The organism is Vibrio ichthyoenteri ATCC 700023, assembly GCF_000222605.1.
Classification (GTDB): Bacteria; Pseudomonadota; Gammaproteobacteria; order Enterobacterales; family Vibrionaceae; genus Vibrio; species Vibrio ichthyoenteri.
The window spans coordinates 1-50,167 of record NZ_AFWF01000214.1; the positions used below are offsets into that span (position 1 = coordinate 1).

52 protein-coding genes and 1 riboswitch are annotated in these 50,167 nt (G+C 44.3%); of the genes, 18 read left to right on the forward strand and 34 right to left on the reverse strand.

Features of this window, described 5'->3' with window-relative positions:
* Nucleotides 1-384 precede the first annotated feature (384 nt).
* Nucleotides 385-834 carry an RNA recognition motif domain-containing protein gene (locus RH85_RS15125; protein ID WP_006713571.1) on the forward strand — a complete coding sequence of 150 codons (450 nt, stop codon included), beginning with the start codon at nt 385-387 and terminating at the stop codon, nt 832-834.
* On the opposite strand, the gene murI is transcribed toward RH85_RS15125, so the two are convergent.
* Genes murI through RH85_RS15140 form a run of 3 tightly spaced genes read right to left on the reverse strand, consistent with a single transcriptional unit; the run spans nt 800 to nt 4,164 of the window.
* Nucleotides 800-1,591, reverse strand: a complete 792-nt coding sequence (murI, locus tag RH85_RS15130; protein WP_006713572.1) for a glutamate racemase — start codon at nt 1,589-1,591, stop codon at nt 800-802. The genes RH85_RS15125 and murI overlap by 35 nt on opposite strands.
* Before the next feature lie 31 nt (nt 1,592-1,622).
* Nucleotides 1,623-2,306, reverse strand: coding sequence for a Dph6-related ATP pyrophosphatase (locus RH85_RS15135; RefSeq protein WP_006713573.1), 684 nt, complete (start codon nt 2,304-2,306; stop codon nt 1,623-1,625).
* A 46-nt stretch (nt 2,307-2,352) separates the two neighbouring features.
* On the reverse strand, nt 2,353-4,164 hold the full coding sequence (locus RH85_RS15140) for a TonB-dependent receptor domain-containing protein (RefSeq protein ID WP_006713574.1): 1,812 nt from the start codon (nt 4,162-4,164) through the stop codon (nt 2,353-2,355).
* A 53-nt stretch (nt 4,165-4,217) separates the two neighbouring features.
* A riboswitch (cobalamin riboswitch) is annotated at nt 4,218-4,417 on the reverse strand.
* Nucleotides 4,418-4,602: 185 nt separating this feature from the next.
* On the opposite strand from RH85_RS15140, the gene trmA reads away from it, so the two are divergent.
* Nucleotides 4,603-5,712, forward strand: coding sequence for a tRNA (uridine(54)-C5)-methyltransferase TrmA (trmA, locus tag RH85_RS15145; RefSeq protein ID WP_006713575.1), 1,110 nt, complete (start codon nt 4,603-4,605; stop codon nt 5,710-5,712).
* Between the two features lie 63 nt (nt 5,713-5,775).
* Here the strand turns inward: trmA and RH85_RS15150 are convergent, their stop codons facing one another.
* Nucleotides 5,776-6,162, reverse strand: a complete 387-nt coding sequence (locus tag RH85_RS15150) for a YijD family membrane protein (RefSeq protein ID WP_006713576.1) — start codon at nt 6,160-6,162, stop codon at nt 5,776-5,778.
* Complete coding sequence (fabR, locus tag RH85_RS15155) at nt 6,162-6,803, reverse strand: HTH-type transcriptional repressor FabR (protein ID WP_006713577.1); 642 nt, start codon at nt 6,801-6,803, stop codon at nt 6,162-6,164. The genes RH85_RS15150 and fabR overlap by 1 nt, the downstream gene beginning before the upstream one ends.
* A gap of 248 nt (nt 6,804-7,051) precedes the next feature.
* Here fabR and sthA point away from each other — a divergent pair, with 248 nt between their 5' ends.
* Nucleotides 7,052-8,482 (forward strand): Si-specific NAD(P)(+) transhydrogenase, encoded by a 1,431-nt coding sequence (sthA, locus tag RH85_RS15160; protein ID WP_083824886.1) that lies wholly within the window; start codon nt 7,052-7,054, stop codon nt 8,480-8,482.
* A 69-nt stretch (nt 8,483-8,551) separates the two neighbouring features.
* Here the strand turns inward: sthA and dinF are convergent, their stop codons facing one another.
* The 3 genes from dinF to lexA all read right to left on the reverse strand — a co-directional run bounded on the left by dinF (nt 8,552) and on the right by lexA (nt 11,465).
* Nucleotides 8,552-9,856, reverse strand: coding sequence for an MATE family efflux transporter DinF (gene dinF, locus RH85_RS15165; RefSeq protein WP_174269583.1), 1,305 nt, complete (start codon nt 9,854-9,856; stop codon nt 8,552-8,554).
* Between the two features lie 76 nt (nt 9,857-9,932).
* Nucleotides 9,933-10,745 carry a class I SAM-dependent methyltransferase gene (locus RH85_RS15170; protein WP_006713580.1) on the reverse strand — a complete coding sequence of 271 codons (813 nt, stop codon included), beginning with the start codon at nt 10,743-10,745 and terminating at the stop codon, nt 9,933-9,935.
* A 99-nt stretch (nt 10,746-10,844) separates the two neighbouring features.
* A complete protein-coding gene (gene lexA / locus RH85_RS15175) occupies nt 10,845-11,465 on the reverse strand; it encodes a transcriptional repressor LexA (RefSeq protein WP_006713581.1) in 621 nt (206 codons plus the stop codon).
* Between the two features lie 449 nt (nt 11,466-11,914).
* Between lexA and plsB the strand changes: the two genes are divergently transcribed.
* A complete protein-coding gene (plsB, locus tag RH85_RS15180) occupies nt 11,915-14,371 on the forward strand; it encodes a glycerol-3-phosphate 1-O-acyltransferase PlsB (RefSeq protein ID WP_006713582.1) in 2,457 nt (818 codons plus the stop codon).
* Between the two features lie 113 nt (nt 14,372-14,484).
* Here the strand turns inward: plsB and ubiA are convergent, their stop codons facing one another.
* Together ubiA and RH85_RS15190 are read right to left on the reverse strand one after the other, a co-directional pair.
* A complete protein-coding gene (gene ubiA / locus RH85_RS15185; RefSeq protein WP_006713583.1) occupies nt 14,485-15,339 on the reverse strand; it encodes a 4-hydroxybenzoate octaprenyltransferase in 855 nt (284 codons plus the stop codon).
* Nucleotides 15,340-15,879, reverse strand: a complete 540-nt coding sequence (locus RH85_RS15190; protein WP_006713584.1) for a chorismate lyase — start codon at nt 15,877-15,879, stop codon at nt 15,340-15,342.
* Between the two features lie 166 nt (nt 15,880-16,045).
* Between RH85_RS15190 and RH85_RS15195 the strand changes: the two genes are divergently transcribed.
* The gene (locus RH85_RS15195) at nt 16,046-16,456 is read left to right on the forward strand and encodes a flagellar basal body-associated protein FliL (RefSeq protein WP_006713585.1); all 411 of its coding nucleotides are present in this window, start codon (nt 16,046-16,048) and stop codon (nt 16,454-16,456) included.
* An 87-nt stretch (nt 16,457-16,543) separates the two neighbouring features.
* Here the strand turns inward: RH85_RS15195 and glpG are convergent, their stop codons facing one another.
* From glpG to ftsY, 6 genes are all read right to left on the reverse strand, one after another.
* Entirely contained in the window at nt 16,544-17,368 is an 825-nt protein-coding gene (glpG, locus tag RH85_RS15200) for a rhomboid family intramembrane serine protease GlpG (RefSeq protein WP_006713586.1), read from the reverse strand.
* 8 nt (nt 17,369-17,376) lie between these two features.
* Complete coding sequence (glpE, locus tag RH85_RS15205; RefSeq protein ID WP_006713587.1) at nt 17,377-17,697, reverse strand: thiosulfate sulfurtransferase GlpE; 321 nt, start codon at nt 17,695-17,697, stop codon at nt 17,377-17,379.
* A 393-nt stretch (nt 17,698-18,090) separates the two neighbouring features.
* Nucleotides 18,091-18,948, reverse strand: a complete 858-nt coding sequence (gene rpoH / locus RH85_RS15210; protein ID WP_006713588.1) for an RNA polymerase sigma factor RpoH — start codon at nt 18,946-18,948, stop codon at nt 18,091-18,093.
* A 184-nt stretch (nt 18,949-19,132) separates the two neighbouring features.
* Nucleotides 19,133-20,095: a permease-like cell division protein FtsX gene (ftsX, locus tag RH85_RS15215; RefSeq protein ID WP_006713589.1), complete on the reverse strand. Its 963-nt coding sequence runs from the start codon at nt 20,093-20,095 to the stop codon at nt 19,133-19,135.
* Nucleotides 20,085-20,759: a cell division ATP-binding protein FtsE gene (gene ftsE / locus RH85_RS15220; protein ID WP_006713590.1), complete on the reverse strand. Its 675-nt coding sequence runs from the start codon at nt 20,757-20,759 to the stop codon at nt 20,085-20,087. Before ftsE ends, ftsX begins: the two co-directional genes overlap by 11 nt.
* Before the next feature lie 26 nt (nt 20,760-20,785).
* The gene (gene ftsY / locus RH85_RS15225; RefSeq protein ID WP_006713591.1) at nt 20,786-21,970 is read right to left on the reverse strand and encodes a signal recognition particle-docking protein FtsY; all 1,185 of its coding nucleotides are present in this window, start codon (nt 21,968-21,970) and stop codon (nt 20,786-20,788) included.
* Nucleotides 21,971-22,179: 209 nt separating this feature from the next.
* On the opposite strand from ftsY, the gene rsmD reads away from it, so the two are divergent.
* Together rsmD and RH85_RS15235 are read left to right on the forward strand one after the other, a co-directional pair.
* The gene (gene rsmD / locus RH85_RS15230; RefSeq protein WP_006713592.1) at nt 22,180-22,779 is read left to right on the forward strand and encodes a 16S rRNA (guanine(966)-N(2))-methyltransferase RsmD; all 600 of its coding nucleotides are present in this window, start codon (nt 22,180-22,182) and stop codon (nt 22,777-22,779) included.
* A 9-nt stretch (nt 22,780-22,788) separates the two neighbouring features.
* Nucleotides 22,789-23,055, forward strand: coding sequence for a DUF1145 domain-containing protein (locus RH85_RS15235; protein WP_006713593.1), 267 nt, complete (start codon nt 22,789-22,791; stop codon nt 23,053-23,055).
* A gap of 51 nt (nt 23,056-23,106) precedes the next feature.
* On the opposite strand, the gene RH85_RS15240 is transcribed toward RH85_RS15235, so the two are convergent.
* From RH85_RS15240 to RH85_RS15255, 4 genes are all read right to left on the reverse strand, one after another.
* Nucleotides 23,107-23,691: a YhgN family NAAT transporter gene (locus RH85_RS15240; RefSeq protein WP_006713594.1), complete on the reverse strand. Its 585-nt coding sequence runs from the start codon at nt 23,689-23,691 to the stop codon at nt 23,107-23,109.
* Nucleotides 23,692-23,789: 98 nt separating this feature from the next.
* Nucleotides 23,790-24,026 carry a YecH family metal-binding protein gene (locus RH85_RS15245; protein ID WP_006713595.1) on the reverse strand — a complete coding sequence of 79 codons (237 nt, stop codon included), beginning with the start codon at nt 24,024-24,026 and terminating at the stop codon, nt 23,790-23,792.
* 117 nt (nt 24,027-24,143) lie between these two features.
* On the reverse strand, nt 24,144-24,767 hold the full coding sequence (locus tag RH85_RS15250; protein WP_006713596.1) for a lysoplasmalogenase: 624 nt from the start codon (nt 24,765-24,767) through the stop codon (nt 24,144-24,146).
* 944 nt (nt 24,768-25,711) lie between these two features.
* Nucleotides 25,712-26,077 (reverse strand): hypothetical protein, encoded by a 366-nt coding sequence (locus tag RH85_RS15255; RefSeq protein ID WP_006713597.1) that lies wholly within the window; start codon nt 26,075-26,077, stop codon nt 25,712-25,714.
* A gap of 252 nt (nt 26,078-26,329) precedes the next feature.
* On the opposite strand from RH85_RS15255, the gene RH85_RS15260 reads away from it, so the two are divergent.
* On the forward strand, nt 26,330-26,659 hold the full coding sequence (locus RH85_RS15260) for a DUF2500 domain-containing protein (protein ID WP_006713598.1): 330 nt from the start codon (nt 26,330-26,332) through the stop codon (nt 26,657-26,659).
* 14 nt (nt 26,660-26,673) lie between these two features.
* Here RH85_RS15260 and RH85_RS15265 read toward each other — a convergent pair whose 3' ends face one another.
* The 7 genes from RH85_RS15265 to rhtB form a co-directional block, all read right to left on the reverse strand.
* A complete protein-coding gene (locus RH85_RS15265) occupies nt 26,674-27,687 on the reverse strand; it encodes an acyltransferase (RefSeq protein WP_006713599.1) in 1,014 nt (337 codons plus the stop codon).
* A 128-nt stretch (nt 27,688-27,815) separates the two neighbouring features.
* Nucleotides 27,816-29,033: an organoarsenical effux MFS transporter ArsJ gene (gene arsJ, locus RH85_RS15270; RefSeq protein ID WP_006713600.1), complete on the reverse strand. Its 1,218-nt coding sequence runs from the start codon at nt 29,031-29,033 to the stop codon at nt 27,816-27,818.
* 66 nt (nt 29,034-29,099) lie between these two features.
* Nucleotides 29,100-29,615 (reverse strand): cyclin-dependent kinase inhibitor 3 family protein, encoded by a 516-nt coding sequence (locus tag RH85_RS15275; RefSeq protein WP_039949149.1) that lies wholly within the window; start codon nt 29,613-29,615, stop codon nt 29,100-29,102.
* A 6-nt stretch (nt 29,616-29,621) separates the two neighbouring features.
* A complete protein-coding gene (locus RH85_RS15280; protein WP_006713602.1) occupies nt 29,622-30,623 on the reverse strand; it encodes an ArsJ-associated glyceraldehyde-3-phosphate dehydrogenase in 1,002 nt (333 codons plus the stop codon).
* Between the two features lie 20 nt (nt 30,624-30,643).
* Nucleotides 30,644-30,985 (reverse strand): metalloregulator ArsR/SmtB family transcription factor, encoded by a 342-nt coding sequence (locus RH85_RS15285; protein ID WP_006713603.1) that lies wholly within the window; start codon nt 30,983-30,985, stop codon nt 30,644-30,646.
* 131 nt (nt 30,986-31,116) lie between these two features.
* A complete protein-coding gene (locus tag RH85_RS15290; RefSeq protein ID WP_006713604.1) occupies nt 31,117-32,343 on the reverse strand; it encodes an EAL and HDOD domain-containing protein in 1,227 nt (408 codons plus the stop codon).
* Nucleotides 32,344-32,375: 32 nt separating this feature from the next.
* A complete protein-coding gene (gene rhtB, locus RH85_RS15295; protein ID WP_006713605.1) occupies nt 32,376-32,993 on the reverse strand; it encodes a homoserine/homoserine lactone efflux protein in 618 nt (205 codons plus the stop codon).
* Between the two features lie 84 nt (nt 32,994-33,077).
* On the opposite strand from rhtB, the gene RH85_RS15300 reads away from it, so the two are divergent.
* The 4 genes from RH85_RS15300 to RH85_RS15315 all read left to right on the forward strand — a co-directional run bounded on the left by RH85_RS15300 (nt 33,078) and on the right by RH85_RS15315 (nt 37,396).
* Nucleotides 33,078-34,067: an alpha/beta fold hydrolase gene (locus tag RH85_RS15300; protein ID WP_006713606.1), complete on the forward strand. Its 990-nt coding sequence runs from the start codon at nt 33,078-33,080 to the stop codon at nt 34,065-34,067.
* 131 nt (nt 34,068-34,198) lie between these two features.
* Nucleotides 34,199-35,026, forward strand: coding sequence for a Cof-type HAD-IIB family hydrolase (locus tag RH85_RS15305; protein WP_006713607.1), 828 nt, complete (start codon nt 34,199-34,201; stop codon nt 35,024-35,026).
* Between the two features lie 199 nt (nt 35,027-35,225).
* Nucleotides 35,226-36,767 (forward strand): COG3650 family protein, encoded by a 1,542-nt coding sequence (locus RH85_RS15310; RefSeq protein ID WP_006713608.1) that lies wholly within the window; start codon nt 35,226-35,228, stop codon nt 36,765-36,767.
* Nucleotides 36,767-37,396, forward strand: a complete 630-nt coding sequence (locus RH85_RS15315; protein ID WP_006713609.1) for a tRNA-uridine aminocarboxypropyltransferase — start codon at nt 36,767-36,769, stop codon at nt 37,394-37,396. The genes RH85_RS15310 and RH85_RS15315 overlap by 1 nt, the downstream gene beginning before the upstream one ends.
* A 24-nt stretch (nt 37,397-37,420) precedes the next feature.
* Here RH85_RS15315 and yigB read toward each other — a convergent pair whose 3' ends face one another.
* Genes yigB through lptM form a run of 6 tightly spaced genes read right to left on the reverse strand, consistent with a single transcriptional unit; the run spans nt 37,421 to nt 42,062 of the window.
* Complete coding sequence (gene yigB / locus RH85_RS15320; RefSeq protein WP_006713610.1) at nt 37,421-38,134, reverse strand: 5-amino-6-(5-phospho-D-ribitylamino)uracil phosphatase YigB; 714 nt, start codon at nt 38,132-38,134, stop codon at nt 37,421-37,423.
* A gap of 43 nt (nt 38,135-38,177) precedes the next feature.
* Entirely contained in the window at nt 38,178-39,098 is a 921-nt protein-coding gene (gene xerC / locus RH85_RS15325; protein WP_005600028.1) for a tyrosine recombinase XerC, read from the reverse strand.
* Nucleotides 39,070-39,774 (reverse strand): DUF484 family protein, encoded by a 705-nt coding sequence (locus RH85_RS15330; protein ID WP_006713611.1) that lies wholly within the window; start codon nt 39,772-39,774, stop codon nt 39,070-39,072. The genes xerC and RH85_RS15330 overlap by 29 nt, the downstream gene beginning before the upstream one ends.
* A 14-nt stretch (nt 39,775-39,788) precedes the next feature.
* Nucleotides 39,789-40,619 carry a diaminopimelate epimerase gene (dapF, locus tag RH85_RS15335; RefSeq protein WP_006713612.1) on the reverse strand — a complete coding sequence of 277 codons (831 nt, stop codon included), beginning with the start codon at nt 40,617-40,619 and terminating at the stop codon, nt 39,789-39,791.
* A gap of 10 nt (nt 40,620-40,629) precedes the next feature.
* Complete coding sequence (gene lysA / locus RH85_RS15340) at nt 40,630-41,883, reverse strand: diaminopimelate decarboxylase (protein ID WP_006713613.1); 1,254 nt, start codon at nt 41,881-41,883, stop codon at nt 40,630-40,632.
* A gap of 56 nt (nt 41,884-41,939) precedes the next feature.
* A complete protein-coding gene (gene lptM, locus RH85_RS23750; protein ID WP_005600024.1) occupies nt 41,940-42,062 on the reverse strand; it encodes an LPS translocon maturation chaperone LptM in 123 nt (40 codons plus the stop codon).
* A gap of 75 nt (nt 42,063-42,137) precedes the next feature.
* Here lptM and cyaY point away from each other — a divergent pair, with 75 nt between their 5' ends.
* Nucleotides 42,138-42,452 carry an iron donor protein CyaY gene (gene cyaY, locus RH85_RS15350; RefSeq protein WP_006713614.1) on the forward strand — a complete coding sequence of 105 codons (315 nt, stop codon included), beginning with the start codon at nt 42,138-42,140 and terminating at the stop codon, nt 42,450-42,452.
* 75 nt (nt 42,453-42,527) lie between these two features.
* On the opposite strand, the gene RH85_RS15355 is transcribed toward cyaY, so the two are convergent.
* Complete coding sequence (locus tag RH85_RS15355; protein ID WP_006713615.1) at nt 42,528-45,056, reverse strand: class I adenylate cyclase; 2,529 nt, start codon at nt 45,054-45,056, stop codon at nt 42,528-42,530.
* Nucleotides 45,057-45,403: 347 nt separating this feature from the next.
* On the opposite strand from RH85_RS15355, the gene hemC reads away from it, so the two are divergent.
* The 5 genes from hemC to RH85_RS15380 all read left to right on the forward strand — a co-directional run bounded on the left by hemC (nt 45,404) and on the right by RH85_RS15380 (nt 49,974).
* Nucleotides 45,404-46,342, forward strand: coding sequence for a hydroxymethylbilane synthase (gene hemC, locus RH85_RS15360; protein WP_006713616.1), 939 nt, complete (start codon nt 45,404-45,406; stop codon nt 46,340-46,342).
* Between the two features lie 5 nt (nt 46,343-46,347).
* The gene (locus RH85_RS15365; RefSeq protein ID WP_006713617.1) at nt 46,348-47,103 is read left to right on the forward strand and encodes a uroporphyrinogen-III synthase; all 756 of its coding nucleotides are present in this window, start codon (nt 46,348-46,350) and stop codon (nt 47,101-47,103) included.
* Complete coding sequence (locus tag RH85_RS15370; RefSeq protein WP_006713618.1) at nt 47,093-48,325, forward strand: uroporphyrinogen-III C-methyltransferase; 1,233 nt, start codon at nt 47,093-47,095, stop codon at nt 48,323-48,325. The genes RH85_RS15365 and RH85_RS15370 overlap by 11 nt, the downstream gene beginning before the upstream one ends.
* On the forward strand, nt 48,325-49,506 hold the full coding sequence (locus RH85_RS15375; protein WP_006713619.1) for a heme biosynthesis protein HemY: 1,182 nt from the start codon (nt 48,325-48,327) through the stop codon (nt 49,504-49,506). Before RH85_RS15370 ends, RH85_RS15375 begins: the two co-directional genes overlap by 1 nt.
* A gap of 129 nt (nt 49,507-49,635) precedes the next feature.
* Entirely contained in the window at nt 49,636-49,974 is a 339-nt protein-coding gene (locus RH85_RS15380; protein WP_006713620.1) for a c-type cytochrome, read from the forward strand.
* The last annotated feature ends 193 nt before the right edge of the window (nt 49,975-50,167 follow it).

The window sequence follows — 50,167 nt, forward strand, 5'->3', positions numbered from 1 at the left end:
GTTAAAGAGCTTTTCTAGCGGAACCAGCATTTCAATACCGTGTCGCTAGGGGTGCGTATCTTACGCTTCCCGATTTGAGAGTCAAGCGTTTTATTCAAACTTTCTTTTCTCTCTTTACCAACTGGGTTTGTGACTTCCGTCTCATTCCCTGTCGATGGAGCGGCATTATAGGGAGGTTGAGACACATGACAAGTATTATTTGGAAAAAAGAATTTGTTTGCCTAAAAAGCCAGCAAAATGCATAAAATAGAATAAAATTTCAACATTTGAGTCATGTCACATCAATGAATTGGAAAAAAGCCAACCATATACGTAAGATTCATGTGTCTATATTGTTAATAGTAGATAGTTAATTTCCTCTGACCTAGAAGTAGTATTCTGATTATGAGTTCAAATAAATCAATCGTTATGATGATCGCCCTTGCGGTACTGGGTGGAATCATCTTCTCGCAGGTAGACATCTCCCCTGCAATTAGTTTTGTTGTTGGTGTTTTGGCTTCTGCTTTTGTTCTTAAATTTTCCAACACGACAACGGAAGCCGTACCACTTAGTGATCCAGCTACGAAAACACTGTACGTCGGTAATCTGCCTTATAAGGCAAATGAATCACACGTTAAGGAAGTTTTTTCGAAACACGGTGAGGTTTTTGCCGTACGCCTTATGAAAGATAAACGTACCGGTAAACGACGTGGCTTTGGGTTTGTCGTAATGGCAGCCTCTGACGCAGAGACGGCCATCGCAGCCTTAAATGAGAAGGATTATATGCAGCGCACGTTAAAAGTACGTATTGCTAATGAGCCTAAGACTCAAGAAGAAGAGGACGAACTGAGTTAAAGCCAATTTTAGCTAACGCTCTATTCAGCGCTTCTTCTTCCCAAGGTGGAGCGCTGGAATAGATATTCCGACATCCCATACTCTCTTCTTGCTTTTCAATACGCAGTAGCTCTTGCACGCGACGCGCGATAGCAACCCCAGAATCCACCAGCAATACCTGACTTCCAAGCACGATTTGGATTTCTTCTTTTATAAGAGGGAAATGAGTGCAACCCAATACAGCTACATCAATCTTATTCTTTAGCGGCGCAAGAAGTTCTACCATCTCTTCTATATTAACGCGCTGCCCTCTTAGTTTTTCTTCTGCTATATCCACTAGACGCGTCAAACCGAGCATTTCAACGGGTTTGCTTTGCGAAAAGTCACGAATAAGATCATGAGTGTATTCGCGCTTTACCGTTGCTGGTGTCGCGATTAGTCCTATCGCTTTATTGGCAAGATTTGAGGCCGGCTTAATAGCTGGAACAACGCCAACCACTGGAATAGATAACTTTGCTCGCAAAGAAGGAAGCACAATGGTACTTGCCGTATTGCAGGCAATGACCACTAGGTCAATCTGATGTTCACCAACAAAGCGAGTAACCAGATGATCCACTCGCTCAATCAGGGTGTGATGCTCAAGCTCACCATAGGGGTAGGCGGCATTATCAAATAGGTAATAGTAATCGAGCTGAGGTAAACGCGCTTCGATCTCTTGATAAACCGAAAGACCACCGACACCTGAATCAAAGATTAAAATTTTAGGTTGCTGAGACACGACACTATTCCGCTTATGTATATGCTGGCGATCATACCCTGCGATTTGCTTTTCGCAATGCTTTCGCGCTGTATCTTTGGTGGGAGAATCGTTCGCCATGTTCAATATGTGAAAGTTGCAGTTCTAACACGCCATCAAAGCTACGCGTTTGCGTAACCAGTGTATGGAACTCACCATTTTCGCCACATGGATCAACATCAGACGATAGCTCGGCCAATAAGGCTTCATCATACCAACGGCCACAAAGCTCACGTGCGATACAATCACCATCTGCTGTGACCAACATGGTTTTAATACCACGCTCTATTATCTCTTGCGCTAGTTGCTCACTCGCCTCTCCCATTAGCGGGAAAACGCATTGCCATCCGGCAGGTTCAATGTAGCTACGGCGATACTCGGCTATCCCATTACAGAACATATCGCCAAAAGCGACCGCCTCGAAGGGTAAGCTCGACGCTTGCAACCCTTCCACTACTAATAACTTGTATTGTTCATTACTTGGGAAGACTTCTGGTAGTGCAATTTTGACTAACGGTAGACCAAGTAAGTCCGCTTGCATCTCTACCACTTCGATCGGTGTCGCTTGAAAGGGCACTTCGTCTTCTAGGTAAGTGGTAAACAAACCAACGACATGATACTGGTCGTTTTCGATTAGGCGCTCTAGGGTCAGAGTAGAGTCTTTACCTGAAGACCAACTCACGATGATGTTTTTCATTTTTATCTCGGGAAGGAAAAAACCGCCCGAAGGCGGTTTTATAAAATTAAAATTGATACGTCATATTTGCAAAGAATCTACGTTCTGGTGCCGCATAGCCAATTGTGGTTTGATACTCTTTGTCTGTAAGGTTATCAACCTTACCTCTAACAACTAGTTTAGGCGAAATCCAATAGCCAACTGATATATCCCATAAACCAACCGAAGGTAACATGTTTTCCTCGGTATAAGTCTCATTGGGATTCCCTAAGCGTTCGCCAGTGAATGTATATGTTAGATTGAAATCAAAATTCTCATAAGCCGCATCCATTAACCATTTATAGTTTTCATCAGCACGCTTAGCCAATTTATTACCCTGCGAGTCTTTATGATCTTTAAACTCTGCAATAACGGTATGGTGAATAAAAGAAGTATCGAACTGACCAGTAATCTCAATACCTTTCAATTTAGCGTCAACATTCAACGGATACCATGGCGAAGCTTGATACCAAATAATCAAATTATCCACTTTGTTATCATAAGCCGTAATTTCAAGATCGAATAGATTGAAATTGCCTATATAACCAATTTCTCGATTCATAGCCTCTTCAGGCTGCAAATCCGCATTATCCTTTAAGTCAGAATAACTGGGAGCTTTAAAAGCTGTTCCCACTGCAAACCGGACTGCGTGGTTATCTGAAATATGGTAAAGAGAACCTAACGACCACGTAGTGTAATTATCATATGAATCATGTTTATCATAACGAACACTACCCAATACGCTTAGATCACCAAATTGTGCATCAACCGAAGTATAAACACCTGTTGTATCTCTTGCATCGCCAGCTAAAGGATCTGGAGAACCATAGGACATAGCTCCATCTTTCAGTTCTTCCCTCCGCCAATCAGCGCCTGCCCCAATAGAAAAATCATCATTAAACTGATATAGGTTTAGAAACTGTACACTCGTTAGCTCAATCTCTTTTTTCGTTCCAGCATTGTCTTTGCCCTCAGATTTTGAATAATCCAAATTCTCAATGGACTGCTGATTTACTCGCAAAACTGAATTGAAGTATTCTCGTTGATACTCTAATGCACCAGTTAAACTTAGATTTTCAGAGTAACCAAAATATTTAGAACCCTTGTCATATTCTGTGAGGCTATCAAACCAACGTAGAGAAACGGTTCCCGTTAAAGCATCTGTAATTGACTGACCATAAGAAGCAAATAAGTTTTGACTTTCATAGCCATAATCCAAACCTGTGGCAGGGTCTTTAATGTCAAAACCTTCCGTCTCTTCAAAGCCACCTGCCAACTTCAATACACCAGTATTTTCTAGTTCTGAAGTTATCGAAAAACTTGCTTCTTTTTGCGCATCACTACCAGCTCCAAGAGATAAATAAGTCGCATCCGAATCATTACCAGATTCAGTGATCACATTGATTACACCTGCAACTGCATCAGAACCATAAAGAGCACCGCCTGGCCCACGAATCACTTCAACTCGTTCAATGATCCCAACCGGAATATGGTTAAACTTAATGCCACCAGCGGCTGAGTCAATACGAACACCATCAACTAAAAATAGAATTTGGTCACTGTTATAGCCGCGCATAAAAACAGAGGCACTATGCCCTCTGCCACCACTTTGAGAAACCTCAATGCCAGGAACACGCTTAAGAATATCCACGAGTGATTTTGCTTGTATCTGATCAATTTCTTGCTTTGAGACAATTGTAGTCGAGGCAACTACGTCATTCAGTGGTTGTTCAAAACGGTTCGCCGTCACTACAACCGTTTCATCGGCAGTATTGGCTAAAGAGTAAGGGGCGTAAGAAAGCAGTGACCCAACTGTCACAGCTAAAATAGAACGGTTCATTTTTATAATCCTAAATCGCGTAAAATCTACCGAGCGCGGAGCACATGCTTCCAGTGTTTGCTCAGTTGCTGGCAGGTATTCGGACTTTAGAGCTCTATGCTTTCCTACTTACTCGACTTCCCACCTCATGCTAGAGGCAGTGTCTTAAGAGTGTTCGTTCTCTATTACCGCTGCGCGTCAGTTCTGGAGTTACACCAGATTCCCTTTTCAGCCATCTATACCGCTAGATAGCACCAGCTAGGCGCAAATGGTATTAAGCAATCGGTTAATTGTCCAGCGGTTATTAATAATTCGTATATAATTCAATTGTTTCATTACATTGCTTAAAGCTTCACATCCTAGAGAGCTCAAGCTATTGACGACGCAAAACTGGACATACGGTAGATATCGAATAAAATCTGCGCTCTTAAATAAAATGCACCATACAAAGGTAAGACCATGGCGACTCTTGATGTAAACCCTCAACACTACCAACAGCAGTTGGCCGACAAAGTTGAACGTCTCACAGGGATGTTTGCTAACTACAACGTGCCAGAGCTAGAAGTGTTTGAATCTCCAGAGCAGCACTACCGTATGCGTGCCGAGTTTCGTGTTTGGCACGAAGGCGACGACATGTACTACATCATGTTTGACCAACAAACTCGTGAGAAGTATCGCGTTGATCAATTTCCAGCAGCCAGTCGTTTAATCAACGATCTAATGCCTCTGCTGATTGATGCGATGAAAGACAATGAGTCATTACGTCGCAAACTGTTCCAAGTGGATTTTCTATCAACAAAGAGTGGCGAAATTTTGGTGTCACTGCTTTACCACCGTCAATTGGATGAAGCATGGATTGAAAATGCCAAAGCATTGAAGCAACGTTTGAATGATGAAGGTTTTAACCTCAACCTTATTGGCCGAGCACGTAAAATGAAGGTTGTACTTGATCGCGACTTCGTGATTGAGAAGCTTGACGTTAACGGTCAGCCATACATCTACCAACAAGTTGAAAATAGCTTTACCCAACCCAACGCGGCGGTGTCTGAAAAAATGCTGGAGTGGGCGGTAGACTGTACACAAGACAGCAATGGTGATTTGCTTGAGCTTTACTGTGGTAACGGTAATTTTTCTTTAGCGCTGGCGCAAAACTTCAATCGAGTATTAGCGACTGAGCTGGCTAAACCATCGGTTGAGTCTGCGCAATACAACATTGCGGCAAACAAAATTGAAAACGTACAAATTCTACGTTTATCGGCTGAAGAGTTTACCCAAGCAATCGAAGGACAACGTGAATTCCGTCGTTTGAAAGATGCTGGGGTTGATCTGGCGAGCTACAACTGTAACACCATTTTTGTTGATCCACCTCGTTCAGGTATGGATATCGACACTTGTAAAATGGTGCAAGGTTATGAGCGTATTATCTATATCTCTTGTAACCCTGAAACTCTGCAAGAAAACCTAGATGTACTCAGTGAAACGCACAACGTCACTCGTTTCGCGCTATTTGATCAGTTCCCATATACTCACCATATGGAAGCGGGTGTTATGCTGGAACGCAAGGCGTAATCTCGACCACAGTTTACAGATATAAAAAAACGAGCCGATTGGCTCGTTTTTTTCGATTTGCGATTAATCAACCGCTTCTTCTTTCGATTTTGACATATAGCCGAGCTTTTTACCGATCCACAGCATCAACAACATCGACACGAGAATAGCAAAGAAGTTAGAGCCAGCATCTGGATACTGCGCTTTCAAAAACGCAGAGTGGCCAAAGGCACCAACGAAGAAACAAGCTAACCCTATCAGAGGAATATCTTCTGAAACTGGGTTGTTTAAGTATTCTTGGTACAGCGCTTGAACCGCTAGAACCAATGCAATAATAGGGAAAATTGAGAAACCCACCTCGCTCATGGTTAGCCATGATAATAACGAGTCACTACACATACCTGCGACTAGAGCAAGTACTAGGTTTTTTTTTTCCGAACCACGATTAATTGGATTGTTTTCATTAGACATTAATCTATCCCGCCTTTTAGTCGGTTACGTTCACGTTCTTTGCGATACCAATAAGCCCCTTTGGCTATCATTCGCAATTGCATGATCAAACGCTCCGCGAGAATCTCACGTTCACGTCGATCGAGATCTAATACTTCTGCCCCTGAGCTAAAGACTAAGGTGACAGAAGCTTCCGCTTGAATAAAGGCCTCATCACGGCTCATACCTGTGCTAATCAAGAACTCGGTCAACTCTGCGGCAAAATGTTGTATTTCACGCGCAACAGCGGTACGAAAAGCAAAAGAAGTCCCTGAACGCTCACGCAGCAAGAGGCGAAATACGTTTGGGCTACTTTCAATGAACTCCATGAAGGTTTCCACTGAGGTGCGTATCACGCTTCCCTCTTTGACAATCCGTTGACGAGCTTGACGCATCAATTGGCGCAGCAACAAGCCTCCTTCATCTACCATGGTTAATCCTAGCTCATCCATATCTTTAAAGTGACGATAGAATGAGGTTGGTGCAATTCCCGCTTCACGAGCGACCTCTCGAAGACTTAAGTTCGAGAAGCTTCTATCCGCACTCAACTGGCTGAATGCCGCATCGATCAGTGAGCGACGCGTTTTCTCTTTTTGCTGTGCGCGAATTCCCATGGTTTTCATATTCTAATTTCAACTTTTCTGACTAGGGAACCTCTAATATACATGGATTCCCGCAACGACTTAAGTGCCTTTATTCAGCAGTTAAAAATAAATCGCAGTTAGATACTGATTGCAATCATTTCACTGCAAATTAGCGACATCCACCATGGCAACAATGCACATTTCACGCTTTACGCGTGATCCCATCGACTCTCTAGTATGACGGTTATTTACGCGAACAAATAATCCGTTAATATCTCGATAATGCAATGTTAAAACAATATAACAAGGATAGAGTCATGGCCATAAGCAATCATTTTGATGTTATCGTGATAGGCAGTGGCCCAGGCGGCGAAGGTGCAGCTATGGGCTTAACCAAAGCTGGTCTTAATGTCGCGATTATAGAAAAGGAAAGCAGTGTCGGTGGTGGGTGTACCCACTGGGGCACGATTCCTTCAAAAGCGCTGCGTCATGCCGTTAGCCGTATTATTGAATTCAATAGCAATCCGCTGTTTTGTAAAAACAATATGAGCTTACACTCGACCTTCTCTAATATTCTTAATCATGCAAAATCTGTCATCGATAAACAAACCCGCCTACGTCAAGGCTTCTATGACCGTAACGAATGTACTTTGTTATTTGGCGCGGCTCGCTTTACTGATAGTAATACCGTCGCGGTGATGCAAAGTGATGGTAGTGAGGAATTTTACAGTGCCGATAAATTTGTCATTGCAACCGGCTCTCGCCCTTACCGTCCTGACAATGTCGATTTTGATCATCAACGTGTTTACGACAGTGACTCCATACTGAGTTTGAAACACGACCCTCGCCACATCATTATTTACGGCGCAGGCGTCATTGGCTGTGAGTACGCTTCAATCTTCCGTGGCTTAGGGGTTAAGACTGATCTGGTGAATACTCGCGACCGCCTGCTCTCTTTCCTTGATAATGAAGTATCCGATGCGCTGTCGTACCACTTTTGGAACAGTGGTGTGGTGATTCGCAACGATGAAACCTTTGAAAAAATTGAAGGGACTGAAGACGGCGTGATTGTTCATCTGCAATCCGGCAAAAAAATGAAAGCCGATTGCCTACTCTATGCCAATGGCCGAACAGGTAACACCGATAAACTCAATTTGACTGCCGTAGGCCTTGCCGCCGATTCACGCGGTCAAATTGCCGTAAACCGTAATTATCAAACTGATGCTGAACATGTTTACGCGGTAGGCGATGTGATTGGCTACCCAAGCCTTGCTAGCGCAGCTTACGATCAAGGCCGCTTTGTCGCACAAGCTATCACCAAAGGCAAAGCGGATAACTATCTGATTGAAGATATCCCAACCGGTATCTACACCATCCCTGAGATCAGCTCCGTCGGTAAAACAGAACAAGAACTCACTGCCGCCAAAGTGCCTTATGAAGTCGGACGATCGTCATTTAAACATTTAGCGCGAGCGCAAATTGCTGGCAAAGATATTGGCAGCCTAAAAATTCTATTCCATCGTGAAACCAAAGAGATCCTCGGTATTCACTGTTTTGGTGAGCGCGCGGCAGAAATCATCCATATCGGCCAAGCCATTATGGAACAAAAAGGCGAAGCGAATACCATCGAGTATTTCGTTAATACCACGTTTAACTACCCGACAATGGCAGAAGCTTATCGTGTCGCTGCGCTCAATGGCTTAAACCGCCTGTTTTAGCCCACTCTATATCTAAATAAAAAGCCGCTTTGTTAGCGGCTTTTCTCTATCGTATTCTCATCAATGGTATTAAGCCAAAAACGAACCTTTTCGCCATTGATAACGCAGCACCAATGCCAATGTGATACCGCGCATCGCCATAAAGCTCAGCATCGCCAACCACAACGCATGGTTTTGCCAAGCTGAACAAAGATAGAAAATAGCAAAGTAGCTGCACGTTGCGACAAACATACCGTTGCGCATTTCACGCCCTTTCGTTGCCCCAACAAAAATACCATCAAGCAAAAAACACCACATAGAAACCAACGGCATTGCCACCAACCAAGGCATAAACTCCAATGCTTTATCATGCACTACTGGTATATCCGTGATCAAATTGATCAAAGAAGATCCAAACATACCGAAGGCCAATGTCAGTCCACTACAAATCACCAAGCTCCAAAAAAAAGTCCCTACCAATGATTGGTTCAACTCATTACGATCTTTGGCGCCTATCGCTTTACCAACCATCGCTTCCATGGCATAAGCGAAACCATCCATGCCATAAGAGATCATCATGAGAAAACTCATCAACACCGCATTGGCAGCAACAATCTCATCACCAAAGCTTGCGCCTTGAAAAGTCATAAAAGTAAAAGTGGCTTGTAAGCACAGCGAACGTAGGAAGATATCACGATTGAGTTTTACAAATCGGGCTAAGCCATTGGCTGTATCTTTAAGCAATAAAAAGATTGACGGCAAATGTTGTGCTCGCCATGTGTAATGAACACAAACCAAACCAAAAGTCATACCGGTATAATCGGCAATGACCGATGCCAATGCTGCGCCTTCCACCTGCCAAACTAAGCCAAGTACAAATAAAATGTCTAATAAGATATTAGTGAGGTTGGTGATGATCACCATCCACATTGGGGCCTTGGCATTTTGTGTACCAAGCAGCCAACCTAATAACACAAAATTCGCTAACGCGGCTGGTGCACTCCATGCTCGAATTGAAAAATATTGCTGGCCATAAGTCTTCACTTCGGCACTCGCATCACTAAAAGCAAATACCCATTCGCCAATCCATGTGTGCATTAACAGAAACAAAGCAGAAAAACCCAGCGCCATCACTAAGCCTTGGGTCAGCACTAAGCCAAGTTGGTGTGGCTGCCGCGCACCAAATGATTGTGCCGCAAGCCCCGTGGTCGCCATACGTAAGAAACCCAGTAGCCAAAAGCTGACACTGATCATCATACCTCCCAGCGCTACGCCACCTAAATACCAAGCATGCTCTAAATGGCCAATAACCGCAGCGTCCACCAGCCCCAATAATGGAACGGTAATGTTGGAGAGCACCATAGGGATCGCGAGCAATAGCACTTTTTTATGCATTGCTCGATTGGAAAGGATTTGGAAAATTTGCACGTAACAACTTCTTTGCGGAATTTATACGCAAAGTGTAACTGGATCACCAACGAAGCTGAACAACTACCGGTGTGAAGCGCTGCTTTGAGCCGATAACTTTTGCCACCCAACGTTGCCATAGTTTCCAGCGACCACAATGTTTATCCAATGGTGACGAAGTTCGTACCCATCGCGCCCAAGGTAAGTAACGTAAAACGGCTTCTCCCGCCGCCTCATAGCCATGGGCATATTGCCCTGAACCCATCTTTTGCCCTAAGCGATGCTGACAAAGATCTCCCGCTAGGACAACGCAAGCTTTGGCACTATCAAAATGGCGGCCCAATGCCTGAATGAATTTGGCTACTTGTTGTTGAGTGCAATCAAGTAATGCATGTTCACACACAATCATTACCGGACATTTTTCAGGAATCGTTAGATGGTCGAGCCACGAGAGGTCATCGACACTGCCACACTTATGGTGATAACGCTCACTGGCATGAAATAGCTTTTGTCGCCACAGTAAGTTTTCAGTGACATCAAGCTCAAGCCAATGACAGCGTCCATTGTCGACCCGATAAAATCGAGTATCTAACCCAGCACCAACATTAATTATCCAACCATCTGGGTTTTGCTGAATAAAGGCGTTTACTTGCTCATCGCATAACTGCGTTAATGTCGCATGCAATAACTGCTTTTGATTAATATCACCAGAGAAACATTCCGGCGCCAGCTGACAGCGTTGGCAGGCAGTTGCGGCAATAGGATCATAAACAAGACCATCGTCGACCAAGCTTTCACGGCCGCGTAGTAATAATGGCTGCACTAAATTAGCAGGGATCTGATAGCGTTTTTTAGGGGAGTGTCTGGGCGGGGACATTATCATCTACCTTCCTTAGTAAGAAAGCAGATGATAATAAATATCAATTACAATAGCAAGATTAATGAGAATCAATCTCAACTAGTTGTTATTCTAGTGCTACATCCAATCGGTATTGCGAATAATACCGACGGCAATACCTTCAATGGCAAGATGTTGACTTGTTAGGTCGACTTTAATCGGGGCAAAATCTTGATTCTCTGCATGCAGTAGAACCGTAGAGCCTTTACGCTCCAGACGCTTAACCGTCACATCTTCATCAACACGAGCCACCACTACTTGGCCATCTCTTACATCTTGTGTTTTGTGCACGGCGAGTAGATCACCATCCATAATGCCGATATCTTTCATTGATTCGCCATTAACACGCAATAAAAAGTCCGCCTGAGGTTTGAACATGCTAGGATCGACTTGGTAATGTGCTTCCACATGCTCTTGAGCCAAGATAGGCTCACCTGCTGCAACTTGACCAATCAAAGGTAAGCCTTGATCATCATTTGCCGCATCTTCTAGCAAAATACGAATACCGCGGGAAGCACCCGGAATAATCTCAATTGCTTGTTTTCTTGCTAAAGCTTTAAGGTGTTCTTCTGCTGCATTGGCAGAGCGAAAGCCTAATTCTCTTGCAATTTCCGCACGTGTTGGCGGCATGCCGCTCTCTTCAATTTTGTTTTTGATCAAATCAAAAACTTGTTGCTGGCGGGGCGTTAACGGCTTCATAAGTCACCTGTCTTTTTATACAGTTCACTGTGAGTATATCCAGTAAGTGAACAAATGAAAAGCGAATTGATGATTTTTTAATAACTTACAAAAATAGAATCATTGACCTCATTGAGGCTACGCACCACACCATTTAATCCCCTCTTCCTTAAGGTAAGATCTTAACCTTTAGTCAATAATGCGTGCGTTTCCAAGCGAATAGTCACCATCACTACTTCTCTCAATCACTCACTGACTTTTTGTCTCCTACTATCCTGGATTGTCAATTTAGCTAGATTGACCGTATCAGCATGATGTTGCTGCTTTTACATCCAATAATAATTAAAAGGTTCGACCAGTTTCTGGTATCCTTGCCAGCTAAAAATCTGCTTGGGCACATCTCCACTTCTACACTTAAAGAATTGGAAATGTGCTTATGCTCATTAATTCATTTGAGGCAAAGAACTTTTATGTCTTCTGGACGCTCTCTATCTCGTTCTCTATTAAAGCTCCCTCTTTCGGTGCTAGTAAAAGGAACGGCGATCCCTTCAAACCCAATTGAAGACCATAGCATTGATGTCAACAAGCCAATTGTTTACGCACTGCCATACCGTTCTAGCGTTGATCTACTCAGCGTAAAAAAACAGGTCGCCGCCCTTGGTTTACCTGATCCACTTGAACCACTGATCATCAATGGTAAGAGTTTTAGCCGCTTTGTGTTCATTTCCTCCCGTGAAACCGTCCTAGGTAATGACAACGATGTGCCAAGTGAATCTATCGCACTTTTTTCAGAACTCCTCGCTCTGCATAAAGACGACAGTGAACTGGATATTCAAATACTGCCAATCACGGTACTTTGGGGACGTAAACCTGAAAAAGAAGGCAAACAAACCAATTACCTACAATCACTCAATGGCCCTCAAAAAGCCAAAGCGGTGTTGTTTGCTGGCCGTGATTGCTTAGTTCGTTTTAGCCCAGTCGTATCACTACGTTATATGGCGGATTCACACGGTACAGATGCTTCTATTGCCCATAAGTTAGCGCGCGTTGCTCGCATTCACTTTTCGCGTCAAAAATTAGCCGCGTCTGGTCCAAGTCTACCGAATCGCCAAGCGCTGTTTAATCGCTTAATGAAATCCAAGGCGATTGAAAAAGCAATTGAAGATGAAGCACTTGCCAAAGATATTCCAATCGAAAAAGTGCGCAAAGAAGCCCAAGAGATCATGGATGAAATCGCCGCTGACTTTTCATATTCATTGATCAAAAACGGCAGTCGCGTACTGGGTTGGCTATGGAATCGTATCTATCAAGGCCTAAACATCAATAATGCGACTACAGTGCGTCGTCTGGCACAAGATGGCCATGAAATTGTCTATCTTCCTTGCCACCGCAGCCATATGGATTATCTGTTGTTGTCTTACGTGCTGTATCAAGAAGGTATGGTTCCACCACATATCGCAGCGGGCATTAACTTAAACTTCTTCCCGGCAGGACCAATCTTCCGTCGTGGAGGGGCTTTCTTTATTCGTCGTAGCTTCAAGGGTAACCGACTTTACTCAACCATCTTTCGTGAATACTTAGCTGAACTCTTTACCAAAGGTTATTCTGTTGAGTACTTTAGTGAAGGTGGCCGCTCTCGCACCGGCCGTCTGCTGCAAGCTAAAACGGGTATGCTGGCCATGACCATTCAAGCCATGCTGCGCGGCTTAAACCGCCCTGTGACCTTAGTTCCGGTCTATATTGGCTATGAGCACGTAATGGAAGTGGGTACTTACGCTAAAGAACTACGTGGCAGCCGTAAAGAAAAAGAGAACGCAAGTCTTGTGCTTCGCACCATTCGTAAGCTGCGTAACTTTGGCCAAGGCTATGTCAACTTTGGTGAGCCAATTCCGCTCAACCAATACTTAAATGAACATGCGCCCGAATGGACCAAAGATATCGACCCGATGGGCGCGACTAAACCACAATGGTTGACGCCGGTAGTTAACGATCTTGCGACCAAGATGATGACGCACATTAATGATGCTGCTGCTGCGAATGCGCTGACACTATGTGCGACTGCGTTGCTTGCTTCACGCCAACGCGCTTTGTCACGTGATAGCCTCGTTAAGCAAGTCGACTGTTACCTGTCTCTACTTAAACAAGTGCCATATTCATCAAGCTTTACCATGCCGAATGAAGAAGCTGAAGTATTGGTTAAGCATGCTGAATCTTTAGATAAGTTTGTCATTGAAGCTGACAGCATGGGCGAAATTGTGTCTCTTGATCGTAACCAATCGATTTTGATGACTTACTATCGCAACAACATTATCCATCTGTTTGCCATCCCAGCATTGATCGCGCAGATGTTAGTGCGTCGCCAAAAACTAAGCCTTGCTCAAATCCAAGCGAATGTGGCGTTGATCTATCCTTTCCTTAAGCAAGAGTTGTTCTTAAATCTTAGTCATGAGCAATTAGACGCAACCGTTGCAGCCTATGTCGATGAGTTAGTTCGTCAGGGGTTAATCACGCGAGAAGATCAAGAACTGCAATTTAATCAAAGTAACTCGCAGGTGCTGGTTCTGCTTGGTCGTACCATTTCAGAAACATTGCAGCGTTACTCAATTGCACTCAACTTACTGATCGCTAACCCTGAGCTGGGCAAAGCGGATCTAGAAATGAAGAGCCAAGATATTGCCCAACGCCTTGGACGCTTACACGGAATTAACGCACCTGAGTTCTTTGATAAAGGTGTTTTCTCAGCCATGTTCACTACGTTAAAGCAGCAAGAATACTTAGACAGTGACGGCGATTGTGATATGGAAAAAGCAACAAAACTAGCCGAGTTGCTCTATTCACTGCTCTACCCTGAAGTTAGACTGACCATAAAAGAGAGTGTGTGTCAGGCAGCTGAAGTGTGTGACGAAGTCTGCGAGCACGATAAGTAACCTCAGATAACTTTGACCAATAATGATATTGGCCGATAGGTACAAAAAAGGGCATCGAATCGATGCCCTTTTTATTTATTCTATGTGCCATACTCACTTGCGGTGCTAGCGCCTTACCAAAATGCCACTAACAAGCCGATTGTAATGGCCATTCCAACATAGTTATTGTTTAAAAATGCTTGAAAACACAGTGTTCTGTCTCGGTGACGAATCAGATGTTGCTGGAATACAAATAATGCACCTACCGCCAATACTGCCCAGTAAAAACTCGCGCCTAACGAATACCACATCCCTAAGGCTATCAGCATCAATACGGTGGCAAGCTGCAGTACACCAATGATCATTTTATCAAAGCGACCAAATAAAATAGCCGTCGACTTGATGCCAATCTTGAGATCATCATTGCGATCAACCATGGCATATTGCGTATCGTAGGCAATCGTCCATAACGCATTCATCACAAACACAAACCATACTATCGGTGGTAACTCGTTGGTTTGTGCCGCCCACGCCATAGGAATTGCCCAACTAAAGGCTAAGCCCAAAAACAGTTGTGGTAGATGGGTATAGCGCTTCATAAAAGGATAAATAAACGCCAATGCAATACCAACAAAGGAGAGTTGGATCGTCAGTGGATTCATGGTTAAAACCAATACGAATGACAACACCGCCAACGCAATAAACAGACTAATCGCTTCTCTGGCACTGATCATTCCAGAAGGAAGAAGACGATGTTGGGTACGCTCTACATGCCCATCGACCTTGCGATCGGCAAAGTCATTGATCACGCAACCCGCAGCTCGCATCAAAACGACACCGAGCACAAAGACCAAAAGTACATTGAGGTTTGGGATACCTTCAGCGGCAATGATCAGCGCCCACATAGTCGGCCATAACAACAATAAGGTGCCGATCGGTTTATTCATGCGCATCAAGTGCCAATAGGCGCGCACTTTCGCGGTGGTCATCTACACTCTCTCCTTGGCGTAAACAGGGGCGTTAGGTAAAAATAATTCAGCCACAAGCATGGGCTTGTGATTCATCCATAAGCGAGAACGGCGAGCTAAACATTGTCCGTAGGGGGTTTGCGCCCAACCAACTTGCAACGCATCTCGTTCAACATTGTCGGCACTAAATACCGTTAAGCCCAACGGAATTTCGCCTTGCTGAGCAAGATCATGCGGCTGATCGATTAGAGATGACTCAGGGATCAATGTGCGCCCTAATATCCAAGGTTCGCCATCCCCTTTCAATACCACTTTACGCAGTAAGCATTGCTCTCTCGCTAACAGCTTGATTTCTTGTTCATCCAATTTTTCAGCGAGCACCACAGCGTTATGAAGTAGATCTACGTTCAATTGTTGACAATAAGTTTTTAACAAACGTGACAAAGAGCCCTGTTCTAAAAGCCAATCTCTCGCAATCTGCGAAGGAAAGTTAAAATTTTCAGGCTGTTGCCATTCCACTTGGCGCAGTGCGGACAGATAAAGCGCTATCATTTGATTCATACTAGTATTCAATAAGTCGCTTTATCGGCGTACAATAAAGCTTCAATCTGGTGCGTTAACTAACACTATATTGCGGTTAACTCAAATTCACTACAAATAGATGCTCTATTGTAACAAGAGTCAGACGATTCGAGTATCGTGATCAGAAGAAAGAAAAGTTAGAAATATGTTTAAACGTCACATAGCCCAAATATTTGCACTGCTTTGCCTCATGTTTGTCATGCCAACCATGGCAGAAGAGAAAGCTGGCACTCCGAGTTTGGCGTATTTTACTTTAGAGCCAGACTTAACCACCAACTTCTACACCAAAGGTAACGATCTTGGTTATATTCAAGTTCGTATTGATATCATGGTCGCCAATCAGGCCGATTTGCCTTTGATTGAAAAGCATCAACCGTTAATTCGAGATGCTGTTATTGAACTACTCGGAAAACAAACGGAAGAAACGATTAAATCGTTAGCAGGAAGAGAAGATCTGCGTAAAAGCTTAGTCGAAGAGTTAAATTCGATTTTATTACCAGAGACAGGTAAAACAGTGATCGCCGATCTCCTGTTTACTAAGTACCTCTATCAATAATCGACAATTTTGACTTGGTATAACTTCAGAAGCAATAAACAATAAAAAAGCGGCCTCGCCGCTTTTTTTTATTCTCAACCAGCTTGCCTATACTTTGCGGCTATCAAACCAACCTAGCATGACACCAGCCAGTAAACCGACTAAATGAGCAGTATTGGCAATCGCCATAAAAGGCTGAACAAACCCCAAGACTAACCAAACTAACATAAAGCCGATGAGAGGTTTTGGCATCATCAAACCTTTCTCAGGTGCACGATAACCCATCAGCCAGATATAGCCGACCAGGGCATAAACCACGCCAGACAAACCACCAAAATTAGCCCCTTCAACCCAGAATTGGCCGATACCTGATAGCGCTGCGGAAAAGACAAAAAGCTGTATTAATTTACCGCTCCCAAGCCTTTGTTCGATATCGCCACCAAGCTGCCACCACCACAATAAGTTAAAGGCGATATGCATGATAGAAAAATGCAATAAAGCATGGCTGACCCAGCGCCAAATCTGCCACTCTTGTCCAGCAAATGCAGGAAAGTGCAGGGCATTAAAGACTGATTGACCCGCCCCAAACTGCTGCAAGATAAAGATAACACTGCAGATCGCCATAATGGCGAGTGTGAATGGCCCCGCTTTCGCTTTAATCATGCTCATCATACTCGGCGAGTTATAACGAAAATGATTGGTACGGCTCTCTGCCATATTCCAAGAAGCTGCTTGATATTTGGCGTTATTGGGTTGATCAAGAAACATCTTCAGTTCAGCTTCGGCCTCCACTTGATGCTGATCATCCATCAGCCACAATGCAAACTGTCCTTCTCCTTCCGGCATTAACTTAATATCAATCTGACGCGATGCCATGTAATCAATAAATGCCTGTGCCATGCGCGGCTGGTTTAAAGAAATCAGTCTGATCATAATCTACCCTAATTAGTTACAACAGGAAGGCTTGCTCGTTGCCATGCGTCAAAGCCACCATCCACACTATACACCTGCTCAAACCCTTGGTTAACTAAATACTGAGCGGCACCTTGACTACTGATGCCGTGGTAGCACATCACCAAAATAGGTTGTTCAAATTCCACCTCATCCATAAATCCAACCATGCTGTCATTCGTCAAATGAAAAGCTTGATTTGCATGTGCCACGGCAAAAGATTGTGGATCACGAATATCCACCAAACGCGCCTCACCAAGTTGCAGTAATTCTTGCGCGGCGGTTACATCAATATGTTGAAACTGGTCCATTTACTTTCTCTATCTTGTCTCATTATTATCTGCTGCCATTGTAACCTATCCAGTGCTCAACAAGTACACGATGGGAATAAGGTTATCCACTTGCGATCACTTATTCACCATTTGTGGATAAGTTTGTGGATTACGTTGATAAAGTGCTTTGCTTTAATTCGATCCACAATATGTAGTGATGATCCTTATCTTTTTGTGTGTAAAACAAATAATATCCCCAATGCCAATTACCGCTTCAAGCCTTTATTCACCCTGCTTTCTGACACCTAACCAAGAATTTCATCACAGAGTTACCCACAGGCTAAAGATAAAAAAATGATCGCTCAAGGCGATCAAGATATAAAAAAACCGAGATCAAGGGATCTCGGTTTCTTCGATTCGGGGGGAGAAAAACTACATTTCGCCAACGGCCAATTTTAGTTTTTTCATCGCATTCTTTTCTAGCTGACGAATACGCTCGGCAGACACACCATAGTTTTCCGCCAATTCTTGCAGCGTGGCTTTATTGTCGACTAACCAACGGGAGCGAACAATATTCTGGCTACGCTCATCTAAACTTGCCAATGCAAGACTTAAACGATTATTGGTGTGCGCTTCCCAGTTTGCCGCTTCTACGTTTTCCGCCACATCAGAGGCTTTGTCTTCAAGGTAAAGCATTGGAGCGGTAATTGAGGTACCTGTGTCATCGTCATCAGCACTGAATTCAAATGTCGGATCTTGCGCCGCTAAACGCGATTCCATTTCACGAACTTCTGATGGCTCAACACCTAATTCACGAGCGACGGTTTCAACTTCACCATTGTTAAACCAACCTAAACGTTTTTTCGACTTACGTAGATTGAAGAACAACTTGCGCTGCGCCTTGGTGGTCGCAACTTTAACAATGCGCCAGTTACGTAGTACGTATTCGTGGATTTCAGCTTTTATCCAGTGGACGGCAAAAGAAACCAGTCTCACGCCCACTTCTGGGTTAAAACGTTTTACCGCTTTCATTAGACCGATGTTGCCTTCTTGAATTAGGTCAGCCATTGGCAAACCATAACCTGAGTAGCCGCGAGCCACATGCACAACGAAGCGCAAGTGTGAAAGGATCAAACCTTTCGCCGCATCGATTTCGCTGTTGTAGTGCAAACGTTCAGCCAGTCCACGCTCCTCGTCAGGCGTCAGCATTGGGTAGCTGTTCACTGAGCGAATGTAGCTATCTAAGCTATCTTGGGAAACGGCAGCCATTGCATACACTTGGTTAGTCATTCAATTCCTCATCAATCTAAGATCTGAATTAGGTATTTTTCGCCCAACAATCTTGAACCTAAAATGCTCAGGTTTCAAGCAAGGGGGAAGTTATTATGCACAAACGAAACAGCGATACAAGAAAAAAGTATACGGTAGCGTGTACTTTTCATTTCGGCTGGTGCACAAATAGGACAACCGATGTTTATACTGGTTCAATTTCGTTGAGGTGGCGTTGCGCTGAAACTTTCGCTGCTAAGCAACCTAAAAAGGTTCCCAACATCAGCAGCAGTAACGACTCATCCCAACTCAGTCCGATCAATCGGAAGCGGCTATCATACAGAAGCGCTAATTGTTCAACACTGCTATTAAGCAGAATTGTGATTAATGCGGTAAGAATCCACGCGCTGGTTGCACCAAGCAAACCAAACCACATACCTGAATAGAGATACGGACGTAATATAAAGCTATCTGTGGCGCCAATCAGTTTCATGGTTTGGATTTCATCTTTATTAGCCTGAACATTGAAACGCAAAGTATTGCCAACGATCAGAAATACCGAACCCAACATTAATACCGATAGTGTCATAACAATCCCGCCGACCAGATGCTTAATAGCATCAAGGCGAGCAAACCAATCTTCATCTAAGCGAACATCACTGATTTCATCTTCTGCGCGGACACGTTCTGCGAGTGCTTGCACCGCTTGTTTATCATCACTAGCAGGAGTAATCACCAGTACACCGGGCAGCGCATAATCATCCAACAAGGAAATCGCTTGGTCAAAGCCGGAATATTGGCTTAAATCTTCAAGTCCTTGCTGCGGGGAGATATAGTCTACCGCCGCCACCTCAGGCAGACTCTCCAACTCATCTTTGAGTACCATAATGCGTGGTTCTGGTGTTTGCTCTTTTATATAGCCGCTAACATGAGAAGGACCCGCAACATTTGTTGTGGCCACCGCAATATTTTTACCCAGAAGATAGAGAGAAGCGGGCAAAGTCAGTGCCATTGAGATCACCGCCAGCGTCAGTATATTCCCGATAGGACGAGACCATAAGGCCGCTAAAGCTGACTTAGCCTGCTTAAAGTGAATAGCAAAATACCCATCACGCGGCACGCCCTGATGTTTCTTAGCTGCTTTCTTATTGCGAGTATTAGCGACCATAATCTTCCACCTCACTCATAAAGCCTTGGTTTAACTCCATATGGCGATATTGCGGTCTTGAATTCACTAAATTGACATCGTGCGTGGCAAGTAAAATGGTCACCCCGGCTCGATTGAACTCTTCCAACAATCTTAATACACGATTAGAAAGTTCAGAGTCTAAATTACCCGTTGGCTCATCCGCGAGCAGCAACGTAGGGCGATTGACCACCGCACGAGCAATACCGACACGCTGCTGCTCACCGCCCGAAAGTTGGCTTGGCAGACAGCGCGCTTTATCAAGCAAGCCGGTTTTATCCAATGCCGCCGAAACTCGACGTTTTATTTCATTTTCCGAAATAGATTCAATCCGCATCGGCAGAGCGACGTTATCAAACACGGTGCGATCCATCAGCAATCGGTGATCTTGAAAAACAATACCGATATTACGACGCAGTAGAGGAATGTCCTTACTTGGAATTCGAGTGATGTCATGACCGTTAAAGCTAATCTTGCCATCGGTTGGACGTTCAATCGCGCAAATCAGCTTTAACAGGGTACTTTTACCCGCGCCAGAATGACCGCCTAAAAACGCCATTTCTCCACGATGCAAATGGAAATCGACTTTCTGTAGAGCTTGTCGACCGCCACGATAAGCCTTACTCACTTGCTGAAACTTAATCACCCGTCATTCCTCTCGCTAGCAGCTCGTTAATCTTCTCGGCTAAATAATGCGTCGATAAATTCTTGTGTTTCAAATGGACGCAAATCGTCAATCCCTTCACCGACACCAATATAGCGAATTGGAATCTGGAACTGATCAGCAAGTGCGAAGATCACACCACCTTTCGCGGTGCCATCGAGTTTCGTCAATGTAATACCAGTCAATGGCGCCACATCACTAAACAATTTTGCTTGGCTGATGGCATTTTGGCCTGTTGCGGCATCCAGTGTTAGCATTACTTCATGCGGTGCTGAATCATCAATTTTCTTCATCACACGCACGATTTTGCGCAGCTCTTCCATCAGGTTTGCTTTGTTTTGTAAACGACCCGCCGTATCCGCGATGACCACGTCATAGCCTCGAGCTCTGGCGGCTTCAATCGCATCATAAATTACTGATGCGCTATCGGCACCTGTATGTTGAGCGATGACCGGAACGTCATTGCGTTCACCCCAAACTTGCAGCTGTTCTACCGCTGCCGCACGGAAGGTATCGCCTGCAGCCAGCATCACTTTTTTGCCTTCGGCTTGGAATTGTTTTGCCAATTTACCAATGGTGGTGGTTTTACCCACGCCATTAACGCCAACCATTAAAATAACAAACGGTGTATTGCCGTTATTAACATCTAACGGCTTCTCAACGTGTGAAAGGATCTCGGCCATTTCTTCTTTGAGAAGACCATACAGAGCTTCACCATCTTTCAAATCTTGACGACTGGCTTTCTCGGTCAAATTATTGATGATCTTCATGGTGGTTTCCATGCCGACATCAGCGATCAATAGCTGCTCTTCCAGTTCTTCAAACAGATCATCATCAATCTGCTTACCTTTAAACAAACCAAAGAAACCCGCACCAATATTCGCTTTCGTGCGCGCAAGACTGCGCTTTAAGCGAGCAAAGAAACTCTCGGTTGGTTTTTCCTGTTCAACCACTCGTGGGGTGACCGGCTGTACCTGCTCTTCTGCTTCTGCTTCTGCTTCTGCTTCTGCTGGGCGAGCTTCAACCTCAACGGTTTGTTCAGCAACAATCTCTTGCTCTACATCGTTTTTTTGTTCTTCAACTACGTCAGGTTGTGGTTGCTCTACCTGCTGCTCTTCTGCGGTTTGCTTTGCTTGCTCTTCGTCACCGAAGCCAAGCCAAGAGAGCAATCCACGCTTCTTTTTTTCCGTCATCTGGGGCTATCCTAGATTGTCTTAATTAACTCTCAAACTTTTCCACTGCCATATAGCGAGCTGGAAAAGAAACATGACAACAGTGTGAAAAGTCTCTACGCCAAGCGCGATTTAAGGTTACACTTTGTCATCTATGAAATTTGGCTGTACTCAGGCGCAATCGCTGAGCGACTGGGTATAGTATCACTTTATTCGCGGTCAAAAAATCTATGCAAAGACGTCGCCAGCAAAACACATCACAAAAAAAAACTTCCACCGGCTTTATTCGCATTATTAGTGGCTTATGGCGTGGACGAAAGTTACCCGTACATGACGCTGAAGGCCTGCGACCAACCACCGATCGCGTAAAGGAAACGGTGTTTAGCTGGTTAGCACAAGACGTCCCCCAAGCGAAGTGTTTAGATCTCTTTGCCGGCTCTGGCGGTTTAGGTTTTGAAGCAGCATCACGCCAAGCGGAAATGGTGACCTTGATTGAATTAAATCCAGCCGCGTTTAAGCAGTTACAACAGAACATTACGGCACTAAAAGCCTCAAATATTACCGCCCAAAATACCGATGCATTGAGTTTTCTCAAACAACCGGGGACACCACACCACGTCGTTTTCATTGATCCACCGTTTCGCAAAGGCCTTCTCAGCGAAGCCATTGTATTACTAGAACAAAATGGCTGGCTTGCTGATGATGCGATGATCTACATCGAAACAGAAAAAGAACTCAATATTGAAGGCTTACCCGAAAGCTGGCAGTTACACCGTGAGAAAAACGCCGGACAAGTCCGCTTCCGCCTCTACCATCGCCAAGCAGAATAAGGACAGAATATGAAGGTATTAATTTTATTAGCCAAAGCCGCGATTGGCTTTGTGTGGTTTATCTTGCTCTTGAACATTTTCATGCCGTTTCCCGGTAAAGCCGCGATTGCGCTTTATATTATGGCGGCGTTCTTGTTTATGATGCACGGCCTGCAAATGCTGATTTTTATTGGTGCTTTTGGTGATAAAGTCAAAATGAGTAGCTGGGAAAGGTGGTCAATCTTGATTTTTGGTATTTTCGCCTTGCTCGACATCCGTCGTAAGCACATGATGTAGATAGTAAAACGCCGCTCAATTGAGCGGCGTTTTTATAACATCATTTTCCACTTATCCCAGATAGTTTTTTACCCCATCAAGGAACATCTGAGTAGACAGCATAACCAACAGTAATCCCATCAACCGTTCAACCGCTTTCAAGCCTCGCTCACCCAGTATTCGATGGAAGAAACCATAGAACATCAAAATCAAGAACGTGGCGCCCCAAGCAAGTAACACCGCCGCGGACAACTCAAGTAATTGTTCCGGATATTGACTGGATAACAGTAAGATCGCAGCAATAACCGACGGACCAGCAAGCATAGGGATTGCCATAGGCACAATAAACGGCTCTTCACCCGCAGCCAGTCCCGTAATACTGCCGCCACTCGGAAAAATCATCTTAATAGCGATAATGAACAGAATAATACCGCCCGAGATACTTAAGGTCTCTGGCTGAACCTGTAAGAAGCTCATGATGCTCTTACCGGCAAACAAAAACAGCATTAAGATCATCAATGCAAAACAAAGCTCACGTATCAGAACTTTGCGGCGACGTTTGGGTTCTAAATGCTTAAGAATCGACAGAACAATGGGGAGATTCCCCAGTGGGTCCATGATTAAAAATAGCATGGTCGCTGCAGATAAAATGTCCATAACTTCACCTCCAAAATTTAGTCGGCGAAGTATAGCGGTTTCCTTATCAGTTCGCTCGCAATAAGCCCATTAAGCAATATTTATCGCTAGAACGACTCTTAATGGCCACACACTCGTTCAACATTAACCGCCCACAAACCTTCTGTTTCAATGATTTTTTCACGCTGAACAAAAAAATCGAATAATGTATCAAACTGAAAGCCAGCCAATTTACAGGTACGAAATTGGGCTTGCTCGCCAAATTGATCGCGTACCGCATCATTTAGCTCTTGCTTCGTCATTGGTTTTTCACGTAATAGGTTTAATACTTTATGAGCGTGGATTTCATTCGCCATTATTGGCACCTCTGGATTGAATTCAGTTCTAATAAATCGGCGCCAAGCATAAGGGAAAAAAGAACCGGCAACAATGTAGCGCTACCATCAAATTCGGCTCAATGGATGGCAGAGGCACTACAGAATGAAAGAGGCAATAATCAAGCTATGAGCCAATAAATAGCTACCAGAAATAAGGTAACGCCCAGCAATAATCGGCTGCCGATAATCATGAATGGCCAGTAAGATAGCGGAAGTGGTCAATGACATACTGCCTAGAAAAGCCAACAGCGCTTGCTGCGTATGTTGTAGTAACCATAGCTCTCCAGTAACCCAATTTAGCTGCAACAACACCATCCCCATGATCACTACAGGGAAAATAAGCCGATCGATTTTGGGTAATAGTAAGAAAAAGGCCACAATCCCCATAGCAAGTAGCATCGCCGCCAACCACCACACCACTTGACCGGAAAGCTGTAACCAAAAAGCAGTGCTATAGCAAAGCTGTGCAGCAATAAAGCTGGCGAAACAGATGCGTCGGCTGCGGTTAGAAATGTAAAGCCCATCCGCTAACATAGAAATCACTAACCCCAGTGATATCCACCACTCAAGTTGCCCGACTAAACCATCTTGGCTCCAGAGCATGACCACCAGAAGCAATAGCGAGAACCCAGAAAAAAACACCGCGGTCTTACGTTGATGGTTTTCACTCGCAGAGATAGTGATGAACCCAGATAACGCAACAGCAAGCCAGCTCCACATAACAACACCTCTATTTATTCGAAGGCTCAGTTTAGGCACGGCGCTTAAATTGTCCACCAGCTAAGAACAAAACTTGGATCTTGATTACGATTCATTCCCCTACCTCTTTGTGGTCCCTAACACTCAATTCTAACCATAAAATATGGCTGCCATTTATCAAACTGAACACGCAAACCAAGCTTAAAGGACAAAAACTACAACATTAAAAAAAACCAAAAAGACACAACCACCAAAACAACAATATAAACAAATAAAACAACAAGTTAAAAAGAAACACCGCAAGTAAAAATAATAAATTGAAACAGCAAAACTTAATTTAAAAAAGTTATTCACCATTTAGAGATAAAAAGGCAACAAACAGATGATAATCATTACCAACAAAAGCTCTCATCTTGTGAGAAAAACAAATAAAACAAAACTACAGCCAATATCATCACCAAACCCATCAAAATAAAACAAAACTTTATTGACCACTTTGTAATCATATTTTTAATTATTATAAAACAAATGCTTAGACCAAAATAAATTAATAAAGCCAAGAAAAACAACTCAAAAAACAACCAGCACAACAAACTCAGCACGCCCATAAACCATCAAAATCGACACCATAAAATTGTTTTTTATGCCCATTTTCAAGATCTGACTTGATCAAAGCATCAAAAACCTGCTATTCTGTAAAGCATAGTCACTAACATCACAGCAAAGGAGCAGAGTTATGATTACTTCTTCACAAAAACAAGGACTTGTAATGATCGCCGTTGTCGTTGGCCTAATGACTCTGCCAATGATGTACTAAGTCAAATACAAAAAAAGAAAGGGACGCCAATGGCGTCCCTTTTTGATTTCTGCTGCGAAAAAAACCACTAATTGGCTAAGCTTTCTACTTCTGTCGTAAAAACATCAATATTCACCAAGTGCTAATTTAACGCCTTAGCATGCCATTTCTAGAAATGCTTAGATAAAACATCCCAATGAGCATAATAGAAGAGCATCGCTGCTAGCGTAATTAAGGTCATGAGTGAAATAGCGACTCGCCATATAAAGCGACTGCTTCTCGGCGTTAGCTCCTTTTCACACTCATCACACACCGCTAGAAACTTACGACGACTATCGAGTTTGTAGTCATATTCATGAACGACTTTATTACGAATCGTCGCGATATAGCGAAGCTTACCAACTACGTTGTGAGGTAAACGCTCTTCACAGCTAGTGATTAGCTGATGAAGGCCTTTTCCTTCAGCATGGTACTGTGATCTCAGGAGATGCTCGATCTTTCGCGTGCGGGTTACAACACTATCAATATCCGACATCCACTCTCTCCCTGTAAATTAACTTCACTCTCCAGTTCCTATTTATGTTCAAAATGAACAAGTTGCAATAAAAATAATATCAAATGATCGACTGAACCCAATCTAGATTAACGACCAAATCATCAATAGCTTGTGATGTGGATCGAAGTTCTATTTGCCACATCCACAATATGTGGTTTATATCTCAGAGCATAGCCAACATCCCTATGAAAAAGTAGCTAGAATGCATACTGAGTTCACGGGGAGGAACTAATGCCAATTTCACTTTATTTCGCTGTTGCACTGCTTGGCTTGCTGGCAGGCTGGGTCTTTACTAATTTTTATCGCCGTCATATGCAAGGTGAAGATGCACCAGAACAAACTGTCAATGTCACCATACTTGATAAACAAGCTATCTCCAACGACGATGCTCAGCCCGGCCAAGAAGATCAAGAATATTGGATCTATGTACAAAAAGGAAAGATCGGGCCAAAACGCGAATTTCAAGTTGGCATTCATTACTTTCAGGCTCTCAATCCCGGAGATAAAGGGACTCTTACCTATCAAGGGGATAAATTTCTGCACTTTGCGATGAAGCGTTAGCACTCATTCCACGATTAAGGCAATAGCCATGCTGTCGCCTTTGAGCGCGCTAATAACCAACTTAAACCTAGCGCGCCAGCCCCACTCAGCAATATCCATAATGGAATCACCCATAATGGATGGCCTTGATACCAACCCAGCGCTTTCATCGGCCATAAAAAAATCGGATGCAATATATAAATCCCTAGACTGTATTGGCTGATGAATGCCACGATGGAATAACTACGTTGTGACATCTTGTCACTGAGATAGCGGCACACCACAAAGACCATACTTGCAGCCAATACTACATTCAGTGTTTTGTAGGAAAGCCAGCGCCCTACCGTATATTGGCCAGCCTCAACACTATTTGAAACCACCATCCAAACCGTTAGCATCAACGCAAAAACACCCAACCAGGTCAACACCATCACACTTATTCGGTTCAGTGGTAGCTTTTGATACAGCAAATAACCCAGAGGTAAATAACCACTATAGAGCCACATATCTGCACTCCAAGGGCCATCAATTTTGAGCAGGTAAAGTAATGTCGTTGCCAACCACAATGCAACAAAAGCATATAGCGCTTCGTCATTGCCGCGCTTCACTACCCATTGAAAGAAAGGGATCACAAAATAGAGTGGAATGAAATAGTAGAAAAAACCTAGGTGATAGTAAGTCGCGTGTACTGGACTTTGCTCAAGTACTTTGAGTGCCTCTTGCCCGTCAAACCCCGCCAATGACCATCCTGACAAATAGGCATAAAACAAAGACCAAACAAGAAACGGCAGCAGCACTTTGCCTAAGCGTCGCTTGATGTAATAACCCAGTTCAAAATCCCGCTTATCACTGAGCATCAACGCGCCCGTAATCAAAATAAACACCGGCACAGCCCAACGACTAATGCTGTTCACCGAAACGGCGGTTGCCCATTGGTCAAAAGGGATCGATCCCAACTCATTGCGGTAAGGCGCTAAAACATGAATAGCAATAACAGCGATTGCCGCGACACAACGCAAAAGGTCAAAAAAGCGAACGCGTTCTCTCATAAGATTATCAAACAAAGGGGTTATGCTATTGAATATAGCAATAAAAAAGCTGACTAAACCAAAGATACGTTACGGTTTAGTCAGCTTTTAGCAAGCAAGTCTTACAGTACATGCTCAGATAGAACGGATTATGCTGAAGCAGGATTAAGCTTAGGTAACTTTATTGAAATCACGGTAGTGATCGTTAAGAAGGCAAAAGAAACCCAAAGACACGCTGATAAGCCAGCCATTTGGAATACCCATCCAGAAAGGACGGTACCAATAAGTCGCCCCATCGCGTTGGCCATATAATAAAAACCTACGTCCAATGATACGCCATCACCTTTTGCATAACTGACAATCAAGTAAGAATGCAGTGATGAATTGACAGCGAAAACCGCACCAAAAATCATCAGCCCAACCACAATCACTAATTGTGGCTGCCAACCAATTTGTACGGCATAAGCGATTGCTGCTGTAATGACTGACAATAACGCCGCCCATGCAAAGGCTGCACTGCCATCTGGGACACGCCCTTGTTCTTTACCGGTGATTTTAGGGGCAAAACCTTGCACCAAACCATAGGCCATTACCCATAAAGCAAGAAAACTGCCCACCCATAGGTGCGACCAACCAAACACGCTACCCAAATAAATTGGCAGAGCAATCACAAACCACACATCACGTGCGCCAAACAAGAACATACGTGCGGCAGACAAAATGTTAATCGGTTCCGATTTAGAAAAAATCTGACGAAACTTAGGCTTCACTTTCGCTTTGCCTAAATCACTTTCAAGACCCAGCAAGCTGCCAATCAATACCAGCGTCAGAACAGCAGCCATGCTCAATACTGCCGCCTGAAAGCCCACCAGCGAAAGTAATAGGCCACCTATAAAGAAGCCGACACCTTTGAGTGCATTCTTTGAACCGGTAAGAATGGCGATCCATTTATACAACGCGCCTTGTTGATCATCAGGAACCAAAGTCTTGATTGAGCTTTTGGCGCTCATTTTATTTAAGTCTTTGGCGATACCCGACATCGCCTGAGCAAACATCACCCAAGGGATTGTCAGCCAAGCATTTGGCACCGCCAGCATCGCCAATGCCGCAATTTGCATTCCTAGGCCAAGGTTCATGGTTTTATTCAAACCCAATCTTGCACCTAACCAGCCACCAATAAGGTTGGTCACTACGCCGAAAAATTCATAAAAAAGGAATAACGAAGCGATCTCTAGCGTGCTGTAACCTAAATCGTGGAAATAGAGCACCACCAGCATTCGCAGGGCGCCATCCGTGACGGTGAAATTCCAGTAGTTAAACGTCACCAACATATATTGGCGAACACTTTTACTTAGATTGGCAAACATAACCCACCTTGTTTGTTCAGTAAAAAGAGCTTTGGGACACCCATGATCCAAAAGCTCTACACACTGTTATTCGCCTTGAGCAACTTGCTCGATATAGGCAATCTGCACTGGTTTCGTAAACGCGCCAGGACGCAAAGCTTGAACTTGTGCCACGATCTCACTGAGTGGCCAATCACGTTCTAAAAGCAAGTGTGCAGCAAGCAAACCGGTGCGACCAGAACCGCCCATACAGTGCATCGCCACTTTGCCACCTTTATCAACGATCTCTTGCAATGCAGGAGAAGCGGCTTGCCATTTGGTCATAAAGTTACCATCTGGCGCGCAATCATCTTCGATTTCAATTTGAAACCATTGCATACCCAGTTCTTGAGTCAAAGAGCCAAGCTGTGAAACGTTTTTCTCTGCCAGTTCTTTATAATCCAAAGCCGTCACAATCGCTTCAACGCCCTGCTCTTTAAGCTGCTCTAAGCTCTCATATAGCGAAGCATCTTTAGTGCCTGGGCAAGGCGTTAAGATCAATGCGCCTTCAGCAACGTCTAGTTGCCATGTTGGATGAGCTAAAATTGAATCTGTCATTGTTATTTTTCCTTATGCTAAACCAACAGTACGAACCAACTCGGCTGTGCGAGTGGCGTAACCCATTTCATTGTCATACCACGCATAAATTTTCACCATGCGCTTACCCACCATCATCGTTGACAGAGCATCAACGATGGTTGAACGTGGATCACCTTTGTAATCAATCGATACCAATGGGCGCTCTTCAAAACCCAAAATACCTTTTAGCTCACCTTGCGACGCTTCTTTCAGTGTTGCGTTGACTTCCTCTACCGTCGTATCACGCTGTACATCAAAGATAATGTCCGTCAATGACGCATTGGCCAGTGGTACGCGTACTGCGTGACCATTGATCTTACCTTCAAGCTCCGGAAAGATTTCCACAATCGCGGTGGCCGATCCTGTCGTGGTCGGAATCAAGCTCATGCCACAAGCGCGAGCGCGGCGCAGATCTTTATGCGGTGCATCCAAAATAGTTTGCGTGTTGGTCAAATCATGAATCGTAGTAAAAGCCGATTGCTCAATGCCGATTTTTTCTTGAATCACTTTTACAATTGGCGCGATGCAGTTTGTGGTGCATGAAGCTGCGGTCACAATGCGATGAACGTCTGGATTAAAGATAGCGTCATTTACCCCAACCACAATGTTTGCTACGCCTTCTTCTTTAACAGGAGCCGACACCACCACGCGCTTAACACCTTGCGCCAAATATTTATTTAGTAGCTCAGTTTTACGATGTTTACCGGTCGCTTCAATCACCACATCACAGCCAGACCAATCCACGGCATCAATCTCTTTCTCACGTGTGGTTTTGATGCGCTGACCAGCAATCAACATCTCATCGCCTTCCACAGTAACCTCGTGATCCCATCGACCTTGAACTGAATCGAACTCAAGTAAATGCGCCAGAGTATGGCAATCACCCGCAACATCGTTTACCAAAACAAACTCCAGCTCTGGCCAATCGAATGCAGCGCGAAGTGCAAGACGACCAATACGGCCGAATCCGTTAATACCTACTTTAATAGTCATAATCGAGTCTCTTTCTACGTTTATTGGCAGCAAACAGGACGAGCCTGAATCGCGTTAAGTCTATCTATGTCTTGCTGGTACTCTGTCTTTAAACAATTTGACGCAACAAGATCGTCAATCAATTTATTCATCCATCCAGGTAAAGACGACGAACGACGATAAAACACCCATTGCCCTTGGCGTACATCCACCAAAATACCGGCCGATCTTAGCTGAGCAAGATGACGAGAAATTTTCGGTTGGCTTTCATTGAGTGCTTGAGTTAAGTCACCAACACACAAGCACTCCTCACGCATGATTAGCATTAAGCAACGTACGCGGGTTTCATCGGCAAGTAATTTGAAAAACTGATGTGGCAACATAAATACATACTCATATATGGATATACGCATATATTTACCTATTAATGCGCACAATGCAAGAGCCTAATGCACTCTGTCATAAAAGTTTCATGGAATAGAAAGAGAGGCGATAGCACCGGAAGGTGATAGCTTTAGCTAACCTGTTGAATAGTTTGGCTCCACTGCTGAGCTTCAGCAATTTTAATCATTACATCATCCATAGAAAGATTGAGTAATTCACACGCCTCTTGCATTCCTTGCCAGTCCGCTTTTTCATAACACTCTTCAATAGTGAGCAAAATACCGTAAGGTCCTTGACGCTCTAGCAACGCAAGTTTGATGGCTTGGTTGAGTGGTAATTGCTCAACGAGATGCTCAATAGAAAGATCAAACATGGCATCTAAGATCGAAAATAAGCCAATAAGAAAAGCTTGATCTTTATGCTGTTGAAAAGGATTCGTGTTGGACATCAGCGAACAAAATTGTGCTCGCTGTAAGGAAAGATTGAAAAGCTCACGGGGTTTTTTACTGGAAACGAACGACGCAACGGCCAATGAAACAAACATTTTAAGCCGATCTTGCCCTAAATAAATTAATGCCTGACGAAATGAGGAAATGGATACCTCTAACCTTTCCGACAATGAATTAACAAAATGCAATAGCTTGTAAGAGAGTGTGACATCTTTAGAAACAATCCCTTCTATGCGCTCAAAGTTGACTTCGGGTTGGCAAACCTCACGAAATAACTCCATCGCGATCAACTGCTCGGGGCTAATATAGCGCTGGCGTACCATTTCAGGTTTGCTAAAAAAATAACCTTGGAAGAAATGAAAGCCAGCGGCACGGACTTGGCTAAATTCTTGTTCAGTTTCGACTCGTTCAGCCAAATATTTACGCTTACTGCCTTGAGCAATGCGTTGACGTGCAAATTGACAAGCGGCTTCTAAGCCCATGGCAGAAATGTCTATTTTGACAATATGTACCAATGGCAAAAAGCGCTCCCAAGCTGGGCTATAGACAAAATCATCCAAGGCAATCATATAACCTTGCTGCTTCAATTCACGTACAGCCGCAAACAACTCATCTGTCGGTTCGCAAGTCTCAAGCACTTCAATAACAATTTTGTCTTTCGGTAAAGCCAAAGGAAGACGACGGATAAGGCTTTGATAGGGGAAATTGACGAAGCAGCGAGAATGAGCGATGACAGGGTTAGTGCCAATGCTCAAAAAATTTTCCGCGATCAGGCGATACGTAGCGCGATTGGATTCAATATGTGCCGGATAAGCATTTTTTTCACCGTCACGAAACAGCAGCTCATACCCTAGGGTTTGCCGCCTCGCATTCAGTATTGGTTGCCTCGCCACATACGTATGTTTCATCAATCCACTACATTATCATTACTATCAATTATTTAGGTCTTAGCTGTCGCTAATAATGCCCCACATCCCACGAACATGGAACCGAATACTTTGTTGATCTTACCCATCACACTTTCAGAACGAATGAAGCGTCCCATTTGTGATGCCAAAGTCGTGTAACCCAGCATCACAATTGCGTCAATCACCACAGTTGTCGCTCCGAGGATCACAAACTGTATCACTTGCGGCTTAGATGGATCGATAAATTGAGGAAAAAGCGCCACAAGAAACACGATCGATTTAGGATTGGTTAGATTGATCAACACAGCGTTGCGCATTAAATTCCAACCCGTTAAGTGCAAATCGCTGCTGTTGGTCGATAAACTGGCTTGATCACGCCACTTTTGGATTCCCAGCCACACCAAATAAGCAGCACCAACCCATTTGATGATGGTAAAGGCCATTGCAGACTGAGCCACTAACGCACCAATACCAGCGCCAACCAACACAATATGAAAGGCTAAACCAATTTGCAGGCCAACGATCGCACCGAGTGATTTTCGCGTGCCGTAGCTTAAACCATTGCTAATGGAATTCACGGTTCCTGAGCCGGGTGCGAGACTGAAAACAATCGCTGTGACGATATAAGCCAACCAAACATGAAAATCCATGGTATTTCCTCTCGACTAAACTTCGTTAGCCACACATAATTTAAACTCGTTGTACTACCCAATAGATGTTAGGGCCAACAAAACATGACTACAGAGAGCGCAATCATTCAGCTTCCTTATACTCAAGAGTCTCATTTTGAGCAAGCAATCAATAATGAAGTTGCAGAGCTATGGCACAAGAGAAATGAAGGCTTTATAAAGTCAGCAGACAAGCGCAAACTTTTCTGGATTTCACTCACTGCAGAGCATCACTCTAAAGCGATTGTAGTCGTAAATGGCCGCATTGAATGTACCTATAAATATCAAGAATTGTTCTTTGACCTGTTTCAGCAAGGATACAACATCTATGCCTACGATCATCGTGGCCAAGGTCTATCCGAGCGTTTAATTGACAATCCGGAGATGGGCTACGTTGGTGAATTTGATGATTATGTCTCGGACTTGGCGCTCTTAGTTGAGTTTTTTGATTTATCGCGCTATCAGAAACGCTTTTTATTGGGTCACTCAATGGGAGGCAATATCATTACCCGTTATATCCAAACGCACAGTGACCACCCCTTTAATGCAATGACAGTGACGGCTCCTATGTACGGTATGAATATCGCTTGGTATTTAAAGCCGGTCGCGATGCTGCTTAGCCAAGTGCTGACCGCACTGCGCAGTGAGCCAAGTTATGCACCTGGGCAAGGGCCTTATTACCCAAAACCATTTGAGGGTAATTTGCTCAGCCAAAGTTCAGTCCGCTATCATTGGTTTCGCCAGTTATATGATGCTAAACCAGAATTGAAAATTGGCGGCGCCAGTACTCGCTGGGTATGGCAAGGTTTAATGGCCAGCAAGCAATGTTTGCTGCTCACTCGTCAAATAAAATTGCCTTTCTTACTGATTCAAGCTGGAGACGATCAAATCGTATCTAATGCAGCTCAAATACGTTTCATCAAAAAGTTGGCTCGAACCAATCCCCAATGCGCATTAAAAATCGTCTATCATGCACGCCATGAATTACTGTTTGAGATCGACGAATATCGAAATCAAACGTTACAAAGCACATTGGATTTTTTTGCACAACATTGATCTGAATGACCGCTAAATAAGGAAAAGGCGTGGTATTTTTTTACCCTCTTTTTCATGGCTAAATTCGAGTAAACTGAACATTCTGCAATACGATATCTCGTGTTGCCGCAGTATGTTCAAATGAGGGCAATATGACCACCACACGCAAAGACACTCCTTTCCAATTAGTAGCTTCTGATCTTGACGGCACGCTTCTCGCGCCAAACCACCAGCTCAGTGATTTCTCTAAACAAACATTGAAAGATCTGCACGACAAAGGCTACACCTTTATCTTTGCGACTGGCCGCCACCATGTTGATGTTGCAAGCATTCGCGAGCAAGTGGGGATTCCGGCTTATATGATCACCGCCAATGGCGCACGTGTACATGATCAACAAAACCAGTTGATGTACAGCAACAACGTACCAGGCGAATTAATTGCTTCTATCATTGAGACAGTGAAAGTTGATCCGGAAATTTTTGTTCACATCTATCGTGATGATGATTGGATGCTGGATCGTGATGATGAAATGCTACGTGATTACCACAAAGATTCTGGTTTTACTTACACGCTATTCGACATCAATAATCCGCCGACCGAAGGCGTGGCAAAATTGTTCTTTACTCATCCAGCACAAGATCATGAATACCTGGTGTCGTTTGAAGAAAAACTCAATGAAAAGTTTGGCGACACATTAAACATTGCCTTCTCGACACCTTGGTGTTTAGAGGTTATGGCTGCTGATGTATCAAAAGGTGACGCGCTGCAAGCAGTCGCTGAATCAATGGGTTTTAAACTGGAAAACTGTATCGCATTTGGCGACGGCATGAATGATGTTGAAATGCTGCAAATGGCCGGTAAAGGCTTAGTGATGGAAACATCACACCAACGAGTAAAGGCCGCCCTACCAGATAACGAAGTGATCGGCAGTAACGCCGATGATGCAGTTGCACATTACTTGCGTGAACATTTATTCTAAATCGCTCATTAGTGATCAAAAGGCAGCTCTGGCTGCCTTTGTTGTTTTTATCGCAACCATTTAATCTAACCCGTCCATTCCTTTTCCGTTATGGGCAACTTTTCCCTATCGTTCGATGTCTATAAACAAGAGCTCTGGTTCAGCTTTCAATAACCAGCCATAATAGCTCTTGATGACAGTTCGTATAAGGAAGAGAAACATGAAGGCGCTGAAAACCCCAGTCGCAATCGCCAGCCTACTGGCATTACAAGCTTGCTCTGTGTTCGACACAAGCCCTGCACTTACATCGGCGCAAACAAACCAAGTAAAGGCCAGTTTAGACCAACCGAACTCCATCAAACCGCAAACGTTTATTATGCGTGGCGAAGTCATTCTTGGTCATGAAGTCAGTTCAATTCAACCCTGTGGCAGTGAACAGCAATATTGGCTTTCACTCGATAATGACAAATTTCAACAAGGTATAAAACTGCTCAATGCCCCTTATCAACCAATGTATGGCGAGATGATTGGCCACTTAGAAACCTCGGGGAACGAAGGCTTTGACGCTGACTACACCGCCCGTTTTGTGGTTGAGAAGGTCAATATGCTCACTGCAGAGAATCCACAAAGATGTGAGCGACCAACACAAAACACTCGCGCCTTTGGCAACGAACCGTTCTGGTCGCTAGATTTCACCACCACCCATTTGAGCTTTCAGCCTATGGGAGGCGAAAAGCAAACATTGGCGATAACCACCTCACGCATTGAGCCGAATCGTCGTCGCTACGACTTTGCACAAGGTCAATTGGAACTTAATCACCGTAGCTGTTCTGATGGTATGAGCGATAGCCTTTATGGTTGGAGTGCCAACTTGCAGATCAATGATAAACGCTACAATGGCTGTGCAACGTTATCCAATGCCGATGCAACCCAAGATTGGGTGGGCGTTTACCAAGCCGCTTCAACCCAAAATAGTACCTTTAGCATCAAACTGGATGTACATCCTGATCATACCGCCACCACCACATATCAGTATCAAGACGGCAGTAGTGACTCAGTTGAACGTGGTTATTGGCAACAACTTAATCCTGACCAAGTTCAAGTGGTCATGACTCATCATCAACAGCAGCCCTTACTCTCTGAACGCCTATTTACTCGCGATGCTGAGCAGCTCAGCGCTAAGAAAGAAAAAGTTGGGGATATCATTTATCCGATTGCCGATGGTGGTTTAGTGTTATTTAAATCCCAAGCAGAAAATTCTGTTAGCGCCGCAGCATCAACGCAAAGCAACCCACGAGCCATCGCCTCAACGGCCGAATTCAATCCTAAAGTGGATCGCGCCATCAGGGATTACTTTAAAACAGAAAACATCGTTCCTGACAACACTCGCTACCGTTGGCTTACTTATGATTTGAATGGGGATAGCCAACCTGAATTACTGGTGCAACTCGATTGGTGTGGTTCCGGTGGTTGTACGTTACTGATTTTTGCCCATAACGAGCAACAGTGGCAATTCAATAGTCGTATGACATTAGTTAATACACCGCTAAACCTCGGCCAGAAAAGCCAACATGGTTGGCGCGATTTAGTGCTTTTTGTCAGTGGTGGCGGCGCTCAGGCCAATCAACATGTCTTACATTTCAATGGCAAACACTACCCGCTAAACCCAAGTATTGCTCCAGTCGCAGGGCTCAGCGATATCAGCCAAGTGCAATTATTTAGTGATGGTTTAACCCCACACCAACAAGGGGTACAGATGTAATGCCTCTGCCATCGACAAACAAAAATGAAAATGGTGCCTGTGCCGGTTGCGGCCTGCACCATCAATGCGTCTGCTCGCACCTGCCTAAGTTTGAATTCCCCGCGCATATTGCGCTACTGTTGCATGAAAATGAATTAGCCCGAGAAACTAATACCGGCCAATGGCTTTTGAAAGCCATCTCTTCCACCAGCATGCATATTTGGCAACGCAAGCTGCCTTGCCCCAAACTACACGCGATGATCAACGATCCCGCTTACTGCGCTTATCTACTGTTTCCCAATGACGAGAGCATTGCGCTAAGTGATGCCTATCACCAGGCCGAGCAGGCCTCTAGCTCGAAAATCCCCTTATTCATTGTGTTAGATGGCACATGGCAGGAAGCAAAAAAAATGTGGCAAAAGAGCCCATGGCTCCAAGTATTGCCAAGCGTGCATTTACTGCCACAACAGCAATCTAACTATCAGTTGCGCCGCAATCAACAGCAAGGACATTTATGCACGATTGAAGTAGGAAGTTGTATTGTCGAAGAGTTAGGTTTTGCAGTACAAGCGCAGCAACTGAATGACTTTTTCCAGCACTATATGCGCGCCTTCCAAGCCGATAAAAGTGGCCACGCCTTAAAAAGCTAAAACGCGTATGTGGTGGTGCGGATGTTATAGCTTGAGTAAGGCATCTAATCGATGAATCTCGATGTCTGGTAGTAAACTAGCATGGCGTGCTTGAGTTAAGGACACGCCTTGATCGTTATACCAACAGGCTTGAAAACCATTCCGTTTCGCGCCGGCGACATCCGTATTGAGGTGGTCGCCAACGTGCAAGATTCGTTTCGCTTCTATTGCTAAATACTGCTGCGCTTTAACAAACATATCCGCATGCGGCTTAGCATAACCATCACGTCCACCTTTTAGCACTAAGCTAAAATAATCACTCAAGCCAATACGCTCTAAATCAACATTACCATTGGTGATTGCGACCAATGGTCTTTTCTCTGCTAACTGAACCATCACGCGATGCGTCTCTTGGGGAACAATAAAATCACTGCGGTGTTCAAGTGTGATTTGCAGTAAATCATCCGCCGCTTGGTGTGCTTGAGGCGACGAATAACCCAAGAGCATCAAGCCTTGCGCAGTCGTGCGGTGACGCCACTGCGTCAGATCGCTATAAAGCCAGTTATCTTGTTCCGCTAGAGATATCTTTAAGTCAAACCACCACTGTTCTGATTGCGTAGCGGAGATCGGGTGATGGTGATGAAACCACTGATTCACTTGCTGTGTCATCTTACGAATCACCAGCCGGTTATCGTATAAGGTGTCATCAAGATCAAAGCTCATTGCCTCGATCGGCTTAAGTGAACGGTAAAATTTCATCATGCCACCTTCTGATTAATAGCAAACCCATCATTTGCTCGGTTTATTTCTTTTTTGCTCGCGGATGAGCTTGGTCATACACTTGCGCCAAGTGCTGGAAATCAAGATGGGTATAAATTTGCGTGGTTGAAATATTCTCATGGCCTAGCAGTTCTTGTACTGCACGCAGGTTATTACTCGATTCCAGCATATGGGTTGCAAATGAGTGACGCAATTTGTGTGGGCTAATATGGCTCGCGACTGATTGTTTTTGCCCCCACTCAGCCATGCGCTTTTGCACATTACGGTGAGAAATACGCACTCCGAGCTTAGAAACAAACAGCGCTTTTTCATCACTATTGGCTAAGCCAGAACGAACTTTTAGCCATTTGCCTACCCACTCTTTGGCCATGCCTGAAAATGGCACTTTACGTTCTTTATCGCCTTTACCGACCACGCGTAACTCACCGCTAAACAAACTAACATCTTTCAGGTTTACACTGACCATTTCGGCTAAACGCAACCCTGCGCCATACATCAATTCCATCATGGCACGATCACGAATTGAAAGCGGATCATCATCGGTCACTTCAAGTAATTGCCCCACTTCATCGACATCAAGGTTTTTCGGTAATGGGCGTTTTTTTCTTGGGGCTGAGACCCCTTTGGCTGGGTTAGCGGTTAACTCGCCACGTAACAAAAGAAAATCAAAGAAACTCCGCAGACAAGAAAGGCGGGTCGCCAAGCTACTGGCTTTCATCCCTTCCCGCATGCCTTTACTCGCTAATTGGCGAACCCAAGCAGCATCGACTTGCGTCCAATCATTTAATCCCATACTACGCAGATGCTGCGCCATGGTTTCCAGTTGCTGTTTGTAATTTCGTTGGGTATGAAGGCTAAGCCCTTTCTCGCTTCGCAGATATTCATAGAAACGGTCTAAGGGCTGTTGAAGACTATTAGGCAGAGGTTGTACTGATTCGCTCATTGCTGTCCACTTGCCAAGGTAGTGTCGCGATTACATGTGAAAGCACCGACGCTAAATGGCGTAAAAACAAAGTATCCATATGGGGTTGGAAGTGGCCGCCATCTTCACTGGAAAACGCTATCAATCCCTGAGTTTTTCCTTTACTTAAAGGTAGCACAACATAAGAGCCTAACTCTGGCGAACGGCTGTGCTCACCAAATAGCAACTCTCTATCAGCTTTACGCATTCGGCCTAAATACGCAGATTTACCATTGAGGTTGTTGGTTGCAAAACGCTGATAATGGTCCGGTATAATCCGGTTACGTAGCGATGGCGAATCAAATAAACGCACATAAGCGACTAAATCTAGGGATTTGGCCTTATTCTCAATCGCTTCAATCGCATTGAACAAAGCTTCACTCTTCAGCACCTGTTCTTGCAGATCCATAAATTCATGGAAGGTCTTATCGTTGTTTGCCGCAAGAGACATCAAACCGGTAATTTCTTCTTCTAACTCTTCAATCCGCTGTCGCTGGCGATTCATTTGAATATGAACCAAAGACACCGCACCTTGCTCTTGATTAGCCAAGGCTAAACGGTCCACCAGTTCACGGCGCCCAACAAAGAAATCTGGATTGTCACGCAGATACTCTGCAACCACTTCTGCAGTCAATGCATCCGCTTCTATTTGAGACACAAAACGATCCTTACTTAACAGTTAATCTGACCATCATAAACATGGCTTGCTGGCCCAGTCATATACAATGGGCTATCAACGCCTTTCCAGCGAATATTAAGCGTGCCGCCAGGCAACGAAACCGTGACGTTCTCATCCAGTAAACCTTGCAAAATACCCACCGCAACCGCACCACAAGCGCCACTGCCACAGGCTTGAGTTTCGCCCGCACCACGTTCATAGACGCGCAATTTAACTTCACTGCGATTGATCACTTGCATAAAGCCGGCATTCACTCGTTCAGGGAAGCGCTCATGGGACTCTAACAGTGGTCCGAGTGTTTCCACATCCGCAGTGTGTACATCATCAACGACCGTAACGACGTGTGGATTACCCATGCTCACAGCACCACAAAAAAGCGTTTTTTCATCGGTGCGCAAAATATAGGTTTTTTCCATTTGTTTGGCTTTAAATGGAATTTTACTCGGCTCAAATTCAGGCACACCCATATTCACTGTGATCTGATCATCCTCTTCACAGTAGAGAACCATTTTGCCTTTCTTGGTACTGACACTGATGCTGTACTTGTTAGTGAGCCCTTTCATACGAACAAAACGGGCAAAACAACGAGCACCATTGCCACATTGTTCAACTTCACTGCCGTCAGCATTAAAGATACGGTAGTGAAAATCAGTCTCTGGGTCATATGGCGCTTCAACCACCAGTAGCTGGTCGAAACCGACACCAGTATGACGATCCGCCAAACGGCGGATCAAATCAGGTGAGAAAAAGATGTTTTGAGTAATGCAGTCCACAACCATGAAATCATTACCCAAACCATGCATTTTAGAAAAATGGAAATGCATACAGTCTCTATTACTCCGGTAAAACGCTCTCTAGCGCCCAAAGGCTTGTGAGTTCTTCGCGTTGACGTACAAGGTGCGCTCGATTGCCATCAACCATCACCTCTGCCGCACGGGTACGCGTATTGTAGTTCGACGACATAACAAAGCCATAAGCGCCTGCAGAGCGTATTGCGAGTAAATCACTCGGCTCTAGCGTCAATGAACGGTCTTTGCCTAAGAAGTCACTGGTTTCGCAAATCGCACCAACCACATCATAATCCGTGGCTTCACCATCACGAGGATTTACAGGCACGATGTCTTGCCACGCTTGATATAGCGCAGGACGCATCAAGTCATTCATTGCCGCATCGACAATGGCAAAATTTTTGTGTTCAGTGTGCTTAAGAAATTCCACTTTGGTCAGCAACACACCGGCGTTGGCACAAATGGCACGGCCCGGTTCAAAGATCAATTCAAGATCAAGATGGTTGTCTAAACGACCCAACAGTGCTTTGGCATAATCTGATGGTTGCGGAGGCAATTCATCACGATAAACCACACCCAAACCACCACCGACATCCAGGTGACGAATATTGATACCTTTCGCTTTCAGCTCATCAATCAGCGCCAACAGACGATCGGTCGCATCGATGAAAGGTTCAAGGTCAGTCAACTGTGAACCGATATGGCAATCAATACCTTTTACATCAAGGTTGGTTAACTGCGTGGCAAGCTCATACACCACTGGTGCACGATCAAAAGCGATACCAAATTTGTTTTCACGCAAACCGGTTGAGATATATGGGTGGGTCTGAGCATCAACATCTGGATTAATGCGCAGTGATACTGGCGCTTTGACACCAAGCTCTGCAGCTACTTGGTTTAAACGCTCAAGTTCAGGTTCAGATTCAACGTTGAAGCACTTAATGCCCAGCTCTAGAGCGCGCTTCATCTCTGCTTCCGTTTTGCCTAAACCAGAGAACACGACTTTACTAGGCTCACCACCCGCAGCGATAACACGCTCAAGCTCACCGCCTGAAACGATGTCAAATCCCGAACCTAAGCGGGCAAGTGTGTTTAACACCCCAATATTAGAATTGGCTTTGACCGCGAAACACACTAAGTGTGGGTGTTCACCGACTGCTTTATCAAAAGCATGCCAATGACGTTCTAGCGTAGCGCGTGAATACACATAAAGTGGTGTTCCAAATTGCTCTGCTAAGTCAGATAAAGGAACCTCTTCGGCCCAAAGTTGGCCATCATCCTGATAATTGAAGTAATCCAAAATTGCTTTCCCTTTTAAGATTTTCTTTGTCGACTGACCGACATCACTTGCCGATATTAGTTTTCTTGAGACTGCTCATTCTGCGGAGCGTCGTCTGGCATGTAGAGTGGGCCTGTTTGACCGCAACCTGCCAAACCCAACATTGATAGTAAAAACAGAGCTAAGATTGATTTTTTCATGGGGCTAATCGTGATTATTATTCCAATGCCCCCTATAATCGCACCACACTCAAGAAAAGCAATAGGATAGACAAGATGAACGAGACAGAATTTCATCAACTTGCGGACGAACAAATGCAAATCATCGAAGAAATGATTGATGATTCTGGCGCGGATATCGATTTCGAAACCTCAGGTAACGTGATGACACTTGAATTTGAGAATCGCAGTCAAATCATCATCAACCGTCAAGAACCAATGAAAGAGATTTGGTTAGCATCGCGCTCTGGTGGCTTTCACTTTGCTTACGTTGATCAGCAATGGATTTGTTCAAAGACTGGCGTTGAACTCATTAGCATGGTTAAAGAAGAGTGTGAAAAGCACGCTGATGAAGAGATCGAATGGGTCTAAGCGAACCCAGTTCACCTTTGCTAGTACCTTTATAAAGCACAAATAATAAGAGCACCCTGATGGTGCTCTATTAGATTAAGCGTTGATCGCTCGATTAGGCTTGGTGTACGTCGCACCATCATTGCGGTATGGTACAATATAAGGCTCTTCGTCGTGGTTATGAACGATCTGATAGTATTGTGGTAAATTGAAGTTGATCAGCTTAGAGGCCATTTGGCTATCATCACGAGCAGACGTATAGAAACTATTCACGCTCGCGATCATCTCATCTTTCTCACCGTTAAACTGGTGATACACTTCCACCCGATTCGATTCATCAAGCACATAAATATTAAAGCCCTGCTCATTATCTTCGAAGAAGAACTGCACCAAACCTTCACTGGCGTAGTTATCCACGATTTCTGGCAGTTGATAATCTTGATCTTTATCCAACATCAATAACGGCGAACCCTTAAGTTTGTTGGATGAAATACTGCGGTAGAAATCAACCGAGTTCTCCAGCATTTGTACCGAGACACCGCGACGTTCAAAGAACAAGCCATACATCTGTTGAGCAATACGCAGCGCTTTAAAACGACGACGTTTTTCTTGTTCTACGGGCTTCAAACGCAGATCAATACACTCAGCTAGCAGCTGATAGACCATATTGCGCATGACACCACGCAAGTTTTTGCTATAGCAGAACACATCCACCGACTCAGGTGGTAACGCATCTTGGTGCATTTTGCCTAATACGGTTTTCAAGGCATCCAGCATCGCCGTTTCACCTTGAAAATGCAGTGTTCTCACTTCATGCCAAGAGTTGCGATAAACTAAATCAACGCTGCCGACCAAACATTTCTGTTCTGGGCCGTAACTAAAGATATCAATATTTTTCAAATCAACTTTCAACGACTTGCCACTTAACTCGGCAGTAGGATCGTTTTCAAAGTTGATGAACATCGCCAGTTGGCTGATTTCACACGGGCTCGCAAGTGCTTGCATGGTTGGGCGACGTTTGCGCAATGAAAAGGTATTACGCAAATCACTCACCATCTGATAAAACTTATCAATATCCAAGTAAGCATCGCGAATAACCGAATTTAAGCGTGTCGATTCAGTGATCAAACCATTGAAAAATGCCCATGCCACCAATTTACTTAAGTATTCATTATGCTCAAGATGCGGCTGCCCAAGGATACGCATAGGTTGCAACGGTTGCTTGTAGAGGTACCAACCTGACTGGTTCGTACGCCCTTGCGGTACTTCAATAAAAGTCAGGTCAGGCTCATGCAGATCAGGGGAAATCTGGGGGTTCAGCAAGGTAACTTTACCCGGCAGCACTTCAAACGCCGCATAAAGCTTGCGAGCCAAAATACTAATATCCTGAGGACTGATCGCCGAAGTAATGTCATTACGGCGAGCAAATTGAATCAAATTACGATAGCTCAACATCAATGCATCAAGTAACGCATGGTGGACGACCTTAACTTGCTCCACTTTCCAATGTCGACGATCATCAAGCTCAACAATGGTCGCGTGTGGCCAATGCCATTGCTCAACCATTTCGTTCATCGCTTCACGACGCCAAGCCACTGAACCTATACCAGGCTCACGTGATAACTTTTCATGAGTCTTAAGGTAAAAACAACGACGCACTAAATCCAAACGAGTTGTGTCACCAATTCGCTCTAAATAGCGAGTCACCTTCTCAAGCATTAGATAATACGCATCCATACCATATAGGTCGGGTTCGTCAGCAAAAAAGCGACGTTTGGTATCAAGGCTAAGAAGTTGTGTATTTGGATACTCCCACGAATACGCCTCTAGTAAGATCGCTTTAAGCACCGACTTATAAGGTGAGTCGATACTCTTGTACAACTGCCATAAATTCGAACCAAAATATTCTTCAGCTGGAATTCGGTTAAGCTGACCAAAGTCAATCCAAGTAGAGCAATCTATTGTGCCCGCTTGGCACAAACGCTCTACGTATTCGTCGTAGCATTCTTCCATTTCTGGTGGAACAACTTGCCATAACAATCTTTGTCCTGCCAAGCGTACTGCACTGCGGTAAAACTCATCCAACAACAACATGTGCTGTGAGGAACCACAGTTATCACCGGTCATTTCTTCCGAACGGTTAGACTTAAAGCGCTCTTCATCCATGATGAAAAAGTTCGCTTCAATACCTTGGCTCTGTGCCCAATCAGTGATCAGTAGACACTTATTATTGAGATTTTCACGCTCATCGTGGCTCATCAAAGGCGACACACAAACCCAAATGTCTAAGTCACTTGAGGTGCTTTGTCCAATGGATGAAGTACTGCCCATTGTATAGAGCGCTAAAATCGCAGGGGTATCACGAGAGGAAAGAGATTGGCCGATGGTGAGTTCGGTGTCTTCAATCAGCTGACGCTGAACTGAGTTTGGTTCAAGGCCATAAATACCATACGGTACTTGCGCGTCATAATAACCAGGGAACACCGGGTGATTGTAGTGCAGAAGGACAGGAATAAGATGAAAGACTCGCTGAGCTTGCAAATCCATAAGCGCCAGCGCGCGATCGATTCGCTGCTGGTTCAAGTTATCTAGTCTTTGGATCAACTTCTCAGTGTAAGCCTGCAAGGGTTATTCCTTGAATGATTTTATATTCGACGCCTTGGTCGAAAATTCGCCTAAAGCACCAACAAAACGTGATCAATCTATCATTTTTATTTGAATTGGTAAAGATTTGTACGATCGAATCTACATTGTTTTGCTGCTCAACTTCCGTCGTTCACTCAGCCCATAGTGTGGTATGTAACTGCTTTTTCTTATAATAGCCTAGTCTATAAACGGGATTGCTATCACACTATTTTGACAATAATGTGCTACAGAATCGGGAATTATCCTTAGCTTGCAATCGCAAGTAAATTTTTCACCCACACAATGGTAGGATAAGCCTATTCACCTTTAAATTATCGCAGGCGATTATGACACACTCATCTCCAATCCGAATTGCAACACGCAAAAGCCCACTCGCTCTTTGGCAAGCATATTTTGTTAGAGACGCACTGCAAGCTGCCCACCCTGGTTTAGAAGTAGAGCTGGTGACCATGGTAACCAAGGGCGATATCATTCTTGATACTCCGCTAGCAAAAGTCGGTGGTAAAGGCTTGTTCGTGAAAGAGTTGGAAGTGGCGATGTTAGAAGGTCGTGCAGACCTTGCCGTTCACTCGATGAAAGATGTACCGGTTGATTTTCCTGAAGGGCTTGGCCTGGTTACAATTTGTGAGCGTGAAGACCCACGTGATGCTTTTGTTTCCAACACTTACAACAGCATTGATGAACTGCCGCAAGGCGCCGTAGTCGGCACTTGTAGCCTACGCCGCCAGTGTCAAATTAAGGAACGCCGCCCAGACATCATTATTAAAGACCTACGTGGCAATGTAGGGACCCGTCTGGGCAAACTAGACGCTGGCGAATTTGACGCCATTGTTCTTGCAGCGGCAGGACTCAAGCGTTTGGAACTCGAAGAACGCATTCGTAGTTTCATGGAAGCGGAAGAATCATTGCCTGCGGTTGGTCAAGGTGCGGTAGGCATTGAATGTCGTTTAGATGATGAACGCTTAATTAAGCTGCTTGAACCACTTAACCACAAAGATACTGCCGATCGCGTGCTGTGTGAGCGCGCGATGAATCTCACCCTTGAAGGCGGCTGCCAAGTACCTATCGGTAGTTACTCATTATTAGACGGCGACCAAATCTGGCTCCGCGCTCTAGTAGGAGAGCCTGATGGCTCACAAATTATTCGCGGCGAAATCCACGGCCCACGAACTCAAGCAGAAGAACTCGGTATCACACTGGCGAATCAACTGTTAGACCAAGGCGCTCGTGACATTTTAACTAGGCTCTACGCTGACCACGAGTAATCACCATGACAGTGTTGGTCACTCGACCAGGTGAACAAGGGAAAGCGCTTTGCCATCAGCTTCAACTGCATGGCGTAAAAGCGCTTCATCACCCACTGATTACCATCCAAGCTGGAGAACATCTCTCCAGCTTACCTCTTCAACTTCGTGATATAGATATTGTTATCGCGGTCAGTCAACACGCAGTTAAATTCGCCCGCCGAGTGCTTACGGATCAGCAGGTCGATTGGCCTCAATCAATAACTTACCTTGCCGTTGGTCAAAAAACAGCACACTATTTAGGCAAAGCAGTACAACAAAACGTAAACTATCCAGAAGTAAGTGATAGTGAGCATTTGCTGAGCATGCCTCAACTTAACGATATTGTCGGCAAGCGTATCTTGATATTGCGTGGCAATGGTGGCCGTGAACTCATTTTTGACACACTGATACAACGCCAAGCTCAGGTAGAATATTGCGAAGTATATAAACGAGAAAATCTCGCTTTCCGCTCAGAATTAACGGTACCACTCTGGCAAGATAACCAAGTGGATCGACTAGTGATTACCAGTTCCGGGCAACTTAACTTTTTTATCCAGCAAACGATGCCTCAATACCAGAGCTGGTTACAACAATTAACGCTTTTTGTTCCAAGTGAACGAATTGCAAATGAAGCGCGACGTTTTGGCTTCCATTCCGTCGTCAATACAGGAAGTGCTTCAAACCAAGATTTATTGGCAACTCTCTGGCCAAACAAACAGGACGAGAATCATGACAAGTAAAAAAAACAACGATCAGGTTGAATCAGAGAAAGAAACCAAAGCGACCATCGATGAACAAAAACAAGAACAGCTAAGTTCATCAAAACAAAGCGAGCCGAACAAAGACACCACAGATAAAAACCAAGCGGTGGGTTCACCGTCGCCCCCACCTCAAGCAACACCCAATAACCAGCCTCCAAAGTTTGAAGAGAAGCAAGGTAAACGCGGCGTAAAGCTGGGGGTAGTCGCCATCGTGCTATCTATCTTATTCGGTGGTGGTTTAACTTATCACCTGCAACAAAAAGACGCTCAATACCAAGCACAGTTAGATGCGCTGCGTAATCAACTAGAACAAACTCAGTCTTCTCTACGCAGTGAGTTGGCTTCTGCAGAAAAAGCGACTATCGCAAAAGCAACTGAAGTCACTCACCATGCTGAGACCATTCTAGCGCAACAGCAGAAAAGTATTGAGAGCCTGCAATTGGCTATTTCTGATGTCAAAGGTCGTCGTCCTAACGACTGGTTACTTGCAGAGGCGGATTATTTAGTCAAACTTGCCGGTCGTAAATTGTTTTTAGAACATGACGCGGAAAGCGCGACTCAGTTGATGGAAAGTGCGGATCAACGTATTGCGGCACTGAACGACCCAAGCTTAGTACCGCTGCGTAAACTAATGGCAAAAGACATCACCACACTAAAATCAATCCCTTTCATCGACCGTGATGGCTTAGTGTTACGTTTAACGGCACTTCAACAACAAGTCGATGAATTACCATTAGCAAACGCTATTTTGCCTGAAGCTCAACCCGAGCAACCTAAAGAAGTCTCGCAAGACATCTCCGACTGGCAAAGCAATCTTAAAACCTCACTTAAAGATTTCTCTGAAAACTTTATTACCTTCCGTTCGCGCGATGGCAACATCATTCCACTGCTCTCACCACAGCAGCATTTCTATTTAAAAGAGAATATGAAAGCCAAGCTGGAAACTGCTATTAAAGCGGTTTATATCGAACAACAAGACATTTATGTTGCAGCTCTCGATACCGCTGAACAATGGTCTCAATCTTTCTTCGACCCAGACAGTAATGCCGTTAAAGAATTTGATAAGGCGCTGAAGCAGCTGAGTAAACAGAATGTTCAAGTGGACTATCCGGTCAAACTACAAACTCAGCAAAGCTTATCAGATGTGATACGCGACAGGTTACGTCGTGAGGTCAGTACGTTAGGAACGGAGGATAAATAATGTTTCGACTGATATTCCTCTTTATTGTTCTCGGGGCCGGGCTTTTTGTCGGCAGTCAATATTCTGGTCAACAAGGCTATGTCCTGATTTCAGTCGCCAACCAAACGATTGAGATGAGCGTGACAACCTTAGTGATCTTCATCATCGCTGCATTGGCTCTACTGTTCGGTTTAGAGTACTTAATCAAGAAAGTATTTTATGCAAGTTCAGCGACGTGGAACTATTTCAGCGTGCGGAAAATGCGTCGCTCTCGTCGCTTAACCAATGAAGGTATTATTAAGTTACTAGAAGGTGATTTTAAAAATGCTGAGAAGAAAGTAACGAGTTGGGCGAATCATCATGATATGCCTCTGCTATGCTATTTGGTTGCTTCAGAAGCTGCGCAAGGTCTCGGCGATGATGCCAAGCGCGATCACTATTTACAGCTGGCCTCTGAACAAAAAGATTCCCGCTTAGCGGTTGAGCTTACTCGAGCAAAACAGCAGTTACGCGAAAGTCGCTTTGAAGACGCTTTCGCCACTCTTTCTGATTTAAAAGGTGAGTTTCCAAATAACACTGTCGTGCTCAACTTACTTAAATCGGTTTATGTTGAGTTAAAGCTTTGGCAATTGTTACTAGACCTACTACCAAAACTGAGCAAAGCGAAGTTGATCACCAAAGAAGAACAACAGCAACTAGTGCAACGGGCAGAATGTGGGTTACTTACGGAAATCGCAGAGCAACAAGGTAGTGAAGGTTTGATTCAACACTGGAACTCACTTCCTCGTAAAGTCAAAGGTGACCTTCACTTAGTGGAATGCTTTAGTAAGCAATTAATCATGCGTAAAGCGGACGATAATGCCTTTACCATTATTAAAGAAACACTCAAAAAGCATCCAAATGCCGACCTCTATAAATTGCTGCCTGAGCTCAATCTTCTTGATAGCCATCCAGCAGAAGTCTTCTTAGAAGAGACACTGCGTAAGGATGCCAACAATGCGGAAGCCCATAGCGCCCTTGCACAATTTCATTTACGTAGCCAAAAATGGTCGGAAGCTCAGCAACACTTTGAAAAAGCACTTGCTCAACGATCCAATGTTTCAGACTACGCTTACCTTGCTGATTCGTTAGAGAAGCAAAACTTTAATAAAGCGGCGCATGAAGTGTCTAAAAAAGCACTTACTCTCGTGAGCAACAAGTAGTAATTAAACAATCATCTAACCATCGAGCCGGCAGTAATGCCGGCTTTTTTATATCCAAATAAACTGTTCACAACGCATTCACATAGCATCAGATACCATATAAGAAATACCTATGACAGAGGCTCAACTATGAACAAAATAACTCCAATCCTCATTCTCGCGACCTCTCTAGCCTACGCTTCAATAAGCCACGCAACCCCTTTAGACAGCGCTAAACAAAACTATCAATCCCTTTGTAGCTCCTGTCATGGAAAGCTTGGTCATGGTGATGGTATAGCAGCAAATGGATTAAAAGAAACACCATCCAATATCTATCAAGAACTCAACTCTTGGTTTGAAACAGAAGCTGAGCTTATCGATGTAGTATTGAATGGTAATGAAGAAATGCCTGCATGGGGAAGCGTTCTGGATCAACAGCAAGTAAAAGAGATCTTTGCTTACATTGAGCATATTAATCAAGATAAGTAGCAGGGCAAAAAACCTCATTAGGCCGCAGACAACATACGTCTATGTAGACTCAAAGAGTGGCTTAAAATAGAGAATAGAAAAGCATGGTAGTGGCTAATCAGAGCTTCAATTAAGTTTCTAAGCAACACGCCCCCTAGCGTGACAGGCCGCTAAGCTCTTCAATAAAAATCCTAACCAACTGAACTGCCATCAC

Bases quoted from the DNA above. Each gene is read 5' to 3' on its own strand.
- RH85_RS15250 (WP_006713596.1), bottom strand. From the start codon at position 24,767: ATGTGGAGCTGGCTTGCTGTTGCGTTATCTGGGTTCATCACTATCTCT.
- dinF (WP_174269583.1), bottom strand. From the start codon at position 9,856: ATGCATAAAAAAGTGCTATTGCTCGCGATCCCTATGGTGCTCTCCAAC.
- RH85_RS15380 (WP_006713620.1), top strand. From the start codon at position 49,636: ATGAACAAAATAACTCCAATCCTCATTCTCGCGACCTCTCTAGCCTAC.
- RH85_RS15305 (WP_006713607.1), top strand. From the start codon at position 34,199: ATGACCACCACACGCAAAGACACTCCTTTCCAATTAGTAGCTTCTGAT.
- RH85_RS15240 (WP_006713594.1), bottom strand. From the start codon at position 23,691: ATGGACATTTTATCTGCAGCGACCATGCTATTTTTAATCATGGACCCA.
- dapF (WP_006713612.1), bottom strand. From the start codon at position 40,619: ATGCATTTCCATTTTTCTAAAATGCATGGTTTGGGTAATGATTTCATG.
- lptM (WP_005600024.1), bottom strand. From the start codon at position 42,062: ATGAAAAAATCAATCTTAGCTCTGTTTTTACTATCAATGTTGGGTTTG.
- ftsY (WP_006713591.1), bottom strand. From the start codon at position 21,970: ATGACGGAAAAAAAGAAGCGTGGATTGCTCTCTTGGCTTGGCTTCGGT.
- yigB (WP_006713610.1), bottom strand. From the start codon at position 38,134: ATGAAATTTTACCGTTCACTTAAGCCGATCGAGGCAATGAGCTTTGAT.
- RH85_RS15255 (WP_006713597.1), bottom strand. From the start codon at position 26,077: ATGTCGGATATTGATAGTGTTGTAACCCGCACGCGAAAGATCGAGCAT.
- RH85_RS15235 (WP_006713593.1), top strand. From the start codon at position 22,789: ATGAAGGTATTAATTTTATTAGCCAAAGCCGCGATTGGCTTTGTGTGG.
- arsJ (WP_006713600.1), bottom strand. From the start codon at position 29,033: ATGTTTGCCAATCTAAGTAAAAGTGTTCGCCAATATATGTTGGTGACG.
- RH85_RS15365 (WP_006713617.1), top strand. From the start codon at position 46,348: ATGACAGTGTTGGTCACTCGACCAGGTGAACAAGGGAAAGCGCTTTGC.
- RH85_RS15285 (WP_006713603.1), bottom strand. From the start codon at position 30,985: ATGTTGCCACATCAGTTTTTCAAATTACTTGCCGATGAAACCCGCGTA.
- RH85_RS15290 (WP_006713604.1), bottom strand. From the start codon at position 32,343: ATGAAACATACGTATGTGGCGAGGCAACCAATACTGAATGCGAGGCGG.
- glpE (WP_006713587.1), bottom strand. From the start codon at position 17,697: ATGGACCAGTTTCAACATATTGATGTAACCGCCGCGCAAGAATTACTG.
- RH85_RS15265 (WP_006713599.1), bottom strand. From the start codon at position 27,687: ATGAGAGAACGCGTTCGCTTTTTTGACCTTTTGCGTTGTGTCGCGGCA.
- RH85_RS15260 (WP_006713598.1), top strand. From the start codon at position 26,330: ATGCCAATTTCACTTTATTTCGCTGTTGCACTGCTTGGCTTGCTGGCA.
- ftsX (WP_006713589.1), bottom strand. From the start codon at position 20,095: ATGGTCGCTAATACTCGCAATAAGAAAGCAGCTAAGAAACATCAGGGC.
- rhtB (WP_006713605.1), bottom strand. From the start codon at position 32,993: ATGGATTTTCATGTTTGGTTGGCTTATATCGTCACAGCGATTGTTTTC.
- RH85_RS15370 (WP_006713618.1), top strand. From the start codon at position 47,093: ATGACAAGTAAAAAAAACAACGATCAGGTTGAATCAGAGAAAGAAACC.
- lexA (WP_006713581.1), bottom strand. From the start codon at position 11,465: ATGAAGCCGTTAACGCCCCGCCAGCAACAAGTTTTTGATTTGATCAAA.
- RH85_RS15125 (WP_006713571.1), top strand. From the start codon at position 385: ATGAGTTCAAATAAATCAATCGTTATGATGATCGCCCTTGCGGTACTG.
- RH85_RS15300 (WP_006713606.1), top strand. From the start codon at position 33,078: ATGACTACAGAGAGCGCAATCATTCAGCTTCCTTATACTCAAGAGTCT.
- RH85_RS15150 (WP_006713576.1), bottom strand. From the start codon at position 6,162: ATGTCTAATGAAAACAATCCAATTAATCGTGGTTCGGAAAAAAAAAAC.
- RH85_RS15245 (WP_006713595.1), bottom strand. From the start codon at position 24,026: ATGGCGAATGAAATCCACGCTCATAAAGTATTAAACCTATTACGTGAA.
- RH85_RS15190 (WP_006713584.1), bottom strand. From the start codon at position 15,879: ATGAATCAAATGATAGCGCTTTATCTGTCCGCACTGCGCCAAGTGGAA.
- RH85_RS15140 (WP_006713574.1), bottom strand. From the start codon at position 4,164: ATGAACCGTTCTATTTTAGCTGTGACAGTTGGGTCACTGCTTTCTTAC.
- RH85_RS15195 (WP_006713585.1), top strand. From the start codon at position 16,046: ATGTTTAAACGTCACATAGCCCAAATATTTGCACTGCTTTGCCTCATG.
- fabR (WP_006713577.1), bottom strand. From the start codon at position 6,803: ATGAAAACCATGGGAATTCGCGCACAGCAAAAAGAGAAAACGCGTCGC.
- RH85_RS15375 (WP_006713619.1), top strand. From the start codon at position 48,325: ATGTTTCGACTGATATTCCTCTTTATTGTTCTCGGGGCCGGGCTTTTT.
- cyaY (WP_006713614.1), top strand. From the start codon at position 42,138: ATGAACGAGACAGAATTTCATCAACTTGCGGACGAACAAATGCAAATC.
- trmA (WP_006713575.1), top strand. From the start codon at position 4,603: ATGGCGACTCTTGATGTAAACCCTCAACACTACCAACAGCAGTTGGCC.
- RH85_RS15135 (WP_006713573.1), bottom strand. From the start codon at position 2,306: ATGAAAAACATCATCGTGAGTTGGTCTTCAGGTAAAGACTCTACTCTG.
- xerC (WP_005600028.1), bottom strand. From the start codon at position 39,098: ATGAGCGAATCAGTACAACCTCTGCCTAATAGTCTTCAACAGCCCTTA.
- RH85_RS15280 (WP_006713602.1), bottom strand. From the start codon at position 30,623: ATGACTATTAAAGTAGGTATTAACGGATTCGGCCGTATTGGTCGTCTT.
- RH85_RS15170 (WP_006713580.1), bottom strand. From the start codon at position 10,745: ATGTCCCCGCCCAGACACTCCCCTAAAAAACGCTATCAGATCCCTGCT.
- plsB (WP_006713582.1), top strand. From the start codon at position 11,915: ATGTCTTCTGGACGCTCTCTATCTCGTTCTCTATTAAAGCTCCCTCTT.
- glpG (WP_006713586.1), bottom strand. From the start codon at position 17,368: ATGATCAGACTGATTTCTTTAAACCAGCCGCGCATGGCACAGGCATTT.
- sthA (WP_083824886.1), top strand. From the start codon at position 7,052: ATGTTAAAACAATATAACAAGGATAGAGTCATGGCCATAAGCAATCAT.
- RH85_RS15315 (WP_006713609.1), top strand. From the start codon at position 36,767: ATGCCTCTGCCATCGACAAACAAAAATGAAAATGGTGCCTGTGCCGGT.
- rsmD (WP_006713592.1), top strand. From the start codon at position 22,180: ATGCAAAGACGTCGCCAGCAAAACACATCACAAAAAAAAACTTCCACC.
- RH85_RS15310 (WP_006713608.1), top strand. From the start codon at position 35,226: ATGAAGGCGCTGAAAACCCCAGTCGCAATCGCCAGCCTACTGGCATTA.
- ubiA (WP_006713583.1), bottom strand. From the start codon at position 15,339: ATGACCACCGCGAAAGTGCGCGCCTATTGGCACTTGATGCGCATGAAT.
- hemC (WP_006713616.1), top strand. From the start codon at position 45,404: ATGACACACTCATCTCCAATCCGAATTGCAACACGCAAAAGCCCACTC.
- rpoH (WP_006713588.1), bottom strand. From the start codon at position 18,948: ATGACTAACCAAGTGTATGCAATGGCTGCCGTTTCCCAAGATAGCTTA.